The organism is Xanthobacter pollutisoli (assembly GCF_040044995.1).
In the GTDB taxonomy this organism is placed as follows: Bacteria; Pseudomonadota; Alphaproteobacteria; order Rhizobiales; family Xanthobacteraceae; genus Xanthobacter.
In genome coordinates this window covers 55,667-112,951 of record NZ_JBDZDP010000005.1, presented here as the reverse complement: position 1 = coordinate 112,951, position 57,285 = coordinate 55,667, and the positions used below count along the sequence as shown (strand labels likewise).

Here is a 57,285-nt window from a genome sequence, read left to right as displayed (position 1 = left end):
CCGGCCATGTGGATGCCGATGGCTGCGTCCACTACGCCGGAGAGGCGTCCCACGCGATTTCAATGCACAAGGATTGAGGCCACGCCCGCAGGGCGACCATACCTTCGTCTCCCTAGTCGGCGCCCTCGCTGTACAGCTGGCCAGGCGCCTTGCTTGATTTCTCGGCCCGATCGTCTCGCCGGGTTCATTAAACAATCAAGCGTTCTTTTTTATTGTGGTCAAGCGGCATTTCGTGTCGCAAGATGATCTTGCATCGCGGGGGCGGTGCTCGCACTCTGCCACGCGGATCGCGCGTTCGCGCAGTCCGTTCGCGCAATGAAGCTTCACGGGCCGGACCCTGAAGGGGCGGGACATCGAGCGTTAAAAGGCAATGGCGCGCACCATCGGTTCCAACGGCGCACGCACCGCCGAAGCCATCAGGCAGGCGGGCGTCAAGCTCATCTACAGGCACGGCTACGAGGCCATGAGCCTGCGCCAGCTCGCGGGCGAGGTGGGGCTCCAGTCCGGCTCGCTCTACAAATATTTCGACAACAAGCAGAGCCTGCTGTTCGACATCGTGCGCGACCACATGGAGGACCTGCTGGGCAAGGCTGAGGCGGCGCTGGCCGGCGTGAACGATCCGCTGGACCGGGTGAAGGCCTTCTCCGCCTTCCACCTGCGCTACCACATGACCCGCATGGCCCACGTCTTCATCGCCAACATGGAGATCCGCAGCCTGGACGAGGCGCACCGCGCCGTGGTGGTGGGCCTGCGCCGGCGCTACGAAGGCCTGCTGGAGACCATCCTGCGGCAGGGCGCCGAGGAGGGCATGTTCCAGGTGCGCGAGCCCAAGGTCGCGACCTACGCCATCATCTCCATGCTCACGGGCATCTGCATGTGGTACCGCCCCGGCGGGCGGCTGAGCCAGGACGAATTGGTGGAGATCTATACCGGCCTCGTGGTCAGCGGCGTGACCGGCGGGCCGGGCCTTCTCGCCGCGCCCGCTCTGCCGGAGAGCGCCGCCGAACCGCGCACCGCCGTGCGGCAGGCCGAACCCCGAAAGCCCCGTGCCGGCATGGCGAAGGCCGCCCGCGGCTGAGCGAAGAAGCGCGCGCGGAAAGCCCTTGCGCCCACCGGAAAAAAACGTACGATCGTTTCCAAGCCGGCGCTGACCGGCACCGGAGGATGACGCCCGTCTCGACCCCGCGCCCGCGGCGCGCCGGGGCGTGCGTCCTCTCCGGCCCGACGGCAGCGCGATCACGAAGCTCAGACCGGGGGCGAGGGCGCTCATGGCGATCATCGAGGATGCGGTCGACCGCCGCTCCGACGCATTCCGCCGCAACCGGGAGGCCCTGGAGGCCTCCGTCGCGGATCTCCGGGCCGTTGTCGAGCGGATCGCCGAAGGCGGCGGCGAAGTCGCCCGCGAACGGCACCTCAAGCGTGGCAAGCTGCTGCCGCGGGACCGCATCCGCACCCTGCTGGACACCGGCTCGCCCTTCCTAGAACTGAGCCAGCTCGCCGGCTACGGCATGTATGACGACGAGGTCCCGGCCGCCGGCATTATCACCGGCCTCGGCCGCGTCTCCGGCCGCGAATGCGTCATCGTCGCCAACGACGCCACCGTGAAGGGCGGCACCTATTTTCCCATGACGGTGAAGAAGCACCTGCGCGCACAGCGCGTGGCGCAGGAAAACCACCTGCCGTGCATCTATCTCGTCGATTCCGGCGGCGCCAACTTGCCGAACCAGGACGAGGTCTTCCCGGACCGCGAGCATTTCGGCCGCATCTTCTATAACCAGGCCAACATGTCGGCGCAGGGCATCCCGCAGATCGCCGTGGTCATGGGCTCGTGCACCGCGGGCGGCGCCTATGTGCCCGCCATGGCCGACCAGTCCATCATGGTGAAGAACCAGGCCACCATCTTCCTCGGCGGCCCGCCGCTGGTGAAGGCCGCCACCGGCGAGGTGGTGACGGCGGAAGAGCTGGGCGGGGCGGAGGTCCACACCCGCACCTCGGGCGTCGCCGACCACATGGCGGAGAACGACGCCCATGCCTTGGGCATCGCCCGCGCCATCGTCGCCGACCTCAACGCCACCAAGGCGCACAGCCTCGACATCCGCGAGCCGCGCCCGCCGCTGTACGACGCGAAGGAGATCTACGGCATCGTCTCGGCGGATCCCAAGCAGCCCTTCGACGTCCGCCAGATCATCGCCCGCATCGTGGATGCTTCAGAGTTCGACGAGTTCAAGCCGCTCTACGGCCCGACGCTGGTGACGGGCTTCGCCCGCATCTTCGGCTATCCGGTGGGCATCATCGCCAACAACGGCATCCTCTTCTCGGAAAGCGCGCTGAAGGGCGCGCATTTCGTGGAATTGTGCTGCCAGCGCAATATTCCCCTGGTCTTCCTGCAGAACATCACCGGCTTCATGGTGGGGCGGAAATATGAGGCGGGCGGCATCGCCAAGGACGGCGCCAAGTTCGTCACCGCCGTCTCCTGCGCCAGCGTGCCCAAGTTCACCGTGGTGATCGGCAATTCCTTCGGCGCCGGCAATTACGGCATGTGCGGCCGGGCCTTCGATCCGCGCTTCCTGTGGATGTGGCCCAATGCCCGCATCTCGGTGATGGGCGGCGAGCAGGCGGCGGGCGTGCTGGCGCAGGTGAAGCGCGACGGCATCGAGGCCCGCGGCGGCGCGTGGACGGCGGCGGAGGAAGACGCCTTCAAGGCCCCCATCCGCGCCCAGTACGAGCTGCAGGGCCATCCTTATTACTCATCGGCCCGGCTGTGGGACGACGGGGTGATCGACCCGGCCGACACCCGCATGGTGCTGGCCCTCGCCATCTCCGCAGCCCTCAATGCCCCCGAGAAGGAGACGCGCTTCGGCGTGTTCCGCATGTGATGGGTGGGCACGAAAGGCGGAACACATGAGCGCCTCAAGCACCGGCCTCACCACAATCGTCGAGGACGGGGTCGCCGTCCTGACCCTCGATCGGCCGGAGGTGCGCAACGCCTTCGACGATGAGCTGATCGCCACGCTCACCTCAGCCTATGAGGCGGCAAGCGCGGACCCGGCCGTCTTCGCCATCCTGCTGCGCGCCAACGGCCCGCTCTTCTGCTCCGGCGGCGACCTCAACTGGATGCGCCGGATGGCGTCGTACTCGCGCCAGGAAAATCTGGCGGACGCCATGGCGCTCGGCCGGCTCATGCGCACCATCGACCTCAGCCCCAAGCCGACGCTGGTGCGCGTCCACGGCTCGGCCTTCGCCGGGGCCACCGGGCTCATCGCGTGCAGCGACATCGCGGTCGCGGTGCCGGAGGCGGAATTCGCCGTCACCGAGGTGCGCATCGGCCTCATCCCGGCGGTCATCAGCCCCTATCTGGTGCGGGCCATGGGCGTGCGGCAGGCGCGGCGCTATTTCCTCACTGCCGAACGCTTCTCCGCCGCCACCGCGCTGGAGCTGGGTCTCGTCCATGAGGTGGTGCCGGCGCAGGAGCTGGACGCCGCCATCGCCCGCCATCTCAAGGCGCTGAAGGCGGCGAGCCCCGCAGCGATTGCCGCCACCAAGGCGCTGGTCGCCGCCGTCGACCGGCCGGTCGACGCCGCCGTGGTGCAGGACACCGCCCGCCGCATCGCCGATCAGCGCGGCAGCGCCGACGGGCGCGAGGGCGTCACCGCCTTCCTCGAAAAGAGAAAACCCAATTGGGGGACCGCATGATCCGTCCCATCCGCACCCTGCTCGTCGCCAATCGCGGCGAGATTGCCGTGCGCGTGATGCGCACCGCCAAGGCCATGGGCATCCGCACCGTCGCCGTCTATTCGCAGGCCGATGCCGATGCCCTGCACGTGGCGGTGGCCGACGAGGCCTATCCCATCGGCCCCGCCCCGGCGCGCGAGAGCTATCTCAGGGTCGACGCCATCCTCGACGCGGCGAAGACGAGCGGGGCGGACGCCATCCATCCCGGCTACGGCTTCCTGTCGGAGAATGCGGAGTTCGCCGAGGCGTGCGAGCGGGCCGGTATCGTCTTCGTCGGCCCCCCCGCCTCGGCCATCCGCGCGATGGGGTCCAAGAGCGCCGCCAAGGCGCTGATGGAGACCGCCGGCGTGCCGCTGGTGCCCGGTTATCACGGCGAGGACCAGGACGCGGGCCTCCTGGCTCGTGAGGCGGCGCGCATCGGCTTTCCCGTGCTCATCAAGGCGTCCGCCGGCGGTGGCGGCAAGGGCATGAAGGTGGTGCGCGCGGCGGATGAGTTTCCCGACGCCCTCGCCTCGGCCCAGCGCGAGGCCAAGAGCGCCTTCGGCGACGACAAGGTGCTGGTGGAGAAATATCTCACCACCCCGCGCCACATCGAGGTGCAGGTCTTCGCCGATAGCCACGGCAACTGCGTCTATCTCCACGAGCGCGACTGCTCCATTCAGCGCCGCCACCAGAAGGTGGTGGAGGAGGCTCCCGCCCCGGGCATGACCCCAGAGCGCCGCGCCGCCATGGGCAAGGCGGCGGTGGATGCCGCCAAGGCCGTGGGCTATCGCGGCGCCGGCACGGTGGAGTTCATCGCCGAGGGCGACAATTTCTATTTCATGGAGATGAACACCCGCCTGCAGGTGGAGCATCCGGTGACGGAGGCCATCACCGGGCAGGATCTGGTGCAATGGCAGATCCGCGTCGCCCAGGGCGAGACGCTGCCGCTCAAGCAGGAGGAGATCCCCCTCGTCGGCCACGCCATGGAGGTGCGCCTCTATGCCGAGGACCCGGCGCGGGACTTCCTGCCCCAGGTGGGCCGGCTCGATCATCTCGTGCTGCCCTCCCATCTCGACCACACGCGCGTCGATACGGGCGTGCGTGCGGGCGATGCCGTCTCCATCCATTACGATCCGATGATCGCCAAGATCATCGTCTTCGGCGCCGACCGGCTGGAGGCGGTGCGGCGGCTGGAGGCCGCGCTGGCGGCCACCGAAGTGGTGGGGCTCGCCACCAACCGGGTGTTCCTCAAGGCCATCGCCGCCCATCCGGCCTTCGCGGCGGCGGAGCTCGACACCAATTTCATCGCCCGCCACCAGGATGCGCTGCTGCCCCCGCCGCAGCCGGTGGACGACACCGTGCTCGCCCTCGCCGCCTTGTTCGTACTGGAGGAGGAGGCGCGCCAGTCGGCGCAGAGCGTGGACGCCGCCGACCCGTGGTCGCCCTGGGGCCTCGCCCCCGGCTGGCGGCTCAACCGCGACGCCCATGTGGACCTCACCTTCGCCGACCGCGAGCGCCGCATTGTCGTGCGCGCCCATTTCCGCCCCTCGGGTTTCGCCTTGGCCCTGCCCGGCGGGGACATGAGGGTGGAGGGCGAGGCGGCCGAGGACGGCAGCCTGCGTGCCCGGCTCGACGGCGTCGCCCTCTCCGCCCGGGTGATCCGCACGGGCTCGCGCCTCACCGTCTTCGTGCGCGGTGCAGAGCATGCCCTCGACGTGGTCGACCCACGCCTCGCCTCGCAGGCGGCGACGGGCACCGCCGGCCGTCTCGTCGCCCCCATGCCCGGCACCATCATCCGCATCGCGGTGGCGGAAGGGCAGGAGGTGGCGAAGGGCGCCGCACTGGTGGTGGTGGAAGCGATGAAGATGGAGCATACCGTCGCAGCGCCCCGCGACGGGCGGGTGAAGGCGCTGAAATTCGCCGTCGGCGACCTCGTGGACGAGGGCGCCGAGCTGCTGGTTCTGGAGGACGCGTGATGGCGAGGCCCCAATCCGTTCGCATCGTCGAGGTCGGTCCTCGCGACGGGCTCCAGAATGAGCCGGGGGTGGTGCCCCTCGCCGCCAAGGTGGCGCTGATCGACGCCCTCGCCGATGCCGGACTGAAGGTGATCGAGAGCGGCTCCTTCGTGTCGCCCAAATGGGTGCCGCAGATGGCCGACACCGCCGCTGTCCTGGCCGAGATCGACCGGCGCGAGGGCGTGCGCTACCCGGTGCTTGCGCCCAATCTGAAGGGCCTCGAGCTGGCTTTGGCCTCGGGTGTGGAGGAGGTGGCGGTGTTCACTGCGGCGTCGGAGGCGTTCGCCGCCAAGAACATCAATTGCACCATCGCCGAGAGCCTGGAGCGCTTCACCCCGGTGCTGGACCTCGCGCGGGCGCGCGGCATCGCGGTGCGCGGCTATGTCAGCTGCGTCCTCGGCTGCCCCTATCAGGGCGAGGTGCCGGTGGCCAAGGTGGTGGAGGTGTCCGAGGCGCTGGTGGCCATGGGCTGCTATGAGGTTTCGCTGGGCGACACCATCGGCGTCGGCACCCCGGCCAAGGCGCGCGCCATGGCCCAGGCGGTCGCCGACCATATCGGCCTCGCCCGCACCGCCATCCATTTCCATGACACCTACGGGCAGGCGCTGGCCAACGTGCTCGCCTGCCTGGACATCGGCGTCGCCACTGTCGATGCGGCGGTGGCGGGCCTCGGCGGCTGCCCCTACGCCAAGGGCGCGTCGGGCAACCTCGCCACCGAGGACCTCGTCTATATGCTGAATGGCCTCGGCATCGAGACCGGAGTGGACCTCGACCGCCTCGCCGCCGCCGGCCGCGCCATCACGGCGGCGCTGGGCCGCACGCCCGCCTCCAAGGTGGCGCAGGCCATGGCCGCCAAGGCCGCCTGAGATCCGGCGCCGTCGCGCCTGTGCGAGACTGCGCTGCGCCCGGCGTAGGCCGGTCGAGCGGTGGCGCGGGCGGCCGGCTTCCCGTAACCTTAACCGGCGACGAGGGGGCGGCGGCGTTGCCAGGGCACCGCGCACCCCGTATCTGTCGCATCTTGCCCGCCGTCTGCGGCCAGATCCGGGGTCTGCCTTCATGTCCGCGTTCCTATTCATTGGTCGACGGATCGCTGCCGGCCTCGCCGCCGTCGGCTGCATGCTGGCGCCGGCCGGCGCGCAGGAGCTGACGCGGCTCTATGCGCCCAAGCCGCCGGCCGGCTCGGCCTACGTGCGGGTGGTGGATCTCTCCGCCGGCGGCGCGCCCATTGCCATCGGCAGTGCCGCCGCAGCACCGGTCCCCGCGGGGGACACCGCCACCATCTACCGCATCGTGAAGGGTGGCGCGCCGCTGTCCGTCAGCGTCGGCGGCAAGGCGGCGGAGGGCACCCTCGTGCCGGCGGCCGATGCTTTCTCCACCATCGTCGTCCCCCCGCAGGGCCCGGCGGTGGTCATCACCGATCCGACCGAGGGGCGCAACGACCTCAAGGCGCAGCTGCGCGTCTACAATCTGGTGCCGGGCTGCGCCGCCGCGGTGACGGTGGCGGACGGCGGGCCGACCGTGTTCGAGAACGTCGCCACCAATGACACCCGCCAGCGCGCCATCAACCCCATCGAGGCGGTGCTCGTCGCCTCCTGCGGCGCGGCGGTGGCACCGCCCCTGAAGCTGCCGCCGCTCAAGGCGGGCGACCATTACAGCCTGTTCCTGAAACCCGGCGCGGCCGCGCCGAGCCTGACCGGCCAGCGCGACGAGACCGAGCCCTATCGCGGCGCGGGCAACTGACCGGCTGCCATGGTCTTCGCGTCCGACAGCTTCCTGTTCCTGTTCCTGCCGGTCTTCCTCATCGTCTATGCGCTGACGCCCGGCGTTGCGCGCAACCTCGCCATCCTCGCCTTCTCCTGGCTGTTCTACGCCTGGTGGCGGGCGGACTTCCTTCCCCTCATCGTCTCCATCGCCATCTGGTCCTGGGCCACGGGCCTGTGGATCGCCCGCGCCGAGGGCGCGGCGCGGCGGCAGGCGCTGGTGGTGGGCATCGTGTGGCCGCTCGCCTCCCTGGTCTGGTTCAAATACGCCAACATGTTCGTCCACTCGGGCGAGGCGCTGACCGCCTCCGTCTGGGGCTGGGAGGACGTGCTCCTGCCCATCGGGCTCAGCTTCTTCGTGTTCGGCGCCATCTCCTATTCCACCGACGTGTTCCGCGGGACGGTGAAGGCCGAGCCCTCGTTCGTGAACTACGCCACCTACCAGTCCATGTTCGGCCACCTCGTGGCCGGCCCCGTGGTGCGCTACGAATGGGTGGCGCAGCGCCTCAGGGAGCGCACCTTCCACCGCGCCGAATTCATGTTCGGCGTGGAGCGCTTCATGCTCGGCTTCGCCCAGAAGGTGCTGATCGCCGACACCCTCGCCCCGCTGGTGGACGCGGGCTATTCCATCGCCGAGCCGACGACGGTGGACGTGCTGCTCACCGTCACCGGCTACACCCTGCAGCTCTATTTCGACTTCTCCGGCTACAGCGCCATGGCCATCGGCCTCGGCCTGATGGTGGGTCTGAAATTCCCCGAGAATTTCGACAATCCCTACCTTGCCGCGTCGCTGTCGGATTTCTGGCGGCGCTGGCACATCTCGCTGTCCAGCTGGCTGCGCGACTATCTCTACATCCCCCTCGGCGGCAATCGCGGATCCACCGGCCGGGTCTCCATGAATTTGCTCGTCACCATGGGCCTTGGCGGCCTGTGGCACGGGGCGAGCTGGACGTTCCTGGTGTGGGGCCTGTGGCACGGCTTCGGCCTCATGGTGGGCCGGATCTGGAAGAGCTTCGGTCTGCCGGGGACGGGCCCGCTCGTCGGCCACATCCTCACCCTCGCCTTCGTGATGGTGGGCTGGGCGCTGTTTCGGGCGCAGAGCTGGAACGAGGCGGGGGTGATCTTTTCCGGCCTCTTCGGCGCCAATGGCGTGCCGATCTCCCCCGCCCTCGGGGCGGCGATCCGGCCCATCGAGGTGGCGGCGCTGGTTCTGGGCATCGGCCTGGTCTATCTGCCGAAGGTCCTGCGCATCGACCCCTCCGCGCCCAATCCCGGCCATGCGATTAGGGCCTGGAGCGCGCTGCCTTTGTTCCTGTTCGCGGTGTTCGTCCTTCAGGGGCGGATTGTCGTGCCCTTCCTCTATTTCCAGTTCTAGGCGATGACCGGTCTCGCCCGCACCCTCGCCACCCTCGCCTTCCTGGCGCTCATGTTCGCCGGGCTGGCCTTCGTGCTGGCGCGCCTGACGGGCCCGGGCGCCGCGCCGGTGGTGGCGGCCGCGACGGTTCGCAACGTCCTGAACGGCGGCCTGGGCGCCGCGGTGGACAAGCAGGTGGTTGCGTCCCTGCCGAAGACCGAGACGCTGGACGATCTCGCCAGCGGACTCTCCTATCTCGTCTTCAAGGATGCCGGCGCGCAGGTGCGGGCCGGCTGTCCCGACTGGCTGTTCCTCGCCGAGGAGCTGACCGAGGTGAAGGGTGGGGCGGCGCATCTCGCCGCCCGCCTGCGGCTCGCCGCGCGCATCGCCGACGACTTCGCCCGGCGCGGCGTCGCCCTCGTGGTGCTGCCCGTGCCGGACAAGGCCGAACTGGCACCCGAGGGGCGCTGCGGCCTCGCGGTGGCGCGGCAGGCGGCCGAGCGCAGCGCCGCGTGGCGCACCGGCAGCGCCGGCCTCGCCCTCGCCCAGGTGGACATCGCCGCCGGCTGGCCAAAGGACGCGGTGCTGCGCACCGATACCCACTGGAACGTGACGGGGGCGCGCTACGCCGCCGCCCGCGTCGCCGCAGCGGTGGCGGCGCGGCTCGGTCCCGGCGACACCAGGGTGACTTTGGAAGAAGGGGCGTCGCAGCCGCGTCCCGGCGACCTCATGCGCCTCGCCGGCCTCACGCGCACCTATCCCTGGTCCGGGCCGCAGCCGGACCTCGTGCCGCAGGTGACGGCGCGCATCGCCCGCTCCGGCGGGCTTCTCGACGATGTGGCCGGTCCCGCCGTGCTTTTGGCCGGATCGTCCTATTCGCTGAACTCCGGCTTCGCCGACCTGCTCCAGGCCGCGCTCGGCCGCGAGGTGGCGCAGAAGAGCAGGGAGGGCTCGGGCTTTGCCGGGGTCCTGCTGGACATCCTCGATGCGACGCCCCAGATGCTGGACGGCGTGAAGCTCGTGGTGTGGGAATTTCCCATGCGCGCGCTCACCCAGCCCTTGACCGACGCCGAGCGCCGCCGCCTCGGGGGCGAACCGACAACGACCGCCGCGCCACCGGGAGATGTGAGATGATGCTTCGCCCCTTCAGCCGCCGCACCCTCATTGCCGCGACGCTCGCCCTCGGGGCGGGCCTCGGCGCCGGTCCGGCCTTCGCGCAGGGCCCGTCCATCATCACGGGCAAGGACGGCTGGCTGTTCCCCGGGTGGGAAAGCCTCACCGTGCTCAACCGCGCCGCCATCGGCGCCAACATCACCCTCCTGCAGGATGCCAAGACCGCGCTGGCCACCCGCGGCACCACCCTCATGGTCATGGTGGTGCCGCTCAAGGCGAGTTTCTACAAGGAGAAGCTCCCGGACGGCACGACCATCTCGGCGGACGTCGCGGGCCAGTACGATCTCATCCTCGACCAGCTGAAGAAGGCCGGCATCGACACGGTGGACCTTCGCGCCGCGCTCAAGGGCGTGCAGACCGGCCGACAGACGAGCTTCTACCGCGCCGACTACCACTGGACCGCCTGGGCCTCGGAAGCCGCCGCCGACGCGGTGGCGCAGGCCATCAAGGCGAAGGTCGCCAAGCTCGCCGGCAGCCCGCCCGGCGAAAAGCTCGGCGAGTGGGTGACGCAGCGCCATCTCGGCGATCTCGCCCAGCGCTTCCTCACCCCCGACCAGCAGAAGCAGATCGGGCCGGACCTCTACACCGTGCGCACGCCGCAGGCCGCCAAATCGTCGCTGGTGGACGGCGGGCCGGCGCCGGTCCATGTGGTCGGCAACAGCTTCGTCCAGCCCTACCTCGGTTTCCCGCAGAAGCTCTCCAACGCCCTCGACCGGCCGGTCTCCCTCACCTGGAACCCGGGCAACGTCGGCCCCTGGGCGACCTTCCTGCAGTATGTGGGCTCGCCGGACTTCGCCAAGTCGCCGCCGCAGGTGCTGGTGTGGCAGTTCAACGAGGGGCCGTTCCACAGCGGCCCGCAGGCGACCGACCAGTGGGACGCCCCGTCCATCATGGCGCCCCAGGCATGGCGCGACCGCATGCTGGCGGCCGTGCGCCGCTAGGGGGGTGGACGCTCCCGCGCCTGCCCGCTTTGTCCCGTGCTCCATGCCTCCCGGGGGGGCTTTGTTTACGATCTGCTAACACTTGTGAATCCCAAGTAAACAAACCCTTTACGCCCCGTTATCTTCGCGATTCTTGTTAAGGTTAACTGCGGTTTAAGTAATCGCCGGCATGGTGATCGCCATGACCCTCGCGATTCCATTCGGCTCCACATGCCCCTCCCCCAACGGACGGGCGAAGCTTCACCGGCGTGTTGCCGTGGGATTGATGCTGGCGGTGTCGGCCGCCGCGCTGACGATCGCCGGCACGGCGCACGCGCAGGTGGAGCCGCCCGCGCTCACAGGCGCCGCCTGGGCCGCCGCCGACCGGGCCTATGCCGCCCAGCGGGAAAAGAAATACGCCGAGACGGTGGTCTACGTGCGCGAGGCGCTGAAGCTGCGGCCCGACGTGCCGCGCCTCTGGCTGCTGCTCATGGATGCGCTGGAGGCGCAGGGCAAGACCGCAGAGGCGGTCGCCGCCGCCCGTGAGGCGGTCGCCGCCGGCATCACCGACACCGCCCTCACCGCGCGCCTTCGGGCACAGAGCAAGATCCTGGCGCAGGCGCCCTCCCTCGCCGCCAACAAGGCGCTGGAGGCGGCCAATCCGAAGGCCGCCATCGAGGAGGCGCGCAAGGCCATCGCACTGGTGCCGGACGACCTCAGCTATCGTATGCTGCTGGTCTACGCCCTCATCGCCGACAACCAGATCGAGGCTGCGGAGAAGGCGGCGGGCGAGGCGGTGGATGTCGACGCCCAGTCCTTCCTCCCGCGCACCCTGCGCGGCTATCTGCGCGTCCGCCTCGGCCGCGTCGCCGAGGGCGAGCAGGATTTCGACACGGCCTTGAAGGATGAGGTGCTGGCCGGCGCGACCGCGCGGGACGTGCGCCTCGTGATGGCGGACGCGGCCATCGCCGCCGGTCATCCGCAGCGCGCGCTGAAGCTGCTCGATTCGGTGGAGCCGGAGCCCGCCGTGCAGGCCCGCCTCAGGGTCGCGCGGGCGCAGGAGCGCAATCCCCGCAGCGTGCCGGACAATGCCACCCGCACCCTGCCCGTGCCCTACCAGAAGTGCGTCGACACGCCCTACGGCCCCTCGTGCAGCCTGGTCCCGGCCACCACCCCGCCCGGCGGCGGGGTGAACGACACGCCCGGCTACGATGCCGCCTTGGAGGCCTTCACCGCCTTTCGCGACGGCAACGACGCGCTGGCCGAGACCCGCATCCGCGAGGCGCTCAAGGACAATCCCGGCAACAGCACCTGGCGCCGGCTCCTGGTGGACATCCTCGACCGGGCCAAGAAGTACAAGGAGCTGGATGTCGCCATCCGCGACGCCATCGCCCAGGGCGACGGCGACCCGACCCTCGTCGCCTTGCGGGCGGCCAACGAGAAGCGCCTCGCCGAGCCGCTGGCGGCCCAGGCGATCAAGGACATCGGCCGCGGCAAGGTGCCGGCCGCCATCACCGCCGCCAAGCAGGCGGTGGAGCGGGCGCCCGATTCCCTGGTGTTCCGCATCGTCCTCATCAACGCCTTGATGGCGGCCGACCAGTTCAAGGAGGCGGAGGCCGCCTCCGCCGGCGCGGTGGCTGACAATCCCAATGAGCCGCTGCCGCACATCCTGCGCGCCTATCTGCTGCAGAAGATCGGGCAGCGCGACGAGGCGGTGAAGGAGTTCGACACGGTTCTCGCCAGCAACGTTCTGACCGAGCTGGAGGATCTGAATTACCGCCTGATCGCGGCCAATGCGGCCATGGCGGCGGGCCAGCCCGACGCGGCGCTGAAGGTGCTCGAGCCCCTCGACGCCGAGCGCAACAAGGAGGTCGGCGTCCTGCGCAAGCAGGCGGAGGCGCAGGCGAAGGCGACCAACCCGCAGCGCCCGGCCCTGGTCCAGCCCGCGGTGCTGTGCCAGCCCACCTCCTACGGCGTCATCTGCTCGGTCTTCGCCGGCCAGAGCCTGATGGCCCCCGGGGTCGCCGGCCTCAATCCCGCGGCGCCCGGCTATGCGGCGGCGAGCGCGGCCTATGCCGCCATGGCGCGCAAGGACTATTCCACGGCGGTGGCCGAGGCACGCCGCGCGGTCGATGCCGATCCCGGCAACCGCAACTACCAGATCCTGCTGCTCAACGCGCTGACCACCGCCGGCCGCTTCGCCGAGGCCGAAACCGTGGTGAACCGCCTGCTGGCGGCCAATCCGCGGGATGCGACGCTGCTCGTGCAGCGCGGCAATCTTCGCCTCCAGTCGCGCGACTATGCCGGCGCCATCCAGGATTTCCGCGCGGCGCTCGCCTCCCGAAACCTGATGGTCTCGCAGATTCGCATCGTGCGGCTGAGCCTTGCCGACGCGGCGCTCTCGGCCAAGCAGCCGGAAGTCGCCATCTGGGCGCTTCAGCCCATGATCAATGAGGACAGCTACGAGGTGCAGGCGCGCCTCGGCTTCGCCTACCTCGCCATGGAGGACAAGGAGGGCGCGCTCGCCGCCTTCACCCGGGCCGCGGCGCGGGCGCGCAACGGCCAGGAGCGCATGTCGATGCTCACCGCCCGCATCGGCGTGCTGAACCAGCTCGACCGCAAGGAGGAGGCGCGCCAGATCTTCCTGGAGGCCTACAATTCCGGCGCCCTGCGCGGCATGAAGCCGGTGGACCTCGCGGTGCTGGCGAGCCAGGCGGGCGAGGACGATCTCGCCTATGAATACTTCTCCGAGGCCAACAGCCGCTGGCAGCTGCGCGGCACCAACCTCGTCAATGCCGGCTACAACGCCCGGCGCACCTACCACAATTCCGAGGCGGTGGACTATTTCAAGTCGGCCATCGACGAGGCGCGCGAGGGCAAGCTGAAGCTCGAGCCGCAATATCTCTTCGGCCTCAAGCGCGAGGTGGCGGAGCTGACGCGCACCTGGGGCGCCTATCTCTCGGTGAGCTACGGCCCGGTGGGTGTCGCCCCCGGCTCCTTCCTCGCCGCGCCGTCCCCGGGCGCCAACCGCACGGTGGGCGCGGGCGGTGAGATCTACTGGCGGCCGCCCGGCATCGGCTATCGCGACGGGTCGATCTTCGAGCTGTTCGTGCGCGGCTTCTCCACCCTCTACGACGAGTCGGGCGGACCGACGGGCTTCGGTACCATCCAGGGCTCCGCGGGCGCCCGCTGGAAGCCGCTGAAGAGCGAGAACCTGGTGTTCGAGGTGTCCTATCTCTTCCCGGTGGGCCAGTATTCCCGCGAAGATATGCTGCTGCGCGCCGCCTATTCCAAGGCAGAGGGCACGGATCTGCGGGTAGACGTGGACAATTGGCGCTCCTGGCAGATCTATGCCGACTACAATTACTACGTCAGCCTGCCGCAGACGATCGCCACCTTCGAGGCGCGCTACGGCCATGCCTTCCGCCTGGATGCCTTCTCGGACCGGCTGGTGCTGTGGCCCTATCTCGCCATCGGCGGCGGCTACGACACGGGCCTTGCGACGCCGTTCGCGCTCGGTGCCGGCCCCGGCGCCACCCTGCGCTACTGGTTCAACGAGGATGAATACGCGGCGCCCCGCTCCTATCTCGACCTGACACTGCAATATCGCTTCAAGCTGGCAGGCGACGACCGGGCGGAAGGCCTCTTCGCCGGCGCCTTCCTCTCCTACTAGGCCAAGGCGGGCGGGGCCCAGGGCGCCCCGCTTGCGCCACATCAAGGCAAAGCGAGGGGTAGGGCCGCATGGTCGCCCCATGACCTGCCCCACCCCCTGCCCCACGCCCATTTCCAGCATCGCCCGCGACCCGGCGCGCCCCTCGGCCCAGGACCTCCTCGCCCGTTACGGCCAGCCGGTGCCGCGCTATACGAGCTACCCGACGGCGCCGCATTTCTCGCCCGAGATCGACGCCGCCACCTATGCCCGCTGGCTCGCGGCGCTGCCGCCGGACGCGCCGGTCTCGGTCTATGTGCACGTGCCTTTCTGCGCTGAGCTGTGCCTCTATTGCGGCTGCCAGACTGCGGTGGCGCGTAGTCGCACGCCGGTGAAGGCCTATGCCGACCGCCTGGTGGAGGAGATCGGCCTCGTCGCGCGCCACCTCGCCGGACGACCGGCGCTGACGCACCTGCATTTCGGCGGCGGCACGCCCACCATGCTGGCGGACGAGGATTTCGCCACGGTCATGGGCGCCCTGCGCGCCGCCTTCGCCTTCGCTCCGGACGCGGAAATCGCCATCGAGATCGACCCGCGGGTGATGGACGCCGCCAAGGTGGCGGTGCTGGCCCGCGAGGGCTTCAACCGGGCGAGCCTCGGCGTGCAGGATTTCGATCCGGCGGTGCAGGAGGCCATCGGCCGCCGCCAGTCCTACGCCGAGACCCGGACGGTGGCGGACGCGCTGCGGGCGGCCGGCATCGCCGCGCTGAACCTCGATCTCATGTACGGCCTGCCGCATCAGGACACGGCCTCGGTGCGCCGGACGGTGGAGGAGGCCCTCGGCCTCGATCCCGATCGGATCGCGGTGTTCGGCTATGCCCACGTGCCCTGGATGAAGAAGCATCAGGCGCTCATCCCCGAGGCGGCGCTGCCCGACGCTGCGGAGCGCCTCGCCCAGGCGGAGCTGGTGGCCGAACGGCTCAAGGCCCATGGCTATCGCCAGGTGGGGCTTGACCATTTCGCCAAGGCGGCCGATCCGATGGCCCGGCGTGCGGAAGACGGCACGCTGAAGCGCAATTTCCAGGGCTACACCACCGACGATGCGCCGGTGCTGCTCGGCTTCGGCGCCTCAGCCATCGGCGCGCTGCCGCAGGGCTACGTGCAGAACCTGCCGGCGACGCCCCAGTGGCACAAGGCGGTGGAAGCAGGCCTGCTGCCCATCGCCCGCGGCGTCGCCCTGACCGACGAGGACCGGCTGCGTCGTCACGTCATCGAGCGCCTGATGTGCGATCTCGCCGTGGACCTCGACGATGCCGCCGCGCGCTTCGGCTTTCCCCGCGGCGTCTTCGCGCCGGAGATCGCGGCGCTGGAGCCGCTGATCGATGATGGCCTCGCCGAGCGGCGCGGCGCCGTGGTCTGCGTGCCGGAGGCGGCGCGGCCCTTCACCCGCGTGGTCTGCGCTGTGTTCGATGCCCGCCTCGCCGCAAGCCGCGCCGCCGCACCGGCCCAGAAGCGGCACGCCGCGGCGGTGTGAGCCCGCCGTCCGCGACATGCGGCTCAGGCTCCCGCGCCCCGCCAGCTCGGGCGGCCGTTGCAGACACCAAAAAGAAAAAGGCACGCGACGGCGCGAACGCCGGGCGTGCCTCAGGACGGAGACGCTGCGCAGGTGCGCAGCGCGCCGGGGGAAGATCAGCTGTTCAGGCGCTTCAGCGTCGCTCCGTCGCGCAGCAGCACGCGCCGCGAGGAGGGCAGGGCAATAGCCGAGATCTCCTCAAGGTGGGTCAGGGTGCGCGACACGGTCTCGATGGTCAGGCCGAGGAAATCCGCGATGTCCTGGCGCGACATGGGCAGCGTCACCTCGATGCCGTTCGGACCCTGGCCCGCGCCGGCGCGCTCGGCCATGTCCAGAAGGAAGGTGGCGACCCGCTCCTGGGCTGTCTTGCGGCCGAGGACGAGAAGATGGTTCTGCGCCCGGCCGAGCTCGGCGGCGGTCAGGGCCCACAGCGCGTGGGCGAGGTCCGCATCGTCGGCGGCGCGGGAGAAGAGGATGGAGCGCTTGACCCGCACCACGCGGCATTCGCTCACGGCCTCGGCGGAGAAGCGGTGGCGGGGCGACATCTCCCACCCGAACACGTCGCCGGCGAGGCAAAACGTCTCGATCTGCCGCCGTCCGTCGCCGAGCAGCTTGCAGATGCGCACCGCGCCGGACAGAACGATGTAAAGATGCTCGGCCGGCTGGTCTTCGCCGAAGATCTCGGCGTTGCGGGCAAAGGTCGCCACCACTCCGAGGCGCGCGACCACGTCGGTGGGGGTTCGCGTGTCAACCTCCTCGCTCCAGCGGGGGGCAGGCCGCGCGGAAGACCGGGGCTGGGTGTAGGCCTGGTGGGCGATCGCTGCTGCGGGGCTCGGCATCGGTTGACCCTTCCATCGGAGATGACAAAGGGATAACCGGCTAAAGGCGCGAGAAAAATTCGTATCGAACACTTAAGTCGCTCCCCTTAGGTAGTATTACGGAGGGGGTTTCGCGCGCTCGCGACGGTATCGAGTGGCGGCATCGGGTGGGTGCTTTGGACGGCAGATTGGACATGGCTTCAGGCGAGGAGATGCGCGCGGGCTCCGCGATGCTGAGCCGGCGGATGATGGGGGACATCGTCCGCGGCGCGTGCGCGGCGCTGCTCGCCCTCGGCCTGTGCCGCCTCGCCGGGCTCGCGCCGCTCGCCGCCAACGCCCTGCTGCTTCAGCTTGCCGCGGTGATGCTGGTGAGCGGACGCGGCCTCGCGGCCGGCGGCACGGCGGTGGCCGTCGCCTTCGCCGGCAGCATCGCTTTGACGCTGCTCGCCGGGACCGGGGCGGGGATCGACCTCGCCGCGCCCGTCCTGTTCGTGGCGGTGGGCCTCGGCATCGCGGTCCTTGGGGAGCGCCTGCGCCGCACCCGCCTCGACGCTGCCGCCCGCACACGGGACCTCCTGGCCCGGGAGGCGCATCTGTCCTCCATCCTCGACACCGTGCCCGACGCCATGGTGGTGATCGACGAGCGCGGCGTCATGCGCTCCTTCTCCAGCGCGGCGGAACGTCTGTTCGGCTACACGGCGGCGGAGGCGGTCGGGCAGAACGTCTCGGTGCTCATGCCCTCGCCGCATCGCGAATCGCACGACGGCTACATCTCGCGCTATCTCACCACGGGCGAGCGGCGCATCATCGGCATCGGCCGCGTGGTGGTGGGTGAGCGCAAGGACGGCACCACCTTCCCGATGGAGCTGGCGGTGGGCGAGATGCGCTCGGCCTCCGAGCGATTCTTCACCGGCTTCATCCGCGACTTGACCGAGCGCCAGCAGACCGAGGCGCGCCTGCAGGAGCTGCAGGCCGAGCTGGTGCACATCTCCCGCCTCACCGCCATGGGCGAAATGGCCTCGACCCTGGCCCACGAGCTGAACCAGCCGCTCTCCGCCATCGCCAACTACATCAAGGGCTCGCGCCGCCTGTTGGACGGCGGCACGGTAAAGGTGGAGATGCTCCAGGGGGCGCTGGAGAAGGCCGGCGAGCAGGCGCTGAGGGCCGGCCAGATCATCCGCCGTCTGCGCGACTTCGTCTCCCGCGGCGAAAGCGAGCGGCGGGTGGAGAGCCTCTCCAAGCTGGTGGAGGAGGCGAGCGCCCTGGCCCTCGTCGGCGCGAAGGAACATGGTATTCAGGTAAGATTCCAGTATGATCCCCGATGCGACCTGGTGCTGGCCGACAAGGTGCAGGTCCAGCAGGTATTGCTGAACTTGATGCGCAACGCCCTGGAGGCAATGATGGAGGCGCCGCGCCGCCATCTCGTGGTGAAAACCGAGCCGGCAGAGGACGACATGGTCATGGTCAGCGTCTCGGATACCGGACACGGCATTTCGTCTGAGGTGGACGCGCAACTCTTCACGCCCTTCGTCACCACCAAGCGTCACGGCATGGGCGTCGGCCTCTCCATTTCCCGAACCATCATCGAAGGGCACGGCGGCCGCATCTGGGCCGAGCCCAACCCCGAGGGGGGCGCCGTGTTCCGCTTCACCGTGCGCGCCGTGGGCGAGGAGATGGCGCTGCATGACTGACCGGAAGACTGCCGTGATCCATGTTATCGACGACGACGAGGCGGTGCGCCAATCGCTCGCCTTTCTCCTGTCCACCGCCGGCCACACGGTGCACGAGCATGCCTCGGCGCGGCATTTCGTCGAGGCCGGCCTTCCGGCCGCCGATCCTGCCGCCGGCTGCATCATCACCGACGTGCGCATGCCGGACATGACCGGCATCGACCTGCTGCATTATCTCAAGGAGAAGAACTGCGCCGTGCCGGTGATCGTGGTGACGGGCCATGGCGACGTGCCCTTGGCGGTGGAGGCCATGAAGCTCGGCGCCGCCGACTTCCTGGAGAAGCCGTTCGACGACGTGGCCATCCTCGATACGGTGAACTCGGCCCTCGACCGGCGGCAGAAGTCCAACCAGCACGACGCCCTGCGCGAGCAGGTGGCCGAGCGCATCGCCGGCCTCTCCCAGCGCGAGCGCCAGGTGCTGGAATGCCTGGTGGCGGGACAGGCCAACAAGACCATCGCCTATGAGCTCGGCATCAGCCCCCGCACCGTCGAGGTCTACCGCGCCAACGTGATGACCAAGATGAAGGCGCAGAGCCTGTCCGAGCTGGTGCGCATGGCCCTGCTCGCCGGAATCTCCCCCAAGGCGGCGTGACCCCTGTGGGGGACTGAGGTACCCTTGTGGGGGCGCTCCGGCGAACCGGGCGCGGCTTGATCTACCGCAAGGCCCGTCAGCCCCCTCCTAAAGTAGCTTCTGCCCACCGACCACGCGGCCCGTGAGCGGGTCGTGGAAGGATCCGAGGAATGATCGCGTTCGACGAGATGCGTCCCTTCGTCGTCCACATCGTCGACGACGACCCTGCGGTGTGCAGCTCGCTGAAGTTCGCCTTCGAGGTGGACGGCTTCAGCGTGCGCACCTATGCGCGCTCGGAAGATCTTCTGGCCGGCGACCTGCCGCAGGTGGGCTGCGTCATCGTCGACTACAATCTGCCGGGCCTCAACGGCCTCGACCTGCTGCGCGAGCTGGACCGGCGCGACGTGCATCTGCCGTCCTTCCTCATCACCAGCAATCCCGCCCAGCATGTGCGCTCGCGCGCGACGGCGCAGGGCGTCGCCATCATCGAGAAACCGCTGCTGAGCAACCAGCTGGCGGAGGCGGTGCGGGAGAGCTTCACGCGCGCCGCCCCCTGCTGAAACGATTTGTCTTCCCCTCCACGCATCCTTGTCCAAAACGATCGGGCGAATTGATCCACTTGCCCGGTGAATCGCGCTCGGATTTCCGTTAAGAGAACGCGGGATCGGCCGCCTTGCGATGCAGGGCTGTCGGCGCGTGCTCGAGTGTGATCTCCCTGTCGTCCCCGGCATGATCCGCAGCCGCGGTGCGCCGGGCATTGCACGTCCGAGGCCGCCCATGACCACGCGCAATCTCGACGCCCTCTTTCATCCCCGCGCCATTGCCCTCGTCGGCGCCAGCAACCGGCCCGGCACCATCGGTGCCCTGGTGGCGCGCAACCTGTTCGACGCCGGCTTCGACGGCCCGATCCTGAGCGTGAACCCCAAGGAGCGGGCGATCCGCTCCTCGCTCAATTATGCCTCGGTGGCCGACCTGCCCATTCCGGTGGACCTCGCGGTCATTGCCGCCCCGCCCGAGCAGGTGCCCGGCGTCATCGGCCATCTCGGCGAGAGGGGCTGCCGCGCCGCCGTGGTGCTGCCCAACGGCTACGGTCCCGGCGAGCAGATGGAGGCGCCGGAGCAGCGCCAGGCCATGCTGGACGCCGCCCGTCCCCACCTGTTGCGCATCGTCGGCCCCAACGGCCTCGGCTTCATTTCCACCCGGGCGCGGGTGAATGCGAGCCTCGCCCACCTCATGCCGGCCAAGGGCGACGTCGCCTTCATCAGCCAGTCCGACACCATGACCGCGGCCGTGCTGGACTGGGCCCACGCCCGCGGCTTCGGCTTCTCCCACGTGGCGGCTCTGGGCGAGAAGGCGGACGTGGATTTCGGCGACATGCTGGACTATCTCGCCCTCGATAACACCACCCGCGCCATTCTGCTCTACGTGGAAAATGTCACCGATGCCCGCAAGTTCATGTCGGCGGGCCGGATCGCGGCGCGGGCCAAGCCCGTCATCGTCATCAAGGCCGGGCGCAGCGCGGCGGGGGCGCGGGCGGCCATGTCCCACACCGGCGTGCTCGCCGGCAGCGACCTCGTCTATGACGCCGCCTTCCGCCGCGCCGGCATGCTGCGGGTGCACGAGATGCGCGAGCTGTTCGAGGCGGTGACCACCCTGTCCTCCGGCATCCGGCTCGCCGGGGAGCGCCTCGCCATCCTCACCAACGGCGGCGGTGCCGGCGTGGTGGCGGTGGATGCGCTGGAGGTGGGCGCCGGCCAGCTCGGCACCCTCCAGCCGGCGACCCTCGAGGCGCTCGACAAGCTGCTGCCACGCACCTGGTCGCGCGGCAATCCCGTCGACGTGCAGGGCGATGCCGACGGGGCGCGTTACGGCACCGCCCTCAAGGCGCTGCTGGCCGACAAGGGATCCGACGCGGTGCTGGTGCTGCATGCGCCCAACGCTCTGTCCGACAGCGGCGCGGCCGCCGACGGGGTCATGGCGGTGCTGGAGACGCGGCCCCGGGCTCCCGTGCTGACCTGCTGGCTGGGCGAAACCGCTGCCGCCGGTGCGCGCCGGCGCTTCGCCGCCCGTCGTATTCCCACCTACGACACGCCGGACGAGGCGGTGCGCGCCTTCGGCCATCTCGTCTCCTACCAGCGCAACCAGACCTTGCTGATGGAGACCCCGCCCGCCCGCACCTTCGACGAGCCGGACCGCGAGGTGGGGCGCCGGCTGGTGGAGGGGGTGCTGCGCGAGGGGCGCAGCGCGCTGACCGAGGTGGAGGCCAAGGCGGTGCTCGCCGCATACGACATCCCCGTGGTGGACACCCGCATCGCCGCTTCCCCGGAGGAGGCCGGCCGGCTGGCCGCGGCCATCGGCTGCCCGGTGGTGGTCAAGGTTCTGTCCCACGATCTCACCCACAAGTCCGACGTGGGGGGCGTGCGGCTCGACCTGCGCAATCCCGCGGCGGTGGAGGAAGCCTGCCGCGCCATTGTCGCCTCGGTGGCGGAGAAGGCGCCGGGCGCCCGCATCGAGGGCTTCACCGTGCAGGCGATGATCCGCCGGCCCAACGCGCAGGAGCTCATCGCCGGCATCGGCTACGACCGCACCTTCGGCCCGGTGGTGCTGTTCGGCCAGGGCGGCACGGCGGTGGAGGTCATCGGCGACCGGGCAGTCGCGCTGCCGCCGCTCAACGGCGCGCTGGCCCGGGAGATGATCGAGCGCACCCGCGTCTCCAGGCTGCTTGCCGGCTACCGCGACCACCCGCCGGCGGACATGGATGCCGTGGCCGGGACGCTGGTGAAGGTGGCGGAGCTGCTCGCCGACCTGCCGCAGATCGCCGAACTGGACATCAACCCCCTCCTGGCCGACGAGAATGGCGTCATCGCCCTCGATGCCCGCATCGTGGTGCACGAGGCGCGGGTGGAGGGCACCGGGCGCTTCGCCATCAAGCCATATCCCTCGACGTTGGTGAGCGACCTCCACCTCACCGACGGGTCGGTGGTGCTGCTGCGGCCGATCCGGCCGGAGGACGAGCCAGGGCTGGTGGACGTGGTGCACCGCTCCGATCCACAGGACGTGCGCATGCGCTTCCTCGGCTCGGTCAAGGACTTCCCCCACCTCATGGCGGCCCGCCTGTCGCAGATCGACTACGACCGAGAGATGGCCTTCGTGGCCCAGGAGGCGAACGGCGACATCGCGGGCGTGGTGCGCATCATCGCCGACCCGGACAATGAGGAGGCGGAATACGCCATCATGGTGCGCTCGGACATGAAGGGGAAAGGCCTCGGTTTCCAGCTGATGAGCGAGATTCTCGCTTACGCCCGCAAGCGCGGCCTCAGGATCGTGTTCGGCGACGTGATGCGCGAGAACGGCCCCATGCTGCGCCTCGCCGAGGACCTCGGATTCAAGGCCACGCCGGGCAGCGAGGACCCCTCCGTGATGCGGGTCGTCATCGACCTCGCAGCGCCGTCGCCCGTAGGGAGCGGAATACCGGTCGAGGCTTGACGTGCTTTAGGGTCGCCACGATATCCCTATTGCCACGGGTTCGGGCAGGCTCCACCATGCCGGAGGCTCGGGCGGTGTCATCCGGCGCGGAAGAACCGTCGGAGCCAGCGGTTCGGGGGAGGATGAAACGCGCCGTGGACCGGCCGGACCGCCGGGGGACGGGGGTGCGAGCGGGGCCGCTGCACAGAACCAGCTAAGAGCGAATGGTGAGCGAAACCAATGATGTAGCGCGAGGCCCCTGGCAATCGGAATATCTTGCGCTGCATGACCCGGTGACCAGCCTGCCAAGCCGCCTTTTGATGATGGAATTCCTCGCCGGCGCGTTGAACTCGCCGCAGGAAAGCCGGCGCACGCTCGCCGTGTTCTCCCTCGATATCGACAATTTCCGCCAGCTCAACGACATGTTCGGCCTCGCCTCCGGCGACCTCATCCTGGCCGAGACGGCGCGCCGCCTGCGCCGCTGCGTGCGTGACAACGACCTCGTGGCGCGGGTGGGGGCGGACGAGTTCGTGCTCATCGCCTCGGGCCTTGCGGATTCGCGGGCGCTCGACGGCCTGGCCCGCCGCCTCCAAGCCGCGCTGAGCGTGCCCGTGGCGCTGCCCTCCGGCGCCGTGGCCTATCCCCAGGCCGACATCGGCATCGCCCTCGCCCCGCTCGACGCGCAGGAGCCCGAGAGCCTGCTGCACTGCGCCGACCTCGCCCTCGCCCGGGCGAAGGAAGAGGGGCCGGGCGCCTGTTGCTATTTCGCCGCTGACATGAATGACGAGATGGCCGGCCGCAAGACGCTGGAGGGCGACCTGCGGCGGGCCATCGTCTCCGACGAGTTCGTCCTCCTGTTCCAGCCGCGCTGTGACGCGCGCACGCTGGAATTGCTGGGCGTCGAGGCGCTGATCCGCTGGGATCATCCCCAGCTCGGCCGCCTCGCGCCCGCGGAGTTCGTGCCCATCGCCGAGAAGAGCGGCCTCGTCATCCCGCTCGGGGAATGGGTGCTGCGCAAGGCCTGCGCCACCATCTCCCGGCTGCCGGAGCTCAACGTCTCGGTGAACGTGTCCGTGGTCCAGTTTCGCAACGGCGAGCTGGTGGAAACTGTGGAATCGGCCCTGCGCGCCACCGATCTGCCGGCCCATCGCCTGGAATTGGAGATCACCGAGAGCGTGCTGATCGAGAATACCGACAAGGCCCTCGACATCCTTGAGGGGTTGAAGAAGCTCGGCGTGCGCCTGTCCATGGACGATTTCGGCACCGGCTATTCCTCGCTCGGCTATCTGCGCACCTTCCCGTTCGACGCGCTGAAGATCGACCGACGCTTCGTCGGCGACCTCGACCAGAGCAAGGGGGCTCTCGCCATCGTCCAGGCCATCCTTGGCCTTGGCCGTGCGCTGGGCATGCAGGTGGTGGCGGAAGGCGTCGAGACCGAGAGCCAGCTCAACGTGCTGAAGGCGGATTCCTGCGACGAGGTTCAGGGCTTCTATCTCGGCCGGCCCATGACCGAGGAAGCGCTGCACGCCTTCATCGCCGAGCGCCGGGCGCTCTGCTGAGGTCGGCGCTCGCCTGAGGCCACCGCCTCACGCCAGCCAGGGCGCGGGACGGTCGAGGGCGATCAGGGCTTCGGGCTCGACGCGCGGGCGCACGACGGCCGCCGCATCCCCGCGCACCAGCACTTCGGGAATGAGGGCGCGTGTGTTGTAGGTGCCGGACTGCACCGCGCCATAGGCGCCCGCCGTCATCACCGCCAGCAGGTCGCCGGCCTTGAGCTGCGGCAGCGGCCGGTCGAGGGCGAGGAAATCGCCAGTCTCGCACACCGGCCCCACCACGTCGGCGACCACCATGGCGGCATCCGGCGCCGGCTCGGCCACGGGGATGATGTCGTGGTGCGCCTCGTAGAGGGTGGGGCGGATGAGGTCGTTCATGGCGGCGTCCACCACCACGAAGGTCTTGCCCTCGCCCTGCTTTACATAGATCACGCGGGTCACGAGGATGCCGGCATTGGCCACCAGCATGCGGCCCATCTCGAACACCAGCGGCAGCTTCAGGTCGCCGAGCGCGCGCCCCACCACCGCCGCATAGGCCGCCGGGGAGGGGGGAACCGGATCGGACGCCGCATAGGGGACGCCGAGCCCACCGCCAAGGTCGAGATGTCGCAGGGCGTGCCCCGCCGCCATCAGGTCGCGGGCGAGCTCCGCCAGCAGGGTGACCGCATTCTCGAACGGCGCCATGTCGGTGATCTGGCTGCCGATGTGCATGTCCACGCCGGTGACCGTAAGCCCGGGCAGGCGGGCAGCGAGGTCATAGACCTCCCGGGCCCGCGAGATGGGAATGCCGAATTTGGTGGCCGACTTGCCGGTGGAGATCTTCTTGTGGGTCTTGGCATCCACGTCCGGATTGACGCGCACCGAGACCGGGGCGGACACCCCCAATGCAGTGGCGACCTCCGACAGGGCCATCAGCTCCGGCTCGCTCTCCACGTTGAAGCAGAGGATACCGGCCTTGAGCGCCTCGGCCATTTCCGCCCGGGTCTTGCCGACGCCGGAGAAGACGATGCGCCCGCCCGGCACGTCCGCGGCCCGTGCGCGCATCAGCTCGCCCGACGAGACGATATCCGCGCCGGCGCCGAGCCTTGCGAGGGTCGCGATGACCGACTGGTTGGAATTGGCCTTCAACGCGTAGCACAGCAGAACGTCGCGGTCGGCGAACGCCTCCATGAACACCCGGTAATGGCGCTCAAGCGTGGCGCTGGAATAGCAGTAGAAGGGCGTGCGCACCTCGTCCGCGAGGGGAGAGAGGTCCACATCCTCGGCGTGGAGGCGGCCGTCGCGATAGTCGAAATGATGCATGGGGGCGGTTCTGGGCGCCTCGATAGCCGGGATGGATGCCGCGGAACCGGTCCGCGGGCACTCGGGGCGGGGTTGCTGTGCGGTGTGTCGGTCGAGGGGCGTGGCGGGTCAGAGCAGCCCGTCGAGGATGAATGGCTGGTCCGGACGCTGCACGCCCTGGAGCAGTTTCTGCGAGCTGGAGCTCGAGCCGGTGGTCTTCTGTTTCTGCCAGTCGGCGTGGGGCGTCGCGCTGTCGTTGAACTGGGCGGCGGTTCGCGGCGTCGCTGCGGTGCTGGCGGACGGCGGCGCCTGGGGCGGCGGGGCAGCCACCTGCGCGCCGGGCGGCGGCTCCAGCGGGCCCTTCACACCGCAGGCCGCAAGGGCGAGGGTGCCGCACAGGGCCATCAGGGTCACAAGGGATCGCATCGCGGGCCGAGCCGTTCCGGGAAAAGGTGGCGACACTATAGCCCGCGCTGCGGCAAAGGCGAGCCCCCGCCGCCGCGGGGGAGAAGCAGGGATCGCGCTCATGCCGCGCCGAGCCGCTTCAGCCAGCGCCGCGCCTGCGCCCGCACCCGCGACGGCGCGGTGCCGCCGTAGCTGGTGCGGCTGCGCACCGAGCGGACCACGGAGAGCACCGAGAACACGTCGGCGGTGATCCGCTTGTCGATGGCCTGCATGTCCTCAAGCGGCACCTTGTGCAGCGCGATGCCGCGCTCGGAGGCCAGCGCAACGATGCGCCCGGTCACGTGATGAGCCTCGCGGAAGGGAATGTTCAGCGCCCGCACCAGCCAGTCGGCGAGGTCGGTGGCGGTGGAATAGCCCTGGCCGGCCGCCTTCTCCATGCGCTTGGCGTCCGGCTCCATGTCGCGGACCATGCCGGCGGTGGCGGCCACCACCAGGGAGAGGGCCGAGAAGGCGTCGAAGGCGCCTTCCTTGTCCTCCTGCATGTCCTTGGCGTAGGCCAGCGGCAGACCCTTCATCACCACCAATATGCCGGTGAGTGCGCCGATGATGCGCCCGGCCTTGGCCCGCACCAGCTCGGCGGCGTCCGGGTTGCGCTTCTGCGGCATGATGGACGAGCCGGTGGTGAAGGCATCCGACAGCTTCACCAGCGCGAAGGAGGGCGACGTCCAGATCACCACCTCCTCGGCGAAGCGCGAGAGGTGCACCGCGCAGATCGACGCCGCCGCGAGCGTCTCCATCACGAAGTCGCGGTCGGAGACGGCATCGAGCGAGTTGGCGGTCGGCCGGTCGAAGCCGAGCGCGGCGGCGGTGGCTTCGCGGTCGATGGGGAAGGAGGTCCCGGCGAGCGCCGCCGAGCCCAGCGGGCATTCGTTGAGCCGCTTCCTCGCATCCGCAAGGCGGCCGCGGTCGCGCGCCACCATCTCCACATAGGCCATCAAATGGTGGCCGAAGGTGACGGGCTGGGCAGTCTGCAGATGGGTGAAGCCGGGCATGACGGTGGCGGCGTGGGCCAGCGCCTTTTCCGCCAACGCCAGCTGGAGGTCGGCGAGCTGGGCGTCGAACGCGTCGAGCGTGTCGCGCACGTAGAGGCGGAAGTCGGTCGCCACCTGATCGTTGCGGGAACGGGCGGTGTGGAGGCGGCCGGCGGGCGCGCCGATGAGTTCGGCGAGGCGGCTCTCCACGTTCATGTGGATGTCCTCCAGCTCGCGCCGGAAAGAGAACTTGCCCGCCTCGATCTCTGACAGGATCGTGTCTAGACCCTTGGTGATCTTCTGGGCATCTTTCGCCGCCACGATGCCCTGGGCGGCCAACATGGTCGCATGGGCCTTGGAACCGGCGATGTCCTGCGCATAAAGACGCTGGTCGAAGCCGATGGAGGCGTTGATCTCCTCCATGATGGCGTCGGGAGCGGTGCTGAAGCGCCCGCCCCACATCTTGTTGCTCATGACGGAACCCTCCGGTGATGACGAATGCCGACCCCTCCCGCGCGCCCGAAACGAAGGAGACGGCGGCTGAACCCCTGACATCCGTGCCGCGGAAGACAGGCTCTGCGCCGAGGACCCTCGCCGTGGTCGCGCTGGCGGCGCTGGCGGGCGCCGTGGCCGGCGCGCTCGCCCTATACGGGATGAACCGGCTCCCCGGCAATCCGCCGCCGCCCGAGACCACCGCCTCCACCCCGGCCGCCGAGCGCGTCGCGGCGGCGGATCCGGCCTGCGCCGGCACGGTGGAGCGGGTGCGCGCCTTCACGCCGCTGGCCAAGGGCGAGCTTGCCGCCTTGGCGTTGGCAAGCGAGCCGCGCCGCCTGCCGCCGCTCGCCTTCACCGACGGCGCCGGCAAGCCGGTGACCCTGGCCGATTTCAAGGGGCGGGTGGTGCTGCTCAATCTGTGGGCCACCTGGTGCGTGCCCTGCCGCAAGGAAATGCCGGCCCTGGACCATCTCCAGGCCCGCCTCGGCGGCCCCGACTTCGAGGTGGTGGCCATCAATCTCGACACCCGCGACCCGGAGAAGCCGCGCGCCTTCCTGTCGGAGATCGGCGTCTCAAACCTCGCTTTTTTCGCCGATCCGGCGACCAAGACCTTTCAGGCCCTGCGCGGGGTTGGCCGAGGCTTCGGCCTGCCCACCACCATCCTCGTCGATCGCGACGGGTGCGAGATGGCCTATCTCGCCGGACCGGCGGAATGGGGCGGGGCAGATGCGGAGGCGCTGGTGAAGGCCGCGGTGGGTGCAGGCCGGGCCGAGGTCTCTCCCCGGCGCTGAGCCGCGGGCATTTTGCTGCTTTTGCAAATTGCCAAAACACGAATGTGCGCTTAAGGCTCTCGCAACCTTCCCCGGGCAAAGTGGTGGTGTCGGGAGATGGGAAGCCGTGCGGCGCCGAAAACGCCGGACGGGGCGGCAGCACACCAGCGTAACACCCTATTTTCGCGTTTGGCGGGCAAGTGATATGACTTGCCCTTGACAACGCTCGTGTGCCCGTCTGCCCGAGGTCGAATCACCGGTGCGCCATTGAGAATACTATCGATATTCGGCACGCGGCCTGAAGCGATCAAGATGGCGCCGCTGGTTCAGGCCATCCAGGGCGAGCCGTCCTTGACGTCTTTGGTCTGCGTCACGGGGCAGCACCGGGAGATGCTCGACCAGGTGTTGCGCCTGTTCGACCTTCAGCCCGATTTCGACCTTGGCCTCATGGCTCACAACCAGGGCCTCAACCGCCTCGCCGGCGGCGCCATGGCGGCCCTCGATGCCGTGCTGGAGGAAGTCCGCCCCGACCGCATCCTGGTTCATGGCGACACAACCACCGCCATGGCTGCGGCGCTTGCCGGCTTCCACCGCCGGATTCCGGTGGGTCATGTGGAGGCGGGGCTGCGCACCTACGATCTCGCCCAGCCGTTTCCCGAGGAGATGAACCGCCGGGTGGTGGACCTCGCGAGCGACCTCCTGTTCGCGCCCACCCCGGGCTCGCGCGTCAATCTCATGGCCGAGCGCCTGGACGGGCGCATCGTCGTCACGGGCAATACGGTGATCGACGCGCTGCGCGCCGTGCAGGCGCGGCTCGACGCCGACCCAACGCTACGGGACGCTCTCGACGCGGAGATGCCGGCCTTCGACCCGTCCCGCCGCATCCTGCTTGTCACCGGGCATCGCCGGGAAAATTTCGGCGGCGGCTTCCGCGCCATCTGCGAGGCCCTGGCGGACATCGCCGGGCGTCCGGACGTGGAGATCGTCTATCCGGTTCACCTCAATCCCAACGTGAAGGGTCCGGTCACCGACGCGCTCGCCGGCCGGCCCAACGTCCATCTCCTGCCGCCGCTCGACTACCTGCCGTTCCAGCGGATGATGCAGCGCGCCCACGTGGTGCTCACGGATTCCGGCGGCGTCCAGGAGGAGGCCCCGGCCCTGGGCAAGCCCGTCCTCGTCATGCGCGAGGTGACGGAGCGGCCCGAGGCGGTCGAGGCGGGCACCGTCCAGCTGGTGGGCACCGGCCGCGCCGCCATCGTCGGCGCCGTCTCCCGCCTGTTCGACGATCCGGACGCCTACGCGGCCTATGCGGGCCGCATCAATCCATATGGCGACGGGCACGCCTGCCGCCGGATCATCGACTGCATCTGCGGGCGGCCGGTGCAGGAGTTCGTGCCTTTGCCCTCCCCGCCTGCAGCGTCCGTCCATCGGCGTCCCGCCGGCCTCGACGCCATGTACATGAGCGACTGACATGCGACACGACCCCTCCCTCCACGCAGCGCCCCGCGCCTTCGCACGCCGCCTGCCGGCGCACCTCGCCGGCCTCCTGCTGCCGGCCGCCCTGCTCGCCGCAAGCCTTGGCACCGCCGCGGCCCAGACCGTGGATCCCATCCAGGCGGCGATCCAGGAACGGGCCTCGGAGACGCGGGTGACGCGCTCCTTCTCCCTCGCCGACCTCGGCATCGACGGGCCTGTGGTGCTCCAGGGCATGGACGCGCGGCGCGACGTCTACCTGCCGGTGCCGGCCGGGGTGCCGCTGCAGGATGCCAGCATCGTGGTGGATGGCGACTATCTGCGCGGCGACGGTGGGCGTACCACCATGGTGCTGTCGGTGGACAGCACACCCATCTTTTCCCGCCGCCTGGAAGGCGACAGCGGCAGCGCCAACACGACCGTCGCCGTGGACGGCCGCCCGCGCGAGACCGGCTTCGTGCGCTTCGGCATGGCCTGGTCGTCGGTGATCGGCGAGGCGCTGTGCGCCGACGAGCGCGGCATCGGCAATGTGCTGAAGATCCAGCCCTCGAGCCGCTTCACTTATTCCTATGATGCGGGCGCGGTGCGCAACCTCGCCACCGCCTGGACCGGCATGCCCGGCACGGGATCGCTGCTTGTTCCCGCCGGCACCCTGTCCAAGGAGACCTACGACACCGCCTGGCGTCTCGGCCTTGCCCTGGAATCCGCGGGCAAGCGGCTGGTGGTCAAGACGCTGCCGTCCATCGGCGACGAGGTGGACCTCTCCACCCTCGACGTGCCGGCGGCGCTGCGCTCCGTGGCGCCGTTCTCCAGCTTCGTCGGGGTCAGGACCTACCGCCTGCGCGATGCGTCCGAGCTGGGCGCGTTGCTGGTGCTGCCCGGCTCGCCGGTCGGCGCCGACGTGGCGGTGGCCGACAGCGCGCTGCTGTCGGGCATCCGCGGCGCCCTCGATGCCCTCGGCGCGCGCCTCGGCACCGCCTCGCAGGCCTTCACCGAATGGCGGGCCAAGGCCGCGAGCCTCGGCTCGGTCAGCGTCGCGCCCGACGAGGTGAGCCTCCAGTTCCTCGGCGGGCGCCCCATCATCGCTGTCGGCGGTGCGGCCGGCGCCAAGGCCACCCAGCTGTTCGACAGCTTCTGGCGGACCTCGCTGGCGTCCAGCGCGGTGACCATCCGCGCGGTGGACCTCGCCCCTGAGAAGCCCTCGTCCGTCATGCTCTCCAACCTCGGCCCCGCGGACAGCAATCTCGACGTGCTGGCCCGCGGCGACTGGGTGGTGAGCTTCGACCTCGCCGCCGCCACCGGCGGCCGCAGCCTGCCGAACCGCCTCAATCTCGACGTGGCGGCCGCGCCCGGCGCCTCTTCGTCCGAGCCGGTGGTGGCGGTGTTCCTCAACGACGTGCTGCTCGCCGCCAAGCGGTTGGAGGCCACGGGCCATCCCGAGCATCTCACAGCCACCGTGCCGCCCTACGCGCTCGCCGCCCGCAACGTGCTGCGGGTGACCTTCCAGCGCCAGCCGGTGAGCGACCGCTGCCGCGAGACGCCTCAGGCCTTCCCGGTCTCGGTGTTGCGCACCAGCCATTTCGAGCTCGGCGGGGCGATCCCGAGCGGCGACTTCCTGGGCGTGATCTCGGCCATGGCCTCCGGCGGCAAGCTGGTGGTGCCCGACAGCTATCTCGCCACCGCCAAGACAAGCCTGCCCCGCGTCGTGCGGGCCGCCGCCGCCGCCGGCATGCCGGCTGGCACCAGCACGTTCGACGTGTCGGCCACCGGCGCCCCGTTCCGCGCCGCGGGCGGCTTCCTCGCCCTCGACGTGCCCGTGCAGGGCGTCACGCCCAAGGCGCGAGTGGACGGCGACCGTCTCGTGGTCGGCGCGGAGGACAAGCCCCGCCTGCTGGACATCACCGGGCTGAAGAACCTCGCGCTGGTGCAGGCGGTGCGCGGCGACGACGCCCGCGGCATCCTGTGGCAGAGCATCGGGCCCGTGCCGATGACGCCGGCCAAGTCGGTGCGGCTCTCGCGCGGCGACGTGGCCCTCGTGGGCGTCGACGGTACCCTCACCGAGCTGTCGGCCTCGGGCGCCGCGCCCGGCACCGTGCGCGTCGCCGACACCGACGGGCCAGCCGGCACGTTGCAGCGGCTGTGGCAGAATTCGGCGGACTGGGGCCTGCCCCTCGGCATCGGCGCCGCCGCTCTGTTCTTCCTGCTGCTGATCCGCGCCTCGCGCGTCCGCCGCCGCGGCAACTGATCGGATCGGACGCCGCCATGGAACTCTATTGGCCCTATTTTCTGGCCGATTACATCCGCTTCGTGGAAAACGTGGCGGCCGTGGTGGCGGTGATCATCCTGATCTCCTCGCTCGACGACCTGTTCATCGATGCCTGGTACTGGGGGCGGCGGATCTACCGCCGCTTCGTCATCGAACCCTTCATCCGCCCGCTCACCCCCGCCGCTCTCTACCAGCGGGACGAGCAGCCGCTGGCGATCATGATTCCCGCCTGGATGGAATCGGCGGTGATCGCCGCCATGATCGAGAACATGGTGAGCGTGCTGGATTACCGGCGCTACGTGATCTTCGTCGGCACCTATCCCAACGACCCGGACACCATCGCAGAGGTCGAGCGCATGCGCCGACGCTACAAGCAGCTGGTGCGGGTGGAGACGCGCAACCCCGGGCCGACCAACAAGGCGGACTGCCTGAACGCGGTGGTGCGGGCCATTTTCCAGCACGAGCAGATGACCGGCATCGAGTTCGCCGGCCTCATCCTGCACGACGCCGAGGACGTGCTGCATCCGCTGGAGTTGCGCTTCTTCAATTATCTGCTGCCCCGCAAGGACCTCATCCAGGTGCCGGTGCTGTCGCTGGAGCGCCACTGGTCGGAGCTGGTGGCCGGCATCTACATGGACGAATTCGCCGAATGGCACGCCAAGGACCTCGTGGTCCGCGAGAGCGTCGCCGGCTCCGTCCCCTCGGCCGGGGTGGGCACGTGCTTCTCCCGCAAGGCCATGCTGCACCTTCTGAACGATGGCACCGGCGAGGTCTTCAACACCGCGAGCCTCACCGAGGATTACGACATCAGCGCACGCCTCTATGAGGCGCGCATGCAGTCGATCATCGCCCGGCTGCCGGTGGAATATTTGGTGAAGCGGCCGAGCCTGTTCGGCTACGGGCCGGACAAGGAGATCCTCCTCGCCATGCCGCTGTGCGTGCGCGAGTTCTTTCCCGACACGTTCCGAACCTCCTATCGCCAGAAGGCGCGCTGGTCCCTGGGCATCTCGTTCCAGGGGTGGGGCATCATGGGCTGGCGCGGCAATTGGGCGACCAAATATTTCCTGTTCCGCGACCGCAAGGGCATCATCACCTCGCTGGTGGCGGTGCTCGCTTATGTGGTCGCGGCGCACTTTCTCGTGTTCTTCGCCATCGAGAAGCTCGGCTATCTGCCGGCGCGCTTTCCCTCGATCTTCGCCACCGAGGCCTGGCTGCTGGCGGTGCTCACCGCCAATGCGGCGGCCTTCGCCCTGCGGCTCGTGCAGCGCTACCATTTCGTCACGGCCATCTACGGCTGGGAGCAGGGGCTCATGTCGGTGCCGCGCATCGTCATGGCCAATTTCGTGAATTTCGCCGCAACGGTGCGCGCGTGGAAGCTGTTCATCGGCTACACCTTCTTCGGCCACCGCATCGTCTGGGACAAGACGGCGCACGAATTCCCCGACCAGATGGAGCTCGGCCAGCAGCGACAGCGCCTCGGCGAGCTTCTGCTCACCTGGCAGGCGGTGCTGCCGGAGCAGGTGGAGGAGGCCCTGGCCCTGCAGAGCGAGCGCCAGCAGCCGCTCGGCCGCATCCTCGTCTCCCGCGGCTGGCTCGACGAGGAAACGCTGGCCGAGGCCATGGCCTTCCAGTCGAACCTGCCGCGCACCAACGTCACCGAGGAGATGGTGCGCGAGTTCAACGACCTTCTGCCCATCGACCTGATGGTGCGCCGGCGCATCCTGCCCATCGGCCGCGACCCGAAGGGCCGCCTCGTGGTAGCCGTGCCCTCTCCCCTCAGCCCGAAAGCGCTGGACGAGGTGCGCCAGGCGGTCGGTGACGAGCCGCTCCAGCGCATCGCCCGCGAGAGCGAGGTCAATGACGGACTGCGGCTGCTGCGCGGCGCCGGCCCCGGCGCCGACGGCCAGAAGTCGCCGCCCCTCCTCGGCGACCTCCTGCTGGAGAAGGGCCTGATGCAGCGCGAGGCCTTCGAGGCTGCCATGGAGAATTACCATCCCGACGTGGACGGGCGGATCGGCGAGTATCTGGTGCGCTGCGGCGTTGTGAAGGAAGAGGCCCTGCTTGCCACCGTGCGCGAGCAGGAGCGCCGCGTCGCCGCGCTCGCCACCGTATGAGGTGCGCCCCGGCCGGTGCGCCAAGGAGGGCCTCATGACGCTGAGCCGCCGCACGGCGCTCCTCGCCGCGGGCGCGGCTGCGGCCGGGGGCGGCCTCATCGGCGTGGACCTGATGCTGGGGGGCCTCGACCTAGGCCGGCCGCGCCTCATCGACGGCGTGGTCTGGCAGCTCCACGGCGGCGTGCTCGATCCGCGCGGCGACTGGGACTTCATCGGCGCGCGCAGCCTGCTCGTCCAATGGCTGGTGGCCGACGGAACGGCCTTCGTACCCTTGCCGGATCTCGGCCTGCCCCTGATCGCGGACGCGCCCAACTGGGTCCGCATCGCCCGTGAGCCGTGGGCGCAGGATATTATCGCCGGCCTCGCCAGCCGGTTCAGCGAGCCGCAGGCCCGCGCCGACGTGCTCGCCCTCGGGGCCCTTTCAGCCAAGATCGCGCGGCAGCGGCTGCCGTTTCGTCCCGCGGGATTCTATTTCCCGGTAGAGGCCGACCCGACCTGGCGCGAGGTGGGCCAGATGAAGGCCGCCATGGCCGACATTCCGCGGCCGCTCTGGGCGAGCTGCTACGACAATTCCAACGTCGGCGCCGACGCCCTCGCCGACTGGGTCGAGAGCTGGCTGCCTTCCGACGTGGGCCTGTTCTTCCAGGACGGTGTGGGCATCTACACCCGGGCGCCGGACGCGGCGCGCCACTATGCGCAGGTGCTGTCCCGGCGGCTCGGGCCGTCCCGCTTCAAGCTCATCGCCGAGGCCTTCCGACCCACCGGCAACGGCGGCCTGCGGGCTGCCACGGCGGCCGAGCTGAAGCCCCAGCTTCAGGCCTACGAAGGTTTCGACGTCTTCGTGTTCGACGGCCCACATTATGTGGACCGGCTCATCGTGCAGCAGCTGATGACCGGCTGAAGCGCGCGCTCCGCCGGTTCAGTGGCGGAAGTGGCGCACCCCGGTGAATACCATGGCGAGGCCGGCGGCGTCCGCGGCGGCGATCACCTCGGCGTCGCGCATGGAGCCGCCCGGCTGGATCACCGCCGTCGCTCCCGCCTCCACCGCCGCCATGAGGCCGTCGGCGAACGGGAAGAAGGCGTCGGAGGCGACCACCGAGCCCTTGGTCAGCGGCTCCTTGAGGCCGGCCGCCTCGGCCGCGTCCTGCGCCTTGCGGGCGGCGATGCGGGCGGAATCCACCCGGCTCATCTGTCCAGCGCCGATGCCCACTGTGGCGAGGTCCCTGGCATAGATGATGGTGTTCGACTTCACGTGCTTGGCGACGCGGAAGGCAAAGCGCAGGTCGGTGAGCTCATCGTTGGTAGGCGCGCGCTTGGTGACGACCTTCAGCTCCAGGTCGTCGGCGCTGGCATTGTCCCGGCCCTGCACCAGCAGGCCGCCGGCCACGGTCTTCACCGTCAGGCCGGGGGCCCGCGGATCGGGCAGGCCGCCGGTGAGGAGGAGGCGCAGGTTCTTCTTGGCGGCGACCACGGCGATCGCCTCCTCGGTGGCGTCGGGGGCGACGATCACCTCGGTGAAGATCTCCACCATGGCGCGGGCCGCCTCGGCGTCCAGCGTCCGGTTCACGGCGATGATGCCGCCGAAGGCCGAGACGGGATCGCAGGCCAGCGCCTTGCGGTAGGCGTCGGCGAGGTCGGCGCCTTCCGCCACGCCGCAGGGATTGGCGTGCTTGACGATCACCACCGCCGCGGTGCGGGCGGGGTGGAACTCGGCCACCGCCTCGAAGGCGGCGTCGGTGTCGTTGATGTTGTTGTAGGAGAGCTGCTTGCCCTGCACCTGCCGCGCCGTGGCGACACCGGGCCGGATTTCGTCCGAGGCGTAGAAGGCGGCCGACTGGTGCGGGTTCTCGCCGTAGCGCAGCGCCTCGATGAGCTTGCCGCCGAAGGCGCGGAAGGCGGGCGCCTCCTCCTTCAGCTCGCGGGCGAACCAGTTGGAGATGGCCGCGTCATAGGCGGCGGTACGGGCATAGGCTTTCTGGGCGAGCCTGCGGCGCAGGGCGAGCGTGGTGCCGCCATGCTCGGCGATCTCGTGGAGCACCGCCTCGTAATCCTCAGCCTCCACCACCACGGCCACGTCGCCGTGGTTCTTGGCGGCGCCGCGGATCATGGAGGGTCCGCCGATGTCGATGTTCTCGATGGTCTCGTCGAAATCCGCCTTGCGGGCGACGGTGGCCTCGAAGGGATAGAGGTTCACCACCACGAGGTCGATCGGCTGGATGGCATGCTCGGCGAGGGCTGCCTGGTGGCCGGCGTCGGCGCGGATGGCGAGGATGCCGCCGTGCACCTTGGGATGGAGCGTCTTCACCCGCCCGTCCATCATCTCGGGGAAGCCGGTGAGCTCGCTGACGTCCTTCACCGGCAGGCCGGCATCGGCGATGGCCTTGGCGGTGCCGCCGGTGGAGACCAGCTCCACGCCGTGGGCGACGAGCTTGGTCGCGAACGGCACCAGCCCCGTCTTGTCGGACACCGAGAGGAGGGCGCGGGTCACGGGACGGATGTCGGCGGTCATGGATGGGCTCCGGCGCGTGCTCTGAACGGGTGTGGAGGCGGTGAACCGGGCAAATCGAGGACAACTTGCCCGGATCGCGCTCCAGGATTGCCGCTCGCCTAGCACCATTGGGCGGCCATCGCCAGCGCGTGAGACCGCCGTTCCGGCATGGCCGGTATCGGCGAGCGGCATAGGGGCGGCACCGGGCGCCCATCCCGCCATTTCCTGTCGATGCGCGCCGCCGACGCGCTGACACGGGCTCTGTCGCCCGGTACCGTGCCCGCCATGAGCGCCCGCACCGCCGCATCCGATCTTCCCGTCGTGCCCGCCGCGCCGGCAGACCCCGTCACACCGGTCCCCGCTGAGGCGGCACCGGCCGAGGCACGGGTGCGCGCGGAGGACACCCGCGTCACGCCGATGATGGCGCAGTATCTGGAGATCAAGGCGGCCAATCCGGGGTCCCTCCTGTTCTACCGCATGGGGGATTTCTACGAACTGTTCTTCGCCGATGCGGAAGCCGCCTCGCAGGCTCTGGGCATCGTGCTCACCAAGCGCGGCAAGCACCTGGGCGAAGACATTCCCATGTGCGGCGTGCCCATCGAGCGGGCCGAGGAATATCTGCACAAATTGATCGCCCTGGGCTTCCGCGTCGCGGTCTGCGAGCAGCTGGAGGACCCTGCCGAGGCGAAGAAGCGGGGCGCCAAGTCTGTCGTGCGGCGCGACGTGACCCGCCTCGTCACCCCCGGCACCCTCACCGAGGATGCGCTGCTCGACGCGCGGCGCGAGAACGTGCTGGCCGCCCTCGCCCGGGTGCGGGCCGGGTCGGGGCCGGAGGATTTTGCCTACGCCCTTGCCTATACCGACATGTCCACCGGCACCTTCCGGGTGGCGGCCACGAGCCGAACTGCGCTGTCTGGCGACCTCGCCCGCATCGACCCGGCGGAAATCCTCGTCTCCGACGCCCTCCTCGATGACGGCGAGCTGCGCGCCCTGTTGCGGGACTTTCCGGCGGTGACGCCGTTGCCGCGCCAGTCCTTCGACGGGGCGGGGGCGGAAAAGCGCCTCACCGACTTCTTCGGCGTGGCGGCCCTCGACGCCTTCGGCGCCTTCTCGCGTGCCGAGCTGATCGCCGCCGCGGCGGTGGTCGCCTATGTGGACCGCACCCAGCTCGGCGCCAGGCCGCTGCTCGCCCGACCTCAAAAGGAGGCGGAGGGTGGCATCATGGCCATCGACGCCGGCACGAGAGTGAATCTGGAGCTGGTGCGCACGACTTCGGGCGAGCGGCGGGGCTCGTTGCTCGCCGCGGTGGATCGCACGGTGACGGCGGCAGGCGCGCGTCTCCTCGCCCGCCGCATCGCCGAGCCGCTCACCGACCTTTCCGCCATCCGCGCCCGCCACGACGCGGTGGCCTGCCTGTGTGAGGACGGCGCCCTGCGCCGCACCCTGCGCGCGGCGCTTGCCCGCGCGCCGGACATGGCCCGCTCGGTCACCCGCCTTGCCTTGCAGCGGGGTGGCCCCCGCGATCTCGCAGCGGTGCGGGACGGGCTCGACGGCGCGCTCGCCGTCGCCGGCCTGTTCGGCACCGAGCCGCCCGCCGACCTTCGCCGCGCCGCCGCCGCCCTCGCCCGCGTGCCCCACGCCGTGGCGCTGGACCTCGCCTCCGCGCTGGCCGACAGCCTGCCGCACCATCGCCGCGACGGCGGCTTTGTGCGCGAGGGCTATGACGGCGAGCTCGACGCCACACGCGCCCTGCGCGACGAGAGCCGCCGGGTCGTGGCCGCGCTGGAACGGCGCTATGTGGAGGAAACCGGGGTCCGCGCACTGAAGATCCGGCACAATGCGGTGCTCGGCTATTATGTGGAGGTCTCCCAGCAGAACGCCGACCGCCTGCGCGAGCCGCCGCACGACGCCGTCTTCGTCCATCGCCAGACCATGGCGGGCGCCATGCGCTTCTCGTCGGTGGAGCTGGGCGACCTCGAAAGCCGCATCGCCAGCGCCGGCGAGCGGGCGCTCGGACTGGAGCACGCCATCTTCGAGCGCCTGTCCGCGGCCGTCGTGGCGGAGACCGAGACCATCCGCGCCGCCGCTGAGGCGCTGGCCGAGCTCGATGTCGCGGCCGGCTTCGCCGAGCTCGCCGCCGCCGAAGCCCACGTGCGCCCGCACATGGAGGAGGGGCTCGCCTTCGCCGTCGCTGGCGGCCGCCATCCCGTGGTGGAGCAGGCGCTGGCGAAGGAGGGCGGGCCGTTTGTGCCCAACGATTGCGATCTGTCGCCGCCGGACGCCGGGCGCGAAGACGGGGGCCGCATCGTGCTTGTCACCGGCCCCAACATGGCGGGCAAGAGCACCTTCCTGCGGCAGAACGCGCTGATCGCGGTCCTCGCCCAGGCCGGCGCCTTCGTGCCGGCGCGGGAGGCCCGCATCGGCATCGTCGATCGCCTGTTCTCCCGCGTCGGGGCGGCGGACGATCTGGCGCGGGGGCGATCCACCTTCATGGTGGAGATGGTGGAGACCGCGGCCATCCTGAACCAGGCGACGCCCCGCTCCCTCGTCATCCTCGACGAGATCGGCCGCGGCACGGCGACGTTCGACGGCATGTCCATCGCCTGGGCGAGCCTCGAGCACCTGCACGAGGTCAATCGCTGCCGCGCCCTGTTCGCCACCCACTTCCACGAGCTGACGGCGCTCTCCCAGCGCTGCCGCCGCCTCGCCAATGCCACGGTGAAAGTGACCGAGTGGCAGGGCGACGTGATCTTCCTGCACGAGGTGGTGCCGGGGGCGGCGGACCGATCCTACGGAATCCAGGTGGCCAAGCTCGCCGGCCTGCCCGAGGCGGTCATCGCCCGAGCCAAGGCGGTTCTGGCGGAGCTGGAGGCGGCCGAGCGCGCCGCGCCGGCGCAGAAGCTGATCGACGATCTGCCGCTGTTCGCCGCCCGGCCGAAGCCCGCGGCGGCGGCCGCCCCCACCGATTCCAGGGCAGCGGCTGTCCGGGACGCCCTCGACGCCCTCGACCCGGACGGCCTCAGCCCGCGCGAGGCGCTGGAGGCGCTATACCGGCTGAAGGGGCTGCTGCGGGAGGGGTAGGCATCCACCCGCGGGGTCAGCGCTTGACCGGCTCAAGCACGGTCCCACGACCGGGTGGAGAACCCAGCTCGGGCGCACCGCGTCAGTTGCTGCCGGACTGCGGTGCCTGTGCCGGCGGGCGCTGGAGCAGTTCGCCCCAGGCGGAGAAGGCATCGTTGAATGCCTGCTCGCCCGCCTGCCCCTTCTCGAAGGCCAGCACGGCCTTCTTGTTGTTGGTGTAGGTGAGCACCGCATCGAGCCAGGGATAGGCCTGGAGCAGGGTGACGTTGCGCTGGCGGTCGGCCGCCTTCTCCGACAGGCCCACCAGGAACAGAGTCGGGTTCACCCGGACGGCGAGGCCGGCCAGCGGCGTTCCCAGCGCCTGCTGGTTGGGCTTGGCGCGCACGGCGTCCACGTTCGAGACGCCGCCGAAGGGGAAGTCTTCGGGCAGGCGGAAGCCGATCTCGATGGTGTGCGAGGCCGGCAGCGTCTGGTCGGTGTTGCGCCGGAGCACGAAGCTCATGGCGATCTTGCGCTCTGGAATGGTGATGTCGCCGCGCAGGCCGATATCAGGCGGCAGTCCGGGGCCCGCGTTCACCGTCTCGGTCTTCCAGGTCACGGTGCCCTCGAAGGTCTGGGGCTGTGCGCTGCCGGAGGATTCCTCGATCAGCACGGCGCGGGCAAGGCCGGCACCGGCACCGGTGCGGGCGGCCGGCGCGCGGCGGGCCGCATCGCCCGCTGCGGCATTCATCCGGTCTGACGACTTGGGCTGGTCGGAGGAGGCGCCGGACGCACCGGACGCGGCGGGTGCCGCCGGCCGCTGGTCACCGCCCGAAAGGCCGCCCAGAAGATTCTCGCGATTGACCACGGCAAAGGCGATGCCGCCCAGCACCAGAAGGGCGAGGAGGGCCCAGAGCAGGAACTTTTTCCAGGAGGGTCCACCCTCCGCACGCCCGTTGCGCGCCCCGCCATTGGCTGCGGCGCCGCGGCTGCGGACCTCGCCCCGCCGCATGGGCGGGCGGCGGTCGCCGTCGCTGTCCTCTTCGCTGCGCTGGCGCGGCGGCAGGCGGCGCTCGGCCCGGGCCGGTGGCTCCGGCGGGGCGGGCGGCGCCATGGGCTTCGGCGGCGCCGAGCGCGAAGGCGGGAGGGGGGCGGACGGGGCGGGCTCGGGGGCGGCTTCGTCCGCCGCCTCGGCATCATCGCCGTCGGCGTCGTCCTCGACGTCCGGCTCCTCGACCTCCTCGGGCGGCGCGTTGTCCTGCTGGGCGTACTCGGCCTCGACCCGGCGGATCGCCTCCTCGAGGCCCATGCGTTCGCGGGTGATCTCGCCTTCGGGCAGCGGCGGGTCGACGCCCCGCAGCTGGCGCATCAGAGCCGTGCGGGCGCGATCGTACACGGCGCGGCGGCTGTCCCCGGTCTTCTGGGGCAGGCTCGAAATCGCGCGGACCAGGAGCGGGTAGTAGTCAGCCATGGGAGCGGTGAGTTTCCCCTAAGAGCCGCGCCGCGGCGCGACCCATTCTCGAGTGAGAGCCGTTAGCCCAACGTTAAGCCTGAAATGGATTGTGCACGAGGATGGTGTCGTCGCGCTCGGGGCTGGTCGAGAGCACCGCCACCGGGCAGCCGATCAGCTCCTCCACGCGCCGCACGTATTTCACCGCCTCGGCCGGCAGGTCGGCCCACGAGCGGGCGCCGGCGGTGGAATCCTGCCAGCCTTCCATGGTCTCGTAGATCGGCTCGGCCCGCGCCTGCGCGCCCATCTCGGCCGGGAGATAGTCGATCTCCTTGCCATCCACCTTGTAGCCAACGCACACCTTCAGCTCGGTGAAGCCGTCGAGCACGTCGAGCTTGGTCAAGGCGATGCCGTGGATGCCGCAGGTCCGGACCGTCTGGCGCACCAGCACCGCGTCGAACCAGCCGCAGCGGCGCGGACGCCCGGTGACGACGCCGAACTCGCGGCCCTTGGAGCCGAGGGTCTGGCCCACCTCGTCGGTCAGCTCGGTGGGGAAGGGGCCTTCGCCCACCCGGGTGGTATAGGCCTTGGTGATGCCCAGCACATAATCCAGCGCGCCCGGGCCGATGCCGGTGCCGCTCGCCGCCGCTCCCGCCACCGTGTTGGACGATGTAACGTAGGGGTAAGTGCCGTGGTCGATGTCGAGCAGCGCGCCCTGAGCGCCCTCGAACAGGATCTTCTTGCCCTCGCGGCGGGCCTTGTCGAGCAGTTCCCACACCCGGTCCATGAAGGGCAGGACCTTGGGCGCGAGGGCCATGAGCTCGGCGACCAGGGCCGCACCGTCCACCTCCGCCATGCCGAGGCCGCGGCGGATGAGATTGTGGTGGGTGAGGAGTCGGTCCACCTTGGCCGGCAGGGTCTTCGGATCGGTGAGGTCCACGAGGCGGATGGCGCGGCGCCCCACCTTGTCCTCATAGGCCGGACCGATGCCGCGCTTGGTGGTGCCGATGCGGGCGCCTTCGGTGGTGGCGCTCTCGCGCAGGGCGTCCAGCTCGCGGTGGAGCGGCAGGATCAGGGGGGTGGTCTCGGCGATGCGCAGCCGGTCGGGGCCGATCTCGACACCCTGGCCGGCGAGGCGGGCCAGCTCGTCCACCAGCGCCTGCGGGTCCAGCACGACGCCGTTGCCGATCACCGACAGCTTGCCGGGACGCACGACGCCGGAGGGCAGCAGGGACAATTTATAGGTGACGCCGCCCACCACGAGGGTATGGCCGGCATTGTGGCCGCCCTGAAAGCGCACCACCACGTCCGCCTGCTCGGAGAGCCAGTCGACGATCTTGCCCTTGCCTTCGTCGCCCCACTGGGAGCCGACCACGACCACATTGGCCACGCGGAGGTGCCTCCTGACCCGGCGCGGGACACGGCAAAGGGGCCCGCGCGCACAAAGGAAAGCCCCGGCTCAGGTCCGGGGCGTTACGCAAGCGTCTTACGGGATCGAGGCTTGGGAGGCAAGGCGAAGGGCGGCGGCGGCCCGCGCGAGGGCGTTGGCGCGGGGCGGCGGTTCGTGCTCTATCTCCGGCGATGAAGACACCCCGCAGCGCCTCCCGCACGCCCCGCCGCCCCGGCCCGCCGCCCTCTTCGGGTACCGCAGCGCCGGGCTTTGCCGCCCGCGCCCTCGCCGTCGACGCCCTGGAGGCGGTGCTGCGGCAGGGAGCCGCGCTGGAAGAGGCCCTGGACAGCGCGCCCTCAGGGCTTGAACCGCGCGACCGGGCGCTCGCCTTCCGCATCGTCGCCACCGCGCTGCGCCGCCTCGGCACCTTGCGCGGCGTGCTGGGCAAGCTGCTCGAGCGCGGCTTTCCCAAATCGTCTCCGCGGCTCGAATCGATCCTGCTGGCGGGCGCCACCCAGATTCTGTTCATGGACGTTCCGAGCCATGCGGCGGTCGGCCTCAGCGTCGATGTCGCCCGGGCGGACCGCTCGACCGTGGGCTTCGCCGGGCTGGTCAATGCCGTGCTGCGCCGCCTCACCCGCGAGGCGGACGCCCTTATGGCCGGCCTCGACCCCGATTTCGCCGACACGCCGGACTGGATGCGCCAGCGCTGGATCGCCGCCTATGGCGCCGAAACCGCCCGCGCCATGGCCGCGATGCACAAGGTGGAGCCGCCCCTCGACATCACGGTGAAGACCGATCCCGAGGGCTGGGCGCAGAGGCTTTCCGGCGAAGTGCTGCCCACCGGCACCGTGCGCGTGCTCCAGGCCGGCCCGGTGCGGGCGCTGCCGGGCTTCGCCGAGGGCGAATGGTGGGTGCAGGATGCGGCGGCAGCGCTGCCGGCCCGGCTCCTTGGCGACGTGCGCGGGCTTCAGGTGGCGGACCTGTGCGCCGCCCCCGGCGGCAAGACCGCCCAGCTCGCCGCGGCGGGCGCCAAGGTCACCGCCGTCGACCGCTCGGGTGTCCGGCTCGGCCGGCTGAAGGACAATCTGGAGCGGCTCGGCCTCGCCGCGCAGGTCGTGGAGACCGACGCCGCGGCCTATGCCGGCGGCCCGTTCGACGCGGTGCTGCTGGATGCGCCGTGCTCGGCCACCGGAACCCTGCGCCGCCACCCGGACATCGCGGTGGCCAAGCGGCCGGTCGACCTCGTTTCCCTCGCCGCGCTTCAGGCACGGCTCCTCGACCATGCGGCGGACCTCGTCAGGCCGGGAGGCACGCTGGTCTATTCCACCTGCTCGCTGGAGCCGGAGGAGGGCGAGGGGCAGATCGAGCGCCTCCTGGCGGCTCGGCCCGACCTCGAACGGGCGCCGCTTTCGCCCGGAGAGGTGGATGGCCTTGATTTGTTCATAACTCCTCAAGGGGATGTGCGCACTCTTCCGTCTCACTGGATGCGGGGGGAGGCGGAGCGGTCGGGTCTCGACGGCTTCTTTGCCGCCCGGCTGCGCCGCAGGGCCTGAACCCGGCGCGGCTCCCCATCCTGAGGGCATCAGGGCGGTGAAGACACGCGCATGCGGATTTGGAACGGATCGGCGGGCCCGCTCGGGGCCATGGCGAAGGGCCTCGCCCGCGCGCCGGGTGGCGTCGTGACCCGCGGCGGCCTGCGCGAGCGCACCCGGCTGGCGGCGCTCCTTGCCGAGCTGTGGTCGCAGACGGTGCTGGCGCGCGTCGGCGGTCGGGCCATGGCCCTCGGTTACGTTCCGGTGCCGGTGCCGGAGCGCCTGCTCATCGCCCCGCAGGACCTGCGCACGGGCGACGCCACCCTCGCCAGCGAGATCTATTCGGGCCGCTTCGCCTTCGCCGGCAAGGTGATGATGCTGGACGGGCGGACCCCGTTCGAGCTGGTCCCGCCCTCCGTGGAATGGGCGGAGGCGCTGCACGGCTTCGGCTGGCTGCGTCACCTGAAGGCCGCCGGCACCACCATCGCGCGGGCCAATGCGCGGGCTCTGGTGGGCGATTTCATGCGCGATCCCGGCAAGGCGCGCGCCGTGGCGGCGCGGCCGGACATCGCGGCGCGGCGGATCATCTCCTGGCTCACCCAGGCGACCTTCCTGCTGCAGGATGCCGACCACGATTTCTATCGCCGCTTCATGCGCTCCCTCGCCCGGCAGGTGCGCCAGCTGCGCCGCATGGCCGGTGAAGCGCCCGACGGCTATCCACGGATGGTGGCGATCATCGCCCTCATCTTCGCCGGCCTGTGCATGTCCGATCAGCCGCGCCTTCTGAAGGCGGCGCAGAAGCGGCTGGGCGAGGAGCTGGACCGCCAGATCCTGCCGGACGGGGGACCACTCACCCGCAATCCCGGCATGCTCATCGAACTGCTGCTGGACCTGTTGCCGCTGCGCCAGGCCTTCACCGCGCGCAACCAGCCGGCGCCGCCCGCGCTGATGAATGCGGTGGACCGGATGATGCCCATGCTGCGCTTCTTCCGTCACGGCGACGGGGCTTTCGCGCATTTCCATGGCATGGGCCACACCCAGGCGGACCAGCTCGCCACCATCCTCGCCTTCGATGACGCCCGCGGCGCGCCGGTGGCGAACGCGCCCTATTCCGGCTACCAGCGGCTCGATGCCCGCTCCCTCATGGTGATCGTCGATACCGGCCCCCCGCCGCCGGCGGTGGCGAGCTGGGAGGCGCATGCGAGCTGCCTTGCCTTCGAATTCTCCTCGGCGCGCCAGCGCATCGTCATCAATTGCGGCGTGCCGGACGTGCACCGCGAGATGTGGCGGCAGGTGGCGCGCTCCACGGCCGCCCATTCCACCGCGGTGATCGCCGACACCTCGTCCTGCCGCTTCCTTCAGGGCGGGTCCATGACGCGCATCTTCGGCGCGCCCATCGTGTCGGGTCCGAAGAGCGTGGAGGTGCAGCGCGGTACCCGCAACAATGCGCTGCTGCTGCGCGCCAGCCACGACGGCTACGCCGAGACCTTCGGCATCCTCCATCAGCGCTCGTGGCGACTCGCCATGGAAGGCAACCGGCTGGACGGCGAAGACGTGTTCCGCTCCGCCGCGGACGCCGGGCCGCTGCCGTCGGAGGCCTTCGCCATCCGCTTCCATCTCCACCCGTCGGTGAGCGTGGAGCGGCTCGATGACCCGCACACCGCCCTCTTGAGCCTGCCCAACGGCGAGGCCTGGGCCTTCGCCGCGCCGCATCTGCCGCTGGCGGTGGAGGAGAGCGTGGACCTCGCCGCCGCCGGCGGTCCCCGCCGCACCTCCCAGCTGGTGCTCGCGGGAGAGGTGGCGCGCACGCCCCGCGTCATCTGGACCTTCGTGCGCACCCGCGAGGCGCAGAGCGTGCCGCCGGCGCGCCCCTCGCGCGCCTGACGACCTGCGCCGCACGACACCGGAGGATTTTGCCCCTGTCTCAGCCCCAGGGCCCGCGCCGGGGCTGGGCCGGCGCCGGCCGCTGCGGGGCGTAGCCGCCCGCACCGCCCATCTGCTGCGACAGCTCGCGCAGGGCCGCGATCCGGTTCTCTACGGCCGGGTGGGTCGAGAAGAGATTGTCCATGCGCACCCCCGAGAGGGGGTTGATGATGAACATGTGGGCGGTCGCCGGATTGGCTTCCGCCTCATAATTAGGCACCTGATGGGCCGCGCCGGAGATCTTGGCCAGCGCCGACGCCAACGCCATGGGTCGGCCGAGGATCTCGGCGCCGCCCCGGTCGGCCTCGTATTCGCGCGAGCGGGAGATGGCCATCTGCACCAGCATGGCGGCCAGCGGGGCGAGGAAGATCATCAGGATGGTGCCGATGAAGCCGAACGGATTGTTGTTCTCCCGGTTGCCGCCACCGAACAGCATGCCGAAGTTCGCCAGCATGGAGATGGCGCCGGCGATGGTGGCCGTGATGGTCATGGTGAGGGTGTCGTAATGCTTGATGTGCGCCAGCTCGTGCGCCATCACGCCCGCCACCTCCTCAGGTGACAGGCTCTCCAGCAGGCCCGTGGTGGCGGCGACCGCCGCATTCTGCGGGTTTCGGCCGGTGGCAAAGGCGTTGGGCTGCGGATTGTCCATGATGAAGACGCGCGGCATGGGCAGGTCCGCCCGGCGTGCCAGTTCGCGGACCATGCCGACGAACTCGGGCGCCGACGCCTCGTCCACCTCCCGCGCGCCGTACATGCGCAGGACCATCTTGTCGGCGTTCCAGTAGCTGAACAGGTTCATGCCTGCCGCCACCACGAACGCGATCATCATGCCGCCGCGGCCGCCGATCGCGAAGCCCACGGCCATGAACAAGGCGGTCATCCCGGCGAGCAGGATCGCCGTCTTCAGGTGATTCATCCGTCCCTCCCGGCGTCCGCCATGGATCGGCAGAGCCTCGGGATAGAGGATGGGAAGCGCGACCGGGCGTCGCAAGGGGAGGCGCGCGGAGCGCCTGGCCCATATTTCCGTTAGGGAACGAGAGCGGCCTCAAATGTCGCGCGAAAGGCGATCGGCCTGCACGCACTTCCAGCGGCCCACCTGCCATTGCGGATGGCTTTCGCTCCACTGGGCGATAGCGACCTGCGAGGACATCATGCAGGCGGTCGGCGCACTCACCTCAACGGAGAAATTGAGGTGCTCCTCGCGGCACGTGGCCGGCGCGCTGATGAGGCAGGCATAAAGGACGATGAACATGACTCGCGATCCCGATCTTGCGCTGCGTCTGCCAATCCTCCGTTTCCGACCCCGCCGCTGACGGGTCCCCCTGACCGAGTCCGCGGTATTTACCTGCGGTACGGTGCATTGTTCTCTGTGGCCTAAGCAAACTCTAAGAAGCAAGAGTGGTGCCAGGCGTGTTCTGGTGTCTGCGGCGCCGCGAATTGCGCTGGCGGATGCCGCTGGTGGTCTGGCCAGACCGGCACCAATACATCCGCACGAAAATACCACTTCGCGCCGATGAGCAGATCAACGCGAAGATCGTATCCCCATTTCACCCGGCACGCCCAATAACGTCTTCTAACCTTCTGCGTCATGGCCGCGAACCGGCGCGTTTGACGCCCGCGCAGGACCTTCATGCAGCGCATTTGCCGCGCGGATTTCACGCTGCGGCGCGGCATGGATTCGCGGCTCGCCCGGCTTGCGGGCCGGCGTCGGCGCGGCTAGGCTCCGCCGCGCTATCTGGTGAACCGGTTCGGCACGTATGCCGGGCGCTGACAACAAGGGTAGGCGGCATAGGACCGCTATCCGGAATGTCTTCGGGGCGGTCATCCCTAGTCGATCTACGTGGGAGGACATAAGGTGGCTAAGATCAGCAAGGTTCTGGTTGGTGAGGCGCTCGTCGGCGACGGCAACGAGGTCGCCCACATCGACCTCATCATCGGCCCGCGCGGCAGCGCCGCCGAGACGGCGTTCTGCACCAGCCTCACCAACAACAAGGATGGCTTCACTGCCCTCCTCGCGGTGCTCGCGCCGAACATGCCGTGCAAGCCCAACACCGTGATGTTCAACAAGGTGACCATCAAGGACGCCCGCCAGGCCGTCCAGATGTTCGGACCCGCCCAGCGCGGCGTCGCCAAGGCGGTGCAGGATGCGGTGGCCGAAGGCACCATCCCGATGGAAGAGGCCGACGACGTGTATGTCTGCGTCGGCGTGTTCATCCACTGGGAGGCGGCCGACGACGCCAAGATCCAGCAGTACAATTACGAGGCCACCAAGCTCTCGATCGAGCGCGCGGTGAAGGGCGTGCCCACCGCCAAGGAAGCGACCGACCAGCGCGACCTGGTGAAGCATCCTTTCGCGGCCTAGAGCGGAAACCACCCTGGACAGGACGGCGACCCTCCGCCCATGCCGAAGGGTCTGATCCAGCGGTTGGCAGCAATTTTTCTGAACAGGTAGAGGCCATTCCAACGACCGGCGGCACTGTCCGCCGGTCGTTTTCTTTTGTGCCGGTGGCTCGCTGTGTGCCAGCGCTCCTGGCCGGCGATCTTACCGCGCGGTGCGGCGCAGGAACGCGCCGAAGGCGCGGGGACCGTCGCCCACTTCCAGGGTCGCGACGACCCTGAGCACGGCGGTGTCGATGACGCTCAATGTGTTGTCGGACCAGTTGGCCACATAGACGTGGCGCCCGTCGCCCGAGGCGGCGATGCCTTCGGGATATTCGCCGACATGAATGGTGGCCCGCGGCGCCAGCGTCGTCGTGTCGAAGACGCTTACCGTGCCCGCATACTGGTTGGTGACGAATGCGAGGTCTCCGGCGAGGGCCACCGCATAGGGCCGCGCCCCCACCTTGACGGTCGCCGTCACCGAACGCGTGGCAACGTCGATCACCGTGACATCGTCCGATCCCACGTTGGCGGTGTAGGCCCGCCGGCCGTCTTCGGACAGCGTGATGCCGAAGGGCCGCTGGCCCACCTTGATGACGCCGATGCGCTCCAGACGCGCCGCGTCGATCACCGAGACCGTGTCGTCGTCGCGATCGGCCGTGAGCACCACCGCGCCGTCGGGCGTGACCGCGACGCCCGAAGGCGAGGCCCCGGTGGGCGCGATGCGCACGTCGCCCGCGTGGTCCGGATCCACCACCAGCAGGCGCGCGCCGTACCAGTCGGCCACGTAGACCGGCCGGCCCCTTGGCGCCACGGCGACACCCAGCGGGCCCCCGCCCACGGGGATGCGGGCCAGAACGCGCCGAGTCGCGGCGTCGATGACCGAGAGCGCCTTGCCGTCGGGGCTGGTGACGAAGGCGGTGCTGCCGTCCTTTGTCACCGCGACGCCCGCGGGGGAGCCGTGCACCGGAATGCGGCCCACGAGGCGGGGCGAGGCGCCGTCCGGCCCGAGGTCCACCACCGCCACCTCATTGGCCGGCTGGTTGGTGAGAAACGCCTCCTCGGCGCGCGCCGGAGCGGCCCACACCTGCGCCAGGAGCAGGAGACCGGCGCCTGCGGCGGCCGCGGGGACGAGGTGGGCGGCGGTGCGCCGCCGGGCCATCAGGAACCCTTCTCGAGCTTCGCCTTGAGGGCGTCGAGACCGGCGCGATAGACGCCGGTAACGGCCGCGACGGCTGCGTCGTCATTCAATTCCGGCGGCGGATCGTTGTTGGGATAGCCGCGATAGAAGGCACCGCGCCATTCCACCTTGGAGTGGGCGGCATCCACGGGGACGACCACGAGGGTGGAGGAATAATTGGTCACCGGAAGGACTTTCACGTCCACAGTGGTGATGCGGTAGGAATAGCTCTTCTGCTCGGGCTCGAACTTGTAGAGCACCTCGTCGATGGTGCCGCCGCCCTTGAGCGTGAGCGTGCGCGTGGCATCCACCTCATTGCCGCCCTTGCCCTCGGTCTTCTCCACCACCGGGAGCCAGCCCATGTCCTGGAAATTGCCCATGGCGGCCCACACCTTGTCGGCGGAGGCGTTGATCTCCACGCTCTCGGTCACCTTCTTGCGGGTGGGGCCGTGCGCGTCCGCGGCGAGCGGCAGGAGCGCGAGGGAAAGCGCGGCCGCGGCGGCAAGAAAATGCTTCATGAAAACCCGTCCTCCGATGTCAGGGCGCCTTTCGCCCCCGTTTGTCATTGCCCCAGCGCCGGCTGTCCCGGCGCGAGGATGCGGTTCTTCACCAGATAGCGCATGCCGCGCATCCAGGATTCGTCCGTATTGCCGCGGATGTCGACGTGCCCGACGCGCAGCACCTTTTCCTGTCCGCCCACCTGCCGCACCTGCAGTGTCAACTGGAGGATGAGGGTCGAAATCTTGCGCACCATCCCCACCACTTCCAGCTGCGCGCCGGCGGCAGTCGCGATCTCGGCTTCGCAGCCGTTGCAATTGTATAGGGGGGCAAGTTCGGCGATGCGTGCGGCGGCGGGCGAGAGATCGACGGGGGCCATCTCGCCCGAATCCCCGAGCAGCCGGGTCAGCTCGGCATTCACCAGCTTGATCCGCTCCGCCTGCTCGGCGCGGACGTCCGCGCGCTGGTCCTCGGTGTCGTCGAACATCTCAAAGCCGAAGACAGCCGTCGGCACCGCAGCCGCGGACGCGTGCGGTGCGATCAACTGTTCCAGCAATGTTGCGCCCGCGAGAAGGGCTAAGAAGACGAAGCGCCGGCCAAGCATCATCGGGAACCTATTGCAAAGCGAAGGGTCTCACAGCCCGCCATCGGGTGGCAAGACGAGATCATCTTATTGTTTTCTTATATCTATTTAGTTGCCTGTCGCCGGCGATGGTGTCTAGATCTTCCCGCTCGCTCGTCCGGGATTGACTGCTCCATGCACCTCGATCGGCCACGTCTGCTGCTGGCGGCCGCCTGTGCCGCCCTCGTGGCCTGTTCCGTCCCGGTCCTCCCGGCGCGCGCCCAGCAGCCGCCCGCCCCCGCGGCGGCGGCTCCAGCACAATCCGACGGTGCTCAGCCAGATACGGCAAAACCGGTGGAGGTCCGCATGGGCCTCATCACCCGCGCCGTGCCGCCGCCTCCGCTCTATGACCTTCTCGCCGTGCCGGAAGACGAGGCCGTCGCCGGCGCTGAGCTGGCGATGAAGGACAACGCCACGACGGGCCTCTTCACCGGGCAGGTCTTCACGCTGGAGAACGTCACGCTCTCAGAGGACGAGGATCCAGCCGAGGCGGCCCGCAAGCTCGCCGACGACGGCATCCGCCTCATCATCGCCAACCTCGCCGCCGCCGACCTGCTGAAGGTTGCCGACGCGGTGAAGGACAAGGGCGTGGTGGTGTTCAACGTCGGCGCCTCCGACGACGACCTCCGCGGCGAGAAGTGCCGGGCCGACGTGTTCCACATCGCCCCGAGCCGCGCCATGCTGACCGATGCGCTGGCCCAGTTCCTGGCGGTGAAGCGCTGGTCCAAGCTGTTCCTGGTGGTCGGCCCCAATGCGGGGGACCAGCTCTATGCCGAGGCGCTGCGCCGCTCGGCGAAGAAGTTCGGCCTCAAGATCGTCGCCGACAAGCCGTGGACCTTCGGTCCGCTGGCCCGCGACCGGTCCGACAGCATCACCCGTTCGGATGCCCTGGTGTTCAGCCGCGGCGTCGATGCCGACGTGATCGTGGTAGCCGACGAGGCCAACGATTTCGGCAACTACATTCCCTTCCGCACCTTCGAGCCGCGGCTCGTGGTGGGCACCCAGGGGCTCACCGCCTCCACCTGGCATCCGGCGCAGGATGCGTGGGGCTCCGCCCAGCTGCAGAGCCGCTTCCTGCGCAATTCCAACCGCGTGATGCGCCCGGCCGATTACCAGGCCTGGCTCGCCGCCCGTATGGTGGGCGAGGCGGCGACCCGCACCCGCAGCGCCGATCCGGACGTGATCGCCAAATATCTCCGGGCGCCCGACTTCAACATCGCCGCCTTCAAGGGCGTCCCGCTCAGCATCCGCCCGTGGGACCAGCAGGTACGCCAGCCGCTCCTCATCGCCCAGCCCCTCGGCATCGTCGGCGTCGCGCCCGAGGAGGGGTTTCTGCACCAGCGCACACCCCTCGACACCCTCGGCGCCGACGAGCGCGAAACGAAATGCCGCCTGAATTGAGTTCGCCTGCAACGCATGCGCGCGCAAAGCGCCCGATTCCTGGAGGAATACGCCCGATGTCCACGCCCGCCCCACGGTGGCCGGCTTCCCGCCGCCTCGCCCCGCTCCTCGCCGGCGCCGCCGCTCTGTTCGCGGCGGATGCCGCCTCGGCCTACACGGTCTATGTGTCCAACGAGCGCGGCAATTCCGTCTCCGTCATCGATTCCGCTACGCTTGAGGTGAAGCAGACGGTGAAGGTCGGCCGCCGCCCCCGCGGCATCACCATGAGCCCCGACGGCAAGGTCCTCTACATCTGCGCCAGCGACGACCACGCGGTGCAGGTGGTGGACCCGGCCACGATGAAGGTAACGCGCAAGCTGAAGTCCGGGCCGGATCCGGAGCTGTTCGCCCTGCATCCCTCCGGCAATCCTCTCTACATCGCCAACGAGGACGACAACCAGGTCACCGTGCTGGACGTGGAGGCCAACAAGATCGCCGCGCAGGTGCCGGTGGGCACCGAGCCCGAGGGCATGGCGGTGAGCCCGGACGGCGCGATCCTCGTCGCCACATCCGAAACCACCAACATGGCCCACTTCATCGACACCAAGACCAACAAGATCGTCGCCAACGTGCTGGTGGATGCCCGCCCGCGCTTCGCCGAATATTCCAGCGACGGCAAGCGCCTGTGGGTATCGGCCGAGGTCGGCGGCACGGTGGCGGTGATCGACCCCGAGACCCGCAAGATCATCCAGAAGGTGTCGTTCAAGATCCCCGGCGTCTCCAAGGAGGCGATCCAGCCGGTGGGCGTGCGCCTCACCAAGGACGGCAAGAAGGCGTTCGTCGCCCTCGGCCCGGCCAACCGCGTGGCGGTGGTGAATGCCGAGACCTTCGAGGTGGAGAAGTATCTCCTGGTTGGCCAGCGCGTGTGGCAGCTCGCCCTGACGCCGGATGAGAAGCTGCTGTTCACCACCAACGGCAATTCCAACGACGTGTCGGTCATCGACGTGCCGGAGATGAAGGTGGTCAAGTCCATCAAGGTGGGCGGCGCACCCTGGGGCGTCGTGGTCTCGCCGCAGTGAGGCCGAGCCTCTTCGCCGGCGTGTTTGCCGCGCGCTCTGCATCGCCGGATCGTGCAAGGGCGTCCTGCGTTTTGCGCTGGACGCCGGCGCGCCTTGCACCGACCCTGTGCCGGGTCGCAACGGCAGGGACACGCTCGGTGCCGGGATGTCCGAAGACATGAACGAAGCTGCGCTGGAGGTCGAGGCGGTCAGCCACGCCTTCGGGGCGCGCAAGGCGCTGGACGGCGTATCCCTCACCGTCCCGGCGGGGCGCTTCGTCGCCCTGCTCGGCCCCAATGGGGCGGGCAAGACGACGCTGTTCTCGCTGGCGACCCGCCTTTACGCGACGCGGGCCGGGAGCGTGCGCATCTTCGGTCGCGACCTGTCGCGCGCGCCCGCCGCGGCCCTCGCCGACCTCGGCGTCGTGTTCCAGAGCCGTACCCTCGATCTGGACCTTTCGGTGCGCCAGAACCTGGCCTATCACGCAGCGCTGCACGGCATGGCCGGGCGCGCCGCCAAGGCGCGGATCGTCCATCTCCTCGCCCTCGTCGGGCTCGGCGAGCGCATCGACGACAAGGTCCGCACCCTCTCCGGCGGGCAGGCGCGGCGGGTGGAGATCGCCCGTGCCCTGATCCATCGCCCGCGCCTCCTGCTGCTGGACGAGGCGACGGTGGGCCTCGACCTCGCCTCGCGTGGCGCCATCGTGGACGTGGTGCGCCGCCTCGTCGCCGAGGAACATCTGGCGGTGCTGTGGGCGACGCACATCTTTGACGAGGTGCAGGAGGACGACGAGATCTACGTGCTCGACAAGGGCCGTATCATCGCCCACGGCACCGCCCGATCGGTGGCCGGAGCCCATCCGGCTGCGCCCGGAGCGGAGGCGCGCCCCTCCGGCTCCACGGCGGCGCTGGAGGCGGCGTTCCGTGCCATGACCACCCGTGCGGAGGATGCGGCATGACCGACTCCGCCCTCGCGCCGCTGCGCGCCCCCGCCCGCCATCTCGGCCCCGGCGGCTACATGGTGTGCCTGTCCGGCATCGTCGGTCGCGAGCTGCTGCGCTTCGTGCAGCAGAAGGAACGCTTTCTCTCGGCACTGGTGCGGCCGCTGGTGTGGCTCTTCATCTTCGCCGCCGGCTTCCGCAGCGTGCTCGGCGTCTCCATCATCCCGCCCTACGAGACGTACGTGCTCTACGAGGTCTATGTCACGCCGGGCCTCGCCGTGATGATCCAGCTGTTCAACGGCATGCAATCGTCCCTCTCCATGGTCTACGACCGGGAGGTGGGCTCAATGCGGGTGCTGCTGACTAGCCCGTTCCCGCGCTGGTTCCTGCTGCTGTCGAAGCTGGTGGCGGGCGTGGCGGTGTCGCTGGCGCAGGTCTACGTCTTCCTTGCCATCGCGCGGCTGTGGGAGGTGGACATCCCGCCCATGGGCTATCTCTCCGCGCTGCCGGCCTTCGTGCTCACCGGGCTCATGCTGGGGGCGATCGGGCTGGTCATCTCCTCGGCGATCCGGCAGCTGGAGAATTTCGCCAGCGTGATGAACTTCGTCATCTTCCCCATGTTCTTCGCCTCCTCGGCGCTCTACCCCCTGTGGCGCATCCGTGACGCCAGCGAGACGCTCTATATCGTCTGCCTGATCAACCCCTTCACCCATGCCGTGGAACTGGTGCGCAACGCGCTCTACGGCGTGTTCGAGCCGCAAGCCTTCGCCGTCGTCCTCGCAACCACACTCGTCTTCTTCGCCCTCGCGGTCGTGGCCTATGATCCCGGACGGGGCATTATGGGGCGGCGGGGCGGGCCCAAGGGAGAAGCCTCGTGAGAAGTCTCGTGATGCGTTCGCCTGTCCTCATCGCCCTTGCATCGCTCACGCTCTGCGGCGCGGCCTCGGCCCAGCCCAAGGGCCCGCCCGGCAGCGACCCGGACTGGCCCTGCGTCCAGCGCAAGACGCCGGAGATCGATCTGGCCCAGGTCTGGAGCGGCCCGGATCCCGCCTCAGCCGGCAAGTGGACCGACGATCAGGACGCCGCCACCCTGGCCCAGACCCTGGCCTCCCGCCGCACCCAGGCCGAGCAGTTCGGCCCGCTCCTCGACGCCTTCGTGAAGGAGGCGGGGGCCGAGGCGGACCAGAAGCTGCTCCGTGTCATGGCCGGGGTCTACGAGATCATCAACACCGAGCGCAGCCGGCTGATCCACGGCATCGAGCGCTACGCCCGCGGCCAGCAGCGCCTCGCCGATCGCATCCGCGAGGAGGGCGACGCCCTGAGCAAGGCCAAGACCTCGCCCGCCGCGGCCGACACGCCGCAGACCAGGACGCTCGACGAGCAGCTGACGTGGGATGCCCGCATCTTCGATGAGCGGGCGCGCTCCCTGACCTATGTGTGCGAATCGCCGGTGCTGATGGAGCAGCGGGCGTTCGAGATCGGCAGCCAGATCCGCGCCCGCCTCAAGGGCGGCTGAGCGCCGCAGGGCTATTCCAGCCCCTCCACGTGGCCGATGAAGGGCAGCTGGCGGAACGCATGGGCCACATCCATGCCGTAGCCCACCACGAACACGTCGGGACAGCTGAAGCCGACGAAATCCGCGTCGATCTGCACGGCGCGCTTGCCGGGCTTTTCGAGCAGCACGCATACCAGCACCCGCCGTGCCCCGCGCGCCATAAGCAAATCCTTGGCGAAGGCCAAAGTGCGGCCCGATTCCAATATGTCGTCGATGAGCAGGACGTCGCGCCCGCGCACGTCGCTCTCAACGTCCTTCAGGATCTCCACCTGCCCGGAGGAGATGGTGGCGTCGCGGTAGGAGGAGAGATGCATGAACTCCACCTCCGGCGCGAGGCCCGAGGCGTGCATGGCCCGCAGCAGGTCGGCAGCGAAGATGAACGAGCCCTTCAGGACCGCCACGGCGAGGAGCCGCTCGGGCGTGAGCGTGGCGATCTCCGCCGCCAGCGCGTGGTTGCGCGCGGCGATGCGGTTCTCGTCGAACAGGACGGTGATATTCGGCAGGTGCATGGTTCCTCGTCGCACGGCGCGCGAGCATGGACCCGAAGGTCGGCCAGCGTCCACCCGCACATAGTCAGCACAGCCGGCCGGCGCAATCGCGCCGCGCGTCGCGGCGGGTGCTCGCCCCCGCCCGCGGCCGGCGGTGGCGCCTTGCCATGCTTGGTTTATGGTGATCCGCGCGCTGCGGCGCGATTCGAGAAGGGTGGGGCGTGGTTAGGTTCGAGAATGTCGGCCTGAGATACGGGATGGGTCCCGAGGTGCTGAAGGACGTGTCCTTCGGCATCGAGCCCAATTCGTTCCAGTTTCTCACCGGCCCCTCGGGCGCCGGCAAGACCACGCTGATGCGCCTCCTCTTCCTGTCGCTGAAGCCGACCCGCGGCCTCATCACCCTGTTCGGGCGCGACGTCTCCGCCCTCGACCCGGACGAGGTAGCGGTGCTGCGCCGGCGCATCGGCATCGTCTTCCAGGACTTCCGCCTGCTCGACCACCTCACCACCTACGAGAACGTGTCGCTGCCCCTGCGGGTGCTCGGCAAGGAGGAGACCGCCTACCGCGCGGAGGTGACGGAGCTTTTGAGCTGGGTCGGCCTGGGCGACCGCATGCACGTGCTGCCGCCGGTCTTGTCCGGTGGCGAGAAGCAGCGCGCCGCCATCGCCCGCGCGCTCATCGGCCGGCCGGAATTCCTGCTCGCCGACGAGCCCACGGGCAATGTGGACCCGACGCTCGCCCGCCGCCTGCTGCGCCTGTTCATCGAGCTGAACAAGTCGGGCACGTCGGTGCTGCTCGCCACCCACGACATCGCGCTGATGGACCAGTACGACGCCCGCCGCCTCGTGATCGCCGACGGCCGCCTCTATGTCTATGACTGACGCCGCCCGCCCCGAGAAGAAGCCGCCCGCCGCCGCGGCCGGCGAGGCGCCGCGCGCCAAGGCGCGGGCGCTGGCCTCCATCGTGCCGTCGGCCACCATTGCCGGCCGTGCCCTGGTGGCGGTGGTGGCCATCATGACCTTCCTCGCCGGCCTCACCATCGGCACCGCCGTCGCCGTGCGGGGCACCGCGAGCCAGTGGCGCAGCGATGTCACGCAGGAGGTGACCATCCAGGTCCGCGCCGGCGACAAGCAGGCGACCGATGCGCAGGTGCAGGCCGCGGCCGACATCGCGCGCAAGACTCCGGGCATCGCCGGCGCCCACATCCTG

47 protein-coding genes (2 of these 47 only partly in view) are annotated in these 57,285 nt (G+C 69.9%); 33 read left to right on the top strand and 14 right to left on the bottom strand.

Going from position 1 to position 57,285, the window contains the following annotated elements; genetic code table 11:
• The 12 genes from ABLE93_RS12810 to hemN form a co-directional block, all read left to right on the top strand.
• A protein-coding gene (locus tag ABLE93_RS12810) for an AMP-binding protein (protein WP_348840198.1) crosses the window boundary here: on the top strand, positions 1-77 show its 3' portion. It extends 1,555 nt beyond the left edge of the window; the window shows 77 of its 1,632 coding nt (coding positions 1,556-1,632); its start codon lies beyond the left edge, outside the window; the stop codon is at positions 75-77.
• A gap of 293 nt (positions 78-370) precedes the next feature.
• Entirely contained in the window at positions 371-1,078 is a 708-nt protein-coding gene (locus ABLE93_RS12805; protein WP_348840197.1) for a TetR/AcrR family transcriptional regulator, read from the top strand.
• Positions 1,079-1,268: 190 nt separating this feature from the next.
• Complete coding sequence (locus tag ABLE93_RS12800) at positions 1,269-2,876, top strand: carboxyl transferase domain-containing protein (RefSeq protein ID WP_348840196.1); 1,608 nt, start codon at positions 1,269-1,271, stop codon at positions 2,874-2,876.
• Positions 2,877-2,901: 25 nt separating this feature from the next.
• Positions 2,902-3,693 carry an enoyl-CoA hydratase/isomerase family protein gene (locus tag ABLE93_RS12795; protein WP_348840195.1) on the top strand — a complete coding sequence of 264 codons (792 nt, stop codon included), beginning with the start codon at positions 2,902-2,904 and terminating at the stop codon, positions 3,691-3,693.
• A complete protein-coding gene (locus tag ABLE93_RS12790) occupies positions 3,690-5,690 on the top strand; it encodes an acetyl-CoA carboxylase biotin carboxylase subunit (RefSeq protein ID WP_348840194.1) in 2,001 nt (666 codons plus the stop codon). Before ABLE93_RS12795 ends, ABLE93_RS12790 begins: the two co-directional genes overlap by 4 nt.
• Positions 5,690-6,595: a hydroxymethylglutaryl-CoA lyase gene (locus ABLE93_RS12785; RefSeq protein ID WP_348840193.1), complete on the top strand. Its 906-nt coding sequence runs from the start codon at positions 5,690-5,692 to the stop codon at positions 6,593-6,595. The genes ABLE93_RS12790 and ABLE93_RS12785 overlap by 1 nt, the downstream gene beginning before the upstream one ends.
• A 190-nt stretch (positions 6,596-6,785) precedes the next feature.
• A complete protein-coding gene (locus ABLE93_RS12780) occupies positions 6,786-7,469 on the top strand; it encodes an alginate O-acetyltransferase AlgF (protein ID WP_348840192.1) in 684 nt (227 codons plus the stop codon).
• Between the two features lie 9 nt (positions 7,470-7,478).
• Positions 7,479-8,864 (top strand): MBOAT family O-acyltransferase, encoded by a 1,386-nt coding sequence (locus ABLE93_RS12775; RefSeq protein ID WP_348840191.1) that lies wholly within the window; start codon positions 7,479-7,481, stop codon positions 8,862-8,864.
• A 3-nt stretch (positions 8,865-8,867) separates the two neighbouring features.
• Positions 8,868-9,977: an alginate O-acetyltransferase AlgX-related protein gene (locus ABLE93_RS12770; RefSeq protein WP_348840190.1), complete on the top strand. Its 1,110-nt coding sequence runs from the start codon at positions 8,868-8,870 to the stop codon at positions 9,975-9,977.
• Positions 9,974-10,957, top strand: coding sequence for an alginate O-acetyltransferase AlgX-related protein (locus ABLE93_RS12765; protein ID WP_348840189.1), 984 nt, complete (start codon positions 9,974-9,976; stop codon positions 10,955-10,957). Before ABLE93_RS12770 ends, ABLE93_RS12765 begins: the two co-directional genes overlap by 4 nt.
• A 181-nt stretch (positions 10,958-11,138) precedes the next feature.
• Positions 11,139-14,609 carry a bacteriophage N4 adsorption protein A gene (locus ABLE93_RS12760; protein ID WP_348840188.1) on the top strand — a complete coding sequence of 1,157 codons (3,471 nt, stop codon included), beginning with the start codon at positions 11,139-11,141 and terminating at the stop codon, positions 14,607-14,609.
• A gap of 79 nt (positions 14,610-14,688) precedes the next feature.
• Positions 14,689-16,119 carry an oxygen-independent coproporphyrinogen III oxidase gene (hemN, locus tag ABLE93_RS12755; RefSeq protein WP_348840187.1) on the top strand — a complete coding sequence of 477 codons (1,431 nt, stop codon included), beginning with the start codon at positions 14,689-14,691 and terminating at the stop codon, positions 16,117-16,119.
• A gap of 155 nt (positions 16,120-16,274) precedes the next feature.
• On the opposite strand, the gene ABLE93_RS12750 is transcribed toward hemN, so the two are convergent.
• Positions 16,275-16,997 carry a helix-turn-helix domain-containing protein gene (locus tag ABLE93_RS12750; protein WP_348840186.1) on the bottom strand — a complete coding sequence of 241 codons (723 nt, stop codon included), beginning with the start codon at positions 16,995-16,997 and terminating at the stop codon, positions 16,275-16,277.
• A 173-nt stretch (positions 16,998-17,170) separates the two neighbouring features.
• On the opposite strand from ABLE93_RS12750, the gene ABLE93_RS12745 reads away from it, so the two are divergent.
• The 5 genes from ABLE93_RS12745 to ABLE93_RS12725 all read left to right on the top strand — a co-directional run bounded on the left by ABLE93_RS12745 (position 17,171) and on the right by ABLE93_RS12725 (position 24,301).
• Positions 17,171-18,667, top strand: a complete 1,497-nt coding sequence (locus ABLE93_RS12745) for a sensor histidine kinase (RefSeq protein WP_510183020.1) — start codon at positions 17,171-17,173, stop codon at positions 18,665-18,667.
• A complete protein-coding gene (gene fixJ, locus ABLE93_RS12740; protein ID WP_348840185.1) occupies positions 18,660-19,298 on the top strand; it encodes a response regulator FixJ in 639 nt (212 codons plus the stop codon). The genes ABLE93_RS12745 and fixJ overlap by 8 nt, the downstream gene beginning before the upstream one ends.
• A gap of 149 nt (positions 19,299-19,447) precedes the next feature.
• Positions 19,448-19,837 (top strand): response regulator transcription factor, encoded by a 390-nt coding sequence (locus tag ABLE93_RS12735; RefSeq protein ID WP_348840184.1) that lies wholly within the window; start codon positions 19,448-19,450, stop codon positions 19,835-19,837.
• Between the two features lie 217 nt (positions 19,838-20,054).
• Positions 20,055-22,763: a bifunctional acetate--CoA ligase family protein/GNAT family N-acetyltransferase gene (locus ABLE93_RS12730; protein ID WP_348840183.1), complete on the top strand. Its 2,709-nt coding sequence runs from the start codon at positions 20,055-20,057 to the stop codon at positions 22,761-22,763.
• 206 nt (positions 22,764-22,969) lie between these two features.
• Entirely contained in the window at positions 22,970-24,301 is a 1,332-nt protein-coding gene (locus ABLE93_RS12725) for a putative bifunctional diguanylate cyclase/phosphodiesterase (protein WP_348840182.1), read from the top strand.
• A gap of 27 nt (positions 24,302-24,328) precedes the next feature.
• Here ABLE93_RS12725 and lysA read toward each other — a convergent pair whose 3' ends face one another.
• The 3 genes from lysA to argH all read right to left on the bottom strand — a co-directional run bounded on the left by lysA (position 24,329) and on the right by argH (position 27,486).
• Positions 24,329-25,597 carry a diaminopimelate decarboxylase gene (gene lysA / locus ABLE93_RS12720; protein ID WP_348840181.1) on the bottom strand — a complete coding sequence of 423 codons (1,269 nt, stop codon included), beginning with the start codon at positions 25,595-25,597 and terminating at the stop codon, positions 24,329-24,331.
• A 108-nt stretch (positions 25,598-25,705) separates the two neighbouring features.
• Positions 25,706-26,002: an LPS translocon maturation chaperone LptM gene (gene lptM, locus ABLE93_RS12715; RefSeq protein ID WP_348840180.1), complete on the bottom strand. Its 297-nt coding sequence runs from the start codon at positions 26,000-26,002 to the stop codon at positions 25,706-25,708.
• Between the two features lie 98 nt (positions 26,003-26,100).
• Positions 26,101-27,486 carry an argininosuccinate lyase gene (gene argH, locus ABLE93_RS12710; RefSeq protein WP_348840179.1) on the bottom strand — a complete coding sequence of 462 codons (1,386 nt, stop codon included), beginning with the start codon at positions 27,484-27,486 and terminating at the stop codon, positions 26,101-26,103.
• Positions 27,487-27,503: 17 nt separating this feature from the next.
• Between argH and tlpA the strand changes: the two genes are divergently transcribed.
• The 5 genes from tlpA to ABLE93_RS12685 all read left to right on the top strand — a co-directional run bounded on the left by tlpA (position 27,504) and on the right by ABLE93_RS12685 (position 35,031).
• Positions 27,504-28,298: a thiol:disulfide interchange protein TlpA gene (tlpA, locus tag ABLE93_RS12705; RefSeq protein WP_348840178.1), complete on the top strand. Its 795-nt coding sequence runs from the start codon at positions 27,504-27,506 to the stop codon at positions 28,296-28,298.
• 207 nt (positions 28,299-28,505) lie between these two features.
• Positions 28,506-29,747 (top strand): non-hydrolyzing UDP-N-acetylglucosamine 2-epimerase, encoded by a 1,242-nt coding sequence (wecB, locus tag ABLE93_RS12700; RefSeq protein ID WP_348840361.1) that lies wholly within the window; start codon positions 28,506-28,508, stop codon positions 29,745-29,747.
• Between the two features lies 1 nt (position 29,748).
• Positions 29,749-31,995, top strand: coding sequence for a cellulose biosynthesis cyclic di-GMP-binding regulatory protein BcsB (locus ABLE93_RS12695; protein ID WP_348840177.1), 2,247 nt, complete (start codon positions 29,749-29,751; stop codon positions 31,993-31,995).
• Positions 31,996-32,012: 17 nt separating this feature from the next.
• The gene (locus ABLE93_RS12690; RefSeq protein WP_348840176.1) at positions 32,013-34,130 is read left to right on the top strand and encodes a glycosyl transferase family protein; all 2,118 of its coding nucleotides are present in this window, start codon (positions 32,013-32,015) and stop codon (positions 34,128-34,130) included.
• A 34-nt stretch (positions 34,131-34,164) separates the two neighbouring features.
• A complete protein-coding gene (locus tag ABLE93_RS12685) occupies positions 34,165-35,031 on the top strand; it encodes an alpha-amylase family protein (protein ID WP_348840175.1) in 867 nt (288 codons plus the stop codon).
• Between the two features lie 18 nt (positions 35,032-35,049).
• On the opposite strand, the gene purH is transcribed toward ABLE93_RS12685, so the two are convergent.
• Positions 35,050-36,639 carry a bifunctional phosphoribosylaminoimidazolecarboxamide formyltransferase/IMP cyclohydrolase gene (gene purH, locus ABLE93_RS12680; RefSeq protein WP_348840174.1) on the bottom strand — a complete coding sequence of 530 codons (1,590 nt, stop codon included), beginning with the start codon at positions 36,637-36,639 and terminating at the stop codon, positions 35,050-35,052.
• 264 nt (positions 36,640-36,903) lie between these two features.
• On the opposite strand from purH, the gene mutS reads away from it, so the two are divergent.
• Entirely contained in the window at positions 36,904-39,699 is a 2,796-nt protein-coding gene (gene mutS / locus ABLE93_RS12675; RefSeq protein WP_510183015.1) for a DNA mismatch repair protein MutS, read from the top strand.
• Between the two features lie 82 nt (positions 39,700-39,781).
• Here the strand turns inward: mutS and ABLE93_RS12670 are convergent, their stop codons facing one another.
• Together ABLE93_RS12670 and ABLE93_RS12665 are read right to left on the bottom strand one after the other, a co-directional pair.
• Complete coding sequence (locus tag ABLE93_RS12670; protein ID WP_348840173.1) at positions 39,782-41,149, bottom strand: hypothetical protein; 1,368 nt, start codon at positions 41,147-41,149, stop codon at positions 39,782-39,784.
• 73 nt (positions 41,150-41,222) lie between these two features.
• Entirely contained in the window at positions 41,223-42,518 is a 1,296-nt protein-coding gene (locus ABLE93_RS12665) for an adenylosuccinate synthase (RefSeq protein ID WP_348840172.1), read from the bottom strand.
• A gap of 191 nt (positions 42,519-42,709) precedes the next feature.
• Between ABLE93_RS12665 and ABLE93_RS12660 the strand changes: the two genes are divergently transcribed.
• Both ABLE93_RS12660 and ABLE93_RS12655 read left to right on the top strand, forming a co-directional pair.
• Complete coding sequence (locus tag ABLE93_RS12660; RefSeq protein WP_348840171.1) at positions 42,710-44,074, top strand: RsmB/NOP family class I SAM-dependent RNA methyltransferase; 1,365 nt, start codon at positions 42,710-42,712, stop codon at positions 44,072-44,074.
• Between the two features lie 51 nt (positions 44,075-44,125).
• Positions 44,126-45,937 carry a heparinase II/III family protein gene (locus tag ABLE93_RS12655; RefSeq protein ID WP_348840170.1) on the top strand — a complete coding sequence of 604 codons (1,812 nt, stop codon included), beginning with the start codon at positions 44,126-44,128 and terminating at the stop codon, positions 45,935-45,937.
• A 40-nt stretch (positions 45,938-45,977) separates the two neighbouring features.
• Here the strand turns inward: ABLE93_RS12655 and htpX are convergent, their stop codons facing one another.
• From htpX to ABLE93_RS12640, 3 genes are all read right to left on the bottom strand, one after another.
• On the bottom strand, positions 45,978-46,892 hold the full coding sequence (gene htpX, locus ABLE93_RS12650) for a zinc metalloprotease HtpX (protein ID WP_348840169.1): 915 nt from the start codon (positions 46,890-46,892) through the stop codon (positions 45,978-45,980).
• Between the two features lie 129 nt (positions 46,893-47,021).
• Positions 47,022-47,228, bottom strand: coding sequence for a hypothetical protein (locus ABLE93_RS12645; RefSeq protein ID WP_348840168.1), 207 nt, complete (start codon positions 47,226-47,228; stop codon positions 47,022-47,024).
• Positions 47,229-47,350: 122 nt separating this feature from the next.
• Positions 47,351-47,650: a hypothetical protein gene (locus tag ABLE93_RS12640; protein WP_348840167.1), complete on the bottom strand. Its 300-nt coding sequence runs from the start codon at positions 47,648-47,650 to the stop codon at positions 47,351-47,353.
• Between the two features lie 181 nt (positions 47,651-47,831).
• Here ABLE93_RS12640 and fae point away from each other — a divergent pair, with 181 nt between their 5' ends.
• Positions 47,832-48,338, top strand: a complete 507-nt coding sequence (fae, locus tag ABLE93_RS12635; RefSeq protein ID WP_348840166.1) for a formaldehyde-activating enzyme — start codon at positions 47,832-47,834, stop codon at positions 48,336-48,338.
• 180 nt (positions 48,339-48,518) lie between these two features.
• Here fae and ABLE93_RS12630 read toward each other — a convergent pair whose 3' ends face one another.
• From ABLE93_RS12630 to ABLE93_RS12620, 3 genes are read right to left on the bottom strand one after another with little or no spacing between them, the layout of a single operon-like run.
• A complete protein-coding gene (locus ABLE93_RS12630; RefSeq protein ID WP_348840165.1) occupies positions 48,519-49,517 on the bottom strand; it encodes a YVTN family beta-propeller repeat protein in 999 nt (332 codons plus the stop codon).
• Positions 49,517-50,053 carry an SRPBCC family protein gene (locus tag ABLE93_RS12625; RefSeq protein WP_348840164.1) on the bottom strand — a complete coding sequence of 179 codons (537 nt, stop codon included), beginning with the start codon at positions 50,051-50,053 and terminating at the stop codon, positions 49,517-49,519. The genes ABLE93_RS12630 and ABLE93_RS12625 overlap by 1 nt, the downstream gene beginning before the upstream one ends.
• Before the next feature lie 44 nt (positions 50,054-50,097).
• Positions 50,098-50,637: a DUF3280 domain-containing protein gene (locus ABLE93_RS12620; RefSeq protein WP_348840163.1), complete on the bottom strand. Its 540-nt coding sequence runs from the start codon at positions 50,635-50,637 to the stop codon at positions 50,098-50,100.
• A 153-nt stretch (positions 50,638-50,790) separates the two neighbouring features.
• Between ABLE93_RS12620 and pedA1 the strand changes: the two genes are divergently transcribed.
• The 5 genes from pedA1 (at position 50,791) to ABLE93_RS12595 (ending at position 55,549) form a co-directional block, all read left to right on the top strand.
• Positions 50,791-52,056 carry a lanthanide ABC transporter ABC transporter substrate-binding protein PedA1 gene (pedA1, locus tag ABLE93_RS12615; protein WP_510183014.1) on the top strand — a complete coding sequence of 422 codons (1,266 nt, stop codon included), beginning with the start codon at positions 50,791-50,793 and terminating at the stop codon, positions 52,054-52,056.
• Between the two features lie 56 nt (positions 52,057-52,112).
• The gene (locus ABLE93_RS12610) at positions 52,113-53,114 is read left to right on the top strand and encodes a YVTN family beta-propeller repeat protein (protein WP_348840161.1); all 1,002 of its coding nucleotides are present in this window, start codon (positions 52,113-52,115) and stop codon (positions 53,112-53,114) included.
• A gap of 157 nt (positions 53,115-53,271) precedes the next feature.
• On the top strand, positions 53,272-54,051 hold the full coding sequence (pedB, locus tag ABLE93_RS12605) for a lanthanide ABC transporter ATP-binding protein PedB/LutE (protein WP_348840160.1): 780 nt from the start codon (positions 53,272-53,274) through the stop codon (positions 54,049-54,051).
• The gene (gene pedC, locus ABLE93_RS12600) at positions 54,048-54,911 is read left to right on the top strand and encodes a lanthanide ABC transporter permease protein PedC (protein WP_348840159.1); all 864 of its coding nucleotides are present in this window, start codon (positions 54,048-54,050) and stop codon (positions 54,909-54,911) included. Before pedB ends, pedC begins: the two co-directional genes overlap by 4 nt.
• An 11-nt stretch (positions 54,912-54,922) precedes the next feature.
• Complete coding sequence (locus ABLE93_RS12595; protein ID WP_348840158.1) at positions 54,923-55,549, top strand: hypothetical protein; 627 nt, start codon at positions 54,923-54,925, stop codon at positions 55,547-55,549.
• Positions 55,550-55,560: 11 nt separating this feature from the next.
• Here the strand turns inward: ABLE93_RS12595 and hpt are convergent, their stop codons facing one another.
• The gene (gene hpt, locus ABLE93_RS12590; protein WP_348840157.1) at positions 55,561-56,097 is read right to left on the bottom strand and encodes a hypoxanthine phosphoribosyltransferase; all 537 of its coding nucleotides are present in this window, start codon (positions 56,095-56,097) and stop codon (positions 55,561-55,563) included.
• A 200-nt stretch (positions 56,098-56,297) separates the two neighbouring features.
• On the opposite strand from hpt, the gene ftsE reads away from it, so the two are divergent.
• A complete protein-coding gene (gene ftsE / locus ABLE93_RS12585) occupies positions 56,298-56,957 on the top strand; it encodes a cell division ATP-binding protein FtsE (RefSeq protein ID WP_348840155.1) in 660 nt (219 codons plus the stop codon).
• Positions 56,944-57,285, top strand: partial view of a cell division protein FtsX gene (locus ABLE93_RS12580; protein ID WP_348840154.1) — the start only. It continues 627 nt past the right edge of the window; the window shows 342 of its 969 coding nt (coding positions 1-342); it begins with the start codon at positions 56,944-56,946; its stop codon lies off the right edge, out of view. The genes ftsE and ABLE93_RS12580 overlap by 14 nt, the downstream gene beginning before the upstream one ends.

Coding starts and splice junctions, on each gene's coding strand:
- ABLE93_RS12805 (WP_348840197.1), top strand. CDS start 371: ATGGCGCGCACCATCGGTTCCAACGGCGCACGCACCGCCGAAGCCATC.
- ABLE93_RS12800 (WP_348840196.1), top strand. CDS start 1,269: ATGGCGATCATCGAGGATGCGGTCGACCGCCGCTCCGACGCATTCCGC.
- ABLE93_RS12795 (WP_348840195.1), top strand. CDS start 2,902: ATGAGCGCCTCAAGCACCGGCCTCACCACAATCGTCGAGGACGGGGTC.
- ABLE93_RS12790 (WP_348840194.1), top strand. CDS start 3,690: ATGATCCGTCCCATCCGCACCCTGCTCGTCGCCAATCGCGGCGAGATT.
- ABLE93_RS12785 (WP_348840193.1), top strand. CDS start 5,690: ATGGCGAGGCCCCAATCCGTTCGCATCGTCGAGGTCGGTCCTCGCGAC.
- ABLE93_RS12780 (WP_348840192.1), top strand. CDS start 6,786: ATGTCCGCGTTCCTATTCATTGGTCGACGGATCGCTGCCGGCCTCGCC.
- ABLE93_RS12775 (WP_348840191.1), top strand. CDS start 7,479: ATGGTCTTCGCGTCCGACAGCTTCCTGTTCCTGTTCCTGCCGGTCTTC.
- ABLE93_RS12770 (WP_348840190.1), top strand. CDS start 8,868: ATGACCGGTCTCGCCCGCACCCTCGCCACCCTCGCCTTCCTGGCGCTC.
- ABLE93_RS12765 (WP_348840189.1), top strand. CDS start 9,974: ATGATGCTTCGCCCCTTCAGCCGCCGCACCCTCATTGCCGCGACGCTC.
- ABLE93_RS12760 (WP_348840188.1), top strand. CDS start 11,139: ATGACCCTCGCGATTCCATTCGGCTCCACATGCCCCTCCCCCAACGGA.
- hemN (WP_348840187.1), top strand. CDS start 14,689: ATGACCTGCCCCACCCCCTGCCCCACGCCCATTTCCAGCATCGCCCGC.
- ABLE93_RS12750 (WP_348840186.1), bottom strand. CDS start 16,997: ATGCCGAGCCCCGCAGCAGCGATCGCCCACCAGGCCTACACCCAGCCC.
- ABLE93_RS12745 (WP_510183020.1), top strand. CDS start 17,171: ATGGCTTCAGGCGAGGAGATGCGCGCGGGCTCCGCGATGCTGAGCCGG.
- fixJ (WP_348840185.1), top strand. CDS start 18,660: ATGACTGACCGGAAGACTGCCGTGATCCATGTTATCGACGACGACGAG.
- ABLE93_RS12735 (WP_348840184.1), top strand. CDS start 19,448: ATGATCGCGTTCGACGAGATGCGTCCCTTCGTCGTCCACATCGTCGAC.
- ABLE93_RS12730 (WP_348840183.1), top strand. CDS start 20,055: ATGACCACGCGCAATCTCGACGCCCTCTTTCATCCCCGCGCCATTGCC.
- lysA (WP_348840181.1), bottom strand. CDS start 25,597: ATGCATCATTTCGACTATCGCGACGGCCGCCTCCACGCCGAGGATGTG.
- lptM (WP_348840180.1), bottom strand. CDS start 26,002: ATGCGATCCCTTGTGACCCTGATGGCCCTGTGCGGCACCCTCGCCCTT.
- argH (WP_348840179.1), bottom strand. CDS start 27,486: ATGAGCAACAAGATGTGGGGCGGGCGCTTCAGCACCGCTCCCGACGCC.
- tlpA (WP_348840178.1), top strand. CDS start 27,504: ATGACGAATGCCGACCCCTCCCGCGCGCCCGAAACGAAGGAGACGGCG.
- ABLE93_RS12695 (WP_348840177.1), top strand. CDS start 29,749: ATGCGACACGACCCCTCCCTCCACGCAGCGCCCCGCGCCTTCGCACGC.
- ABLE93_RS12690 (WP_348840176.1), top strand. CDS start 32,013: ATGGAACTCTATTGGCCCTATTTTCTGGCCGATTACATCCGCTTCGTG.
- ABLE93_RS12685 (WP_348840175.1), top strand. CDS start 34,165: ATGACGCTGAGCCGCCGCACGGCGCTCCTCGCCGCGGGCGCGGCTGCG.
- purH (WP_348840174.1), bottom strand. CDS start 36,639: ATGACCGCCGACATCCGTCCCGTGACCCGCGCCCTCCTCTCGGTGTCC.
- mutS (WP_510183015.1), top strand. CDS start 36,904: ATGAGCGCCCGCACCGCCGCATCCGATCTTCCCGTCGTGCCCGCCGCG.
- ABLE93_RS12670 (WP_348840173.1), bottom strand. CDS start 41,149: ATGGCTGACTACTACCCGCTCCTGGTCCGCGCGATTTCGAGCCTGCCC.
- ABLE93_RS12660 (WP_348840171.1), top strand. CDS start 42,710: ATGAAGACACCCCGCAGCGCCTCCCGCACGCCCCGCCGCCCCGGCCCG.
- ABLE93_RS12655 (WP_348840170.1), top strand. CDS start 44,126: ATGCGGATTTGGAACGGATCGGCGGGCCCGCTCGGGGCCATGGCGAAG.
- htpX (WP_348840169.1), bottom strand. CDS start 46,892: ATGAATCACCTGAAGACGGCGATCCTGCTCGCCGGGATGACCGCCTTG.
- ABLE93_RS12645 (WP_348840168.1), bottom strand. CDS start 47,228: ATGTTCATCGTCCTTTATGCCTGCCTCATCAGCGCGCCGGCCACGTGC.
- ABLE93_RS12640 (WP_348840167.1), bottom strand. CDS start 47,650: ATGCCGCGCCGCAGCGTGAAATCCGCGCGGCAAATGCGCTGCATGAAG.
- ABLE93_RS12630 (WP_348840165.1), bottom strand. CDS start 49,517: ATGGCCCGGCGGCGCACCGCCGCCCACCTCGTCCCCGCGGCCGCCGCA.
- ABLE93_RS12625 (WP_348840164.1), bottom strand. CDS start 50,053: ATGAAGCATTTTCTTGCCGCCGCGGCCGCGCTTTCCCTCGCGCTCCTG.
- ABLE93_RS12620 (WP_348840163.1), bottom strand. CDS start 50,637: ATGCTTGGCCGGCGCTTCGTCTTCTTAGCCCTTCTCGCGGGCGCAACA.
- pedA1 (WP_510183014.1), top strand. CDS start 50,791: ATGCACCTCGATCGGCCACGTCTGCTGCTGGCGGCCGCCTGTGCCGCC.
- ABLE93_RS12610 (WP_348840161.1), top strand. CDS start 52,113: ATGTCCACGCCCGCCCCACGGTGGCCGGCTTCCCGCCGCCTCGCCCCG.
- pedB (WP_348840160.1), top strand. CDS start 53,272: ATGAACGAAGCTGCGCTGGAGGTCGAGGCGGTCAGCCACGCCTTCGGG.
- pedC (WP_348840159.1), top strand. CDS start 54,048: ATGACCGACTCCGCCCTCGCGCCGCTGCGCGCCCCCGCCCGCCATCTC.
- ABLE93_RS12595 (WP_348840158.1), top strand. CDS start 54,923: ATGCGTTCGCCTGTCCTCATCGCCCTTGCATCGCTCACGCTCTGCGGC.
- hpt (WP_348840157.1), bottom strand. CDS start 56,097: ATGCACCTGCCGAATATCACCGTCCTGTTCGACGAGAACCGCATCGCC.